The organism is Gordonia sp. UCD-TK1, assembly GCF_001691435.1.
Classification (GTDB): domain Bacteria; phylum Actinomycetota; class Actinomycetes; order Mycobacteriales; family Mycobacteriaceae; genus Gordonia; species Gordonia hongkongensis.
This window is the reverse complement of the sequence record NZ_LZMP01000011.1, coordinates 1-56757: the sequence shown is the minus strand read 5'-3', so window position 1 is coordinate 56757 and position 56757 is coordinate 1. Positions and strand designations below refer to the sequence as shown.

The window sequence follows — 56757 nt, the reverse complement described above, 5'->3', positions numbered from 1 at the left end:
GCAGGACGTCCCCGTCACCGGCGAGGTGACCGCCGGCCGGGTCGATCCGAGGGCACTGACGATCGCGCTCGACGAGATCTTGCCCGCCGACCGCGTCGTCTCCATCGACTCCGGCAACTTCATGGGTTATCCGTCGACGCATCTGTCCGTGCCAGACGAGTTCGGCTTCTGTTTCACTCAGGCCTTCCAGTCGATCGGGCTGGGCCTCGGGACGGCCATCGGCGCGGCGTTCGCGCGACCGGACAGGGTCCCGGTCCTCGGCGCCGGCGACGGCGGATTCCTCATGGCCATAGCCGAATTGGAGACCGCCGTACGTCTGGCACTGCCGCTGGTCGTGATCGTCTACAACGACTCCGCCTACGGGGCCGAGGTGCACCACTTCGGCGACGCCGACATGACGACGGTGACGTTCCCCGAGGTCGACATCGCCGCGATCGCCCGTGGACACGGCGCGACGGGCGTGACGGTCACCGGCCTCGACGACCTCGACGAGGTACGGGACTGGGTCGCCTCGCTCTCTTCACCCCAACCGTCGGGTCCTCTCGTCATCGACGCCAAGATCACCGACGACGGCGGCGCCTGGTGGCTCGCGGAGGCCTTTGCCGGGCACTGACCCCGCCGGGATCGCCTCACACTGTGGAGTTGTCAAAGGTCGTGTGGCGCCGGGGTGTCGACGCCGGAGGGTCTGGTCTGCGCGGGGCAGTTATACGAGGGCGTCGTCGAGTCGCATGGTGCGTCGGTTGTAAGCGGGTCGGGGCAGGCGTCGGGGGTCGATGTCGGCCGGTGGGATCAACCACGGATGCCGGTCCGGACCCATCACCACCTGCCAGCCGTGGTGATGGACCTGGGTATGACAGCGTTGGCAGAGTAGGCACCCGTTGTCCAGATCTGTGGGGCCACCATCGACCCAATGGACCAAGTGGTGAACTTGCGTATGCGCTGCTGGCGCGCCGCACTTCACGCAACATTGATCGCGCACGATGATCGCCTGCCGCAGATGGTGCGGGAACAGTCGTTTCGTGGTGCCCATCCGCAACGGCACCCCTTCGTTGTCAAGGACGATCTCGGCGACCCCGCCGTCACACGACAAGCGCCGTGTCGTCGATTCTGACACCGCACCCATCCACGGAAGCCGAGCCGGACCAACCCCATCGGCAGGAATGGTCACCAGCAGTTGGGTGCGTGGTGCTCCGGCGGTGGTCATCGCCGCGCCGATCGCGGCTTGATCCAACAGCAACTCCAGCGCATCGGCGCGTCGCTCGGCCGCACCTCGACGATCGGCAGCGCCGTCGGGTTCGGGACGCGGACAGGACCGTTCGTCGATCATGGACACGAACTTCTCTCCGATCACCGCGGTCACATCTCCGGCGATCGCGACCCGCCCGTCTTCGGTGATCCTGGTGTGCACGGTGTTCAGCGATGCGTCATCGGCCGCCGCCACAATGCTGGGGTCGGTGGCGGCGACCCGGATGGCAATCCCGCGGGCGTGGTCGTCGATCTGGGCGGGGGTGGCTCCGGAGAACGCCTGCGCAAGCAACTCACTCTCGTATCCGCTGCGCTCGTCGTCGGACGGCGCTGTGGCAGAACGTTTGTCGATGAGCGCTAGCCCGCGGATCACCGCGTCGACACACTCGGCAGACAGATAGCCCTCGGCAGCACAGTCGGCGACCTTCGGCACCGACTCCAGCCCGTCGGCGATCCGCACATAGCGGTGCGCGGCCGCGGGTGGCATGCCCATCTCGATCAGTGCGTTCCGTGTGGTCGACCCCGCCCGCGCTGCCGTACCCGTGGCGTCGAAAAGTGCTGTATGTACGGCGATCTGGTGATCGAGCACGTTGCTCAGCATCCGCAGCTCGTCGAGCCGCTCGTGCAGAGCACGGCCACTGCCGTCGTCGGGTGGTGACGGCAGTGAGATGAGGGTGTCGCGGAGCTCGGTGATCGAGGGCATGACACCAAGCTACTCGCAATCACGTTCGACGACGAGATTTCTCCACAGCCCTCATCGTCATCGAATCCTGTTGCACCGCAGTCGCTGCCACTCACGTCTCAGCGGTGAACGGTGGTGAACTGCGGTGAACAAAAACCCCACCAGTCACATAGGGTCAGCGTCTGCGACCCAACAACCACCGTGGTAGAGCTCAGACGAACTGCTTCAGCGAGCCGGCCCGACCTCGCACTGCATCCGGCTCCGACCGATGAACTCGAACTCGACGGATGCACTTCGATCGAAGTCCATCGGTCGAGTTGAGGTCCATCAGTCGGGGGTGCTCGGCGGACCCTGCGTGACACGCCCTCCGCAAGCTCCGGGCACTCCTCAGGGAACGGGCGTGACGCACACTCCGGGCAATCCTCAGTATCCGAGGCCTGGCGACCCGTCGTGGAGACGAAAGAACTCTGCTCCCTGAGGAGGCCGGAGCCTGCGGAGGCCGTCTCGAAGGGTCCTGGCGAGATGCGTCGCCAACCCTTCGAGGCTCGTCGCTATCGCTCCTCGCACCTCAGGGAGCAGAGGGAAGGCATCGCCTGCGCTCCTCGCACCGCAGGGAGCAGAGGGAAGGCATCGCCTGCGCTCTCGCACCTCAGGGACCAATGGTCATGTCGTTCTTTCGGATCAGGGGGCAGGGTTGACGCACCCTCCCTCAGCGCCGCCCGATGATCAGCCGTCCCAGGATCCCGACGGCGAACATCGCGACGCCCACGCCGCCGACGATCAGTGCGACCCGGGTGACGTCGTCGTAGGCGCCGTCGATGATGAGCTCGGCGACCTGGCGGCCCGAGCGCTCTGCGCCGGCCACCTCCTGCTTGGCGCGGTCGGCGAAGAACAGGCCCATGGCCCAGGTCGAGACGCCGGCTGCAAGCACGCCGAGCCCGAGCCACGCGAAGACGGTTCCGCGTCGTCGGGCGATCAGCAGCGCGAGCACGGCTGCGATCACGGCCACCGCCGCCGAGCCCCAGGCGAGCAGCGTGATCTGGCTACCCACCTCCGCGTACCGGCCCGCCTCGAGGCCCGAGGAGCCGTTGGTCAACTCGACGACCACCGGCCCCTGGATCGCGTTGCCACCGGTCAGGTTCAGGGAGCGGTTGATCATGTTCGTGATGTCGAGTTGCATCACCGAGGTGTCCGAACCGGGCGCCGGCTCCTCGAACAGGAACGCGTGCTGCTGGCCGACGACATCGGCGAAGTCCTGCTGGAACTGTTCACTCTCGGTGTAGCGGCCCGCCAGCGGCCGCACCAGGACGCCGGCGATCGGCAGGTCTGTCCGCGCGGTCGCCTGCGCGGCGATCTCATCTGCGAGGTAGTCCTTGACCTGCTGGTTCTCGGCCATCGGCGCGACCGTGGCGACGAACCCCGCCTGGTCGACGATGCGTTGATCCAGCCAGAAAGACGGTACGGCGAGAACGGTCGCCGCGATCGCGACAAGTGTCAACAGGGCACTCAGGAAGCTACGCACAGCCACGAGGCTACCGAGCCGGGGAACTACTCCCCGATCACATCCGCGGCGCGGCCGACGATCAGCGGGTCGGGTGTGCCCACGAAGGACTCGTTCTTGCCGTCGTAGTCGAAGAGACTCAGCACGTGACGCATGGCGTTGATCCGCGCCCGCTTCTTGTCGTTGGACTTCACCACGGTCCAGGGTGCGTGGTCGGTGTCGGTGGTGGCGAACATCGCCTCTTTCGCCTCGGTGTAGGCATCCCACTTGTCCAGCGACGCCAGGTCCATGGGCGACAGCTTCCACTGGCGCACCGGGTCGATCTGACGGATCGCGAACCGGGTCCGCTGCTCGAGCGGGGTGACCGAGAACCAGAACTTGACCAGGTTGATCCCGTCGTCGACGAGCATCTTCTCGAACGCCGGGACCTGGGCGACGAACTGCGTGTACTGCTGCGGACTGCAGAACCCCATGACCCGTTCGACGCCGGCGCGGTTGTACCAGGAGCGATCGAAGAACACCATCTCCCCGCCGGCGGGCAGGTGCTGCACATACCGCTGGAAGTACCACTCGGTGGCCTCGCGTTCGCTGGGCTTCTCCAGGGCGATCGTGCGTGCGCCGCGCGGGTTGAGGTGCTCGTTGAATCGTTTGATGGTGCCGCCCTTGCCCGCCGCGTCCCGGCCCTCGAAGACCAGCAGATGCCGCTGCCCGGTCTGCTTGGACCACTTCTGCAGCTTCAGCAGTTCGATCTGCAGCCGCCGCTTGGTGACCTCGTACTCGCGGCGGCTCATGCGCTCCTCGTACGGGTAGTCCTCGCGCCAGGTGTCGACGACATTCCGTTCGGGCAGGGTCAGCAGGACCGGGTCGTCGTCATCGTCGTCGTTGACCGTGAAGTGCGTGGTGTCGTGGAGGTCGACGAGTTGCTGAAGTGCTTCGCGGCCGTTGAGCACGCTGAAGTCGGGGCCGATCTGTGTCTCGGGATCGTGGAGGTCGGTCACTCCACAACGATAGGTCGAAGCGGCGAACGACGCCCGACGCTCCGGTGAACTACCGTCGCGCCGGGCGTGTTCTGTCTCTCAGGTGTCGTGAGGTGGAGCCGCTCAGTTCCGCAGGTCGATCGAACCGGCGTGCAGACATGCCTTACCGGTGCTGGTGTCGAACGCGGTCGCGAAACCGCCACTGCAGCGGGCACCTTCGGGACCGGCGTAGGCCTCGCCGCCCCAACCGCCGATCGCGACCGTCGTACCGCCGCGACGCGCCTGCGCGACGGACAGCGCGCTCGGGCCGGTCGTGACCGAATAGGCGTTGCCCCGGCTGTTGGCGCCGGCGAGCGCCGTCGAACCGGGCTGCAGGTTGTAGGCCGCGGCGTTGCCGCCGTTGTCCGAGACCGAGACCGCGGTGCCCCGACCGCTGTATTCGTCGGCACTCGCGCGACTGCCGACTCCGGCCTTGGCGCCGCAACCGCTGCGCCCCTCGACACGCTCGACCTGATGACCGTTCGACACCGAGCAACGCGTGTCCGCCGCGGCGACCCCTTCGCCCGACAATCCGGCGAAACCAACACATCCGGCGAGCCCCGCCGCCAGGACCAGGCCGCGAACGGCAAACTTCTTGCTTCTCAACTGCTTTGGCCTCCATAGCTCGGGCGCCCGGTAAGGAACGCCCTCAGCGTACAGGGGCCGGCGCCGTGGAGGAGACGATCGACTCGTCACGTCCCGGTCACGATCGTCCTCAGGCCGCCGCGCGCTTCTCCACTTCCGCGGTGAGTCCCTTGCGCGCGGTGTCCACGGCCATCTTCTGGGCGCGTTTCACGATGAGTCCGGGCAGCTTGATCTTCAGCTCGACGGCCAGGTCGAAGCGGACATGGGCACCCTTGTCGGATTCGGTGACGGTGTACTTGCCGTGCTGCTCGCTCAACTGATTCGACTCGATGAGGTGCCATTCGCACGAGTTCTCGGTCCAGTCATAGGTGCAGGTCTGCTCGTCGGAGATACCCGCGGCGGTGACGACCATCCGCACCTTCTGCGGCGTGCCGTCGTCGTAGCTGGACAGGATCTCGGCTTCCTTGTGCGGGCCCGACCAGTCCGGTAGGGACTCGATGTCCATGAGCACTTCCATCACCACCGAGACCGGGGCGGCGACGTCGAATTCGATGTTCGCTGAGACAGCCATGCGCTGAACCTACCGCGCGCCCGTTCCGCCTATGCAACGAACTGTCGAGGCTGTGTCGAGCCGCGACGGAGTCGCCCTGGATTGCCGCGACGGAGTCGCCCTGGATCGAACCGTTCAGCTCTCGCGGTCGACCAGGTTGACCGGCCACGCCTCGTCCGGGATGTCGCGCAACGAGCACGCCTGGTCGACGGCGGTGAACCAGCCGCGGAAGTGCATGATCTCGCCGATGAGGGGGTTGCGGACGGTCGCGTCGCAGCGGAATCGATCCCGTTTCTCGTCCCACCCCTCGATGTACTTCATCTGAGCGGTGAACAGCCCCTTCATCCCGACCTTGGGTCCGCGTCCGAGCCAGCGCATCGGTCCGCTCTCGAGCAACAGTTCGCCGGATCGCGTCACCGACGGCTCGATCGGATACAGGAACTCGGGGCCGTCGCCGAAGTAGTCGACCAGGCCCGTGCGCCCGGCCACCAGCAGGGAGTTCAGCTTGCGCGGGCCGGTCGTGTACTGGAAATTCCGCAGCACCGCGAGCGACTCGCGCCCCAGCTCGTCGGAGTAGCAGTAGTAACCCTGGGTGAACGGCACCATGCGACTGGTCTTCGAGGGCAGCGCATTGCGCTTGGCGTAATGCCACAGGGCGGGCGGCGGCAGCGCCGACGACACGTAGACCGACTCGTAGATACCGCTACAGACCTGCGCGACACCGGAAGTCGAGTCGATGCCGTAGCGCCATGCGACGTTGGGATGCAGACGGTCGAAGTCCGAACCCAGCGCATGCCGGAAGACCGGCGTCATGGCGCAACCTCCCCGAGCTCACCCACCGATTCGAGCCCGCCCCGACGATGAACGGATGCAGGCCAGACGCCACCACGGCGGTGACGACATGGTGAACCTACTAACGGAGCACACCTGTGTCCAACGTCTCGCCCCGGATCAGACCCGATCGACGGCCGCGTCGCAGAGGCTCGCCAGTTCGGCGATGACGCGATCGAGGGGTTCGACGCTGCGCCGCGTCTGGCACAGTCCGACCGCTCCCTCGACCGCCGCGATGATGAGGTTGGCCAGTGAGTCGGCACGGTCGCTGTCGACGCCGTCGACCACCAGCCGCGCGGTGACCAGGTCGGCCCAGCGCTGCAGGATCTCGGCGGATGCGTCCGCCACCGCGGGTTCGCTGCGGCGGGCGAGTCCGCCGGCCAGCACGGGGCAGCCGAACTGGAAGTCGGTGTTGACCAGCAGTCGCCGCCACACCCCGCCGATCTCGCGCACCGTGTCGGCCGGGGTCATCGTGGTCGGACGCCCGATGCGTTCGGCGATGAATTCACCGGCGTACCGGACGGCTTCGGTCATCAGTTGGGTCTTACCGCCCGGGAAATGGTGGTAGATCGATCCCCGTGGTGCGGAACTCGCCGAGATCACGTCGCCGATGGAGGTGGCGGCGACCCCGTCGCGGCCGATCAGATCGGCCGCGTGCACGACCATGCGTTCGCGGGGGCCGCGGTCGTCCGCGCCGGTGATCACGGACTCGGCGGGATGTGACGCCATGCAGCAAACAACTCCTATGCCGACCCTCATACAACCGATGTCGTGGCCAGCATACATAGCATCGGCCGAGGTCATCCCGTATGCGGCGCGGCCTCGCCAGTATGCAGACCTTCATAATCACGGCGGAGTATGCAACCATGCATAGTCATGACGACCACGACCGACGCACCCACCGACCCCACCGCCATGTCCGGACTCGAGCTGCTGCGAGCCTGGCAGGCGGGCGGCGCGGGCTCCGACCGTCCGAGCATCGGCCGCCTCCTGGGCATGGTGTTCAAGCAGATCGACGAGGGCGCGGTCACCTTCGCCGTGACTCCGCAGCCCGACTTCGCCAACCCTCTCGGCACCGTTCACGGCGGTATCTGCGCCACGCTGCTGGACTCGGTGATGGGGTGCGCCGTCCACACCACCCTGCCCGCCGGGGTCGGCTACACGACGCTGGAGCTGAAGGTGAACTACATCCGCTCGGTCGCCGTGGACGCCGGGGAGCTGACCGGCGTGGGTACCGTCATCCACGCCGGCCGCACCACCGCGACCGCCGAGGGCAAGGTGTTCTCCGCCGACGGCAAGCTCGTCGCCCACGGGACCACCACCTGCATCGTGTTCCGGTAGCGCGATCAGTCCGTGCGTGCCGCCGCGATGATCGCGGCGATGTCCTCGTCGCGCATCCCGAACCCGGCGAGGCGTCCGAGCGGTATAGACGCCATCATCCGTGCCATGTCGACGCCCAGGGCGTCGTCGGAGCTCGTCAGCGGGTTGTCCTCGAACCGGGACGCGAGCGCTTGCGCCGCAGCAGGATTCGCCAGGACCTCGCCGAGGGTCGAGTTCTCGTCGATCGCGAGGCGAACCTCGTCGCCCGCGATCTCGACGGTGGTGGTCAGCCGGATGTCCCGGCTCGACGCGCCGACCTCGACGCCGTACTCACCCGGTTCGACGATCCAGCGGTCGACGCGGATGTCCCAGTAGGCGAGATCGCTCCGGTCGATTGTGATCGAGATAGTCTGCGACTCACCGGGTTCGAGGTCTCGGGTGGTCGCGAAGCCCGTCAGCTCGCGCGGCGGTCGTCCGACTCGGGAGTCCGACTTCGACGTGTAGACCTGGACGATGTCACGCCCGGTCCGAGAACCGGTGTTGGTCACCGTCAATCCGACGACCACACCGGTGACGCCCGGATCATCCGATGCGACGGACAGATCCGAGTACTCGAAAGTCGTGTAGGACAATCCGTGTCCGAAAGGATAGGCGACCTCGATGTCGCGGGCGTCGTACCAGCGGTAGCCGACGAAGATGCCCTCGCCGTAGCGGATGTGCGAGTTCTCGTTCGGGAAATTCAGGTATGCCGGGGTGTCCTGCAACCTGACCGGCACGGTCTCGGTGAGCCGACCCGACGGGTTGACGACCCCGAAGAGCACGTCGGCGACGGCACCACCCCCGGCCTGGCCGAGGAGCGCGCCGTCGAGGATTGCCGGGGCCGCGGCGATCGACCCGAGGCGCAGGACGCCTCCGTGAGCGAGCACGACCACCGTTCGCGGTTGCACCGCCAGGATCGCGGTCAGCAACTCGACCTGGTCCGCCGGCAGTTCGATGTCGTCGCGGTCGAAGCCCTCCGACTCCTGCGCGGCCGCCAGTCCCAGGAACAGCACGGCGGCCTCGGCGTCCGTCGCCGCGGCGATCGCGCCCGCCGTATCCGCCCGCGAGCCGTCGGTGCTGAAACCCGGGGCGTAGGTCACCGTGCCGCCGGCTGCCCGGATCTCGTCCACCGGTACGTCGAGGCGCGTCGGGTTCACGTGCGAACTGCCGCCGCCCTGATAGCGGGGGTCGTGCGCGAACGAGCCGATGACCGCGACGGAGCGTCCGGGGCTCAACGGGAGGAGATCGCCGTCGTTCTTGAGCAGGACGATGGACCGTGATGCGGCCTCGCGCGCGAGGCGATGGTGGAGATCGAAGTCGACGACGGTCCGGTTCGTCCGGCCCGTGGCGGCCCGCTCCGCGAGTTCCCGGACCGCCCGGGCCGACCGGTCCAGCGCCGCCTCGTCGAGGGTTCCGTTCCGGACCGCGTCCACGACCTGCGCGTCGGTGCGGTCCCCCGGGCCGGGCATCTCGAGATCCAGGCCGGCGGCGACCGCCCGAACGCGGTCGGCGACCGCACCCCAGTCGGAGACCACCACGCCGTCGTAGCCCCACTCGCCCCGCAACAAGTCGGTGAGGAGCCACCGGTTCTCCGCCGCGTACGTGCCGTTGATGCGGTTGTAGGAGCACATCACGGTCCACGGGTTCGCCGTGCGGATGATACGCGCGAAGGCGCGGAGGTAGATCTCCCGCATCGGGCGCGGGTCGACGTCCGAACTCGACCGCATCCGGTCGTCCTCGGCGTTGTTCAGCGCGAAGTGTTTGAGCGACGTGCAGACCCCGATGCTCTGTACGCCGCTCACCCACGCCGCGCCGAGCCGGCCCGTGACGAACGGATCCTCGGAGAAGTACTCGAAGTTGCGGCCGCACCGGGGATCTCGCTTGATGTTCACGCCCGGGCCGAGCAGTACGTCGACGTCGAGACCGCGTGCCTCGCGGCCGAGCGCTTCGCCGACACGACGGATCAGCCCGGTGTCCCAACTCTGGCCGAGTCCGACCGCGGGCGGGAAGCAGGTGGCGGGTTCGCTGCCGGCGAGGCCGAGGTGGTCGGTGGCGCCGGTCTGTTTCCGGACCCCGTGCGGACCGTCGGTGAGTGTCAGCGCGGGAACGGAACCGACCGATTTGGTGGTCCAGAAATCGGCGCCGCTGCCCAACGCGGCCTTCTCGATCAAGCTGAATTCACTCACCCCAAGACACTACCGACGGTCGTCGGGCGATCAGCTGGCCCCGGGACAGTACACGGTGTAGTCCCACTCCGTGTTCCGGTCCGGCCCGGTCACTCGCACCACGACCGAGGTGTCGCCACCGGCCGGCACCGTGATCCGGACACTGCCGGTTCCCTGGTTGATGTCGTCTCCGACGTAACCGGTGTTGTAGATCTGCCGGCCACCGTAGAACACGCGGATCTCGTCCGGGATGTCGTAGGTGTCGTAGTTCAGCGTGAAGCTCGTCGGGCCTCGCAGGCCGAGGATGTGCCGGGTCTCGGTGACTCCGTAGCCGCCGGACTTGGTCTCGGAGTTGCACCGCTGGGTCGACGGCGGAGCCTGATTGCCCCCGAGACTCCCGAAGTAGTCGAGGCCGCCCAGACCGTATTCCTCGAGACTGCCCCCGTCGATGCTTCCGCCGTCGAGGCTCCCGGACTCGAGTGGCGCGGCATCGGCGATCGCGGCCGGGACGACCGCAGCGGTCGCCGTCGTGGCCAGGATGAGGGCAGCTCTTGCGAAAGTGGTTGTGCGCATTGAGTTCTCCGGCAGTCGAGTCGTTTTGGGGGTGGTTCCGACGCTAATGCGACCCGCCAACCACGGATATCCCCTCATCGGGTGAAAGCACGACGACCAGATGACACCCGTGTGGGTGACACCTCGCTGCCACAGCGTCTCGGGCGGCGCCCTACGTCAGATACCGGTCCCGGAGGGCCTTCTGGTCGGCGGCACCCAGACCCAGCGCCTCGCCGAAGTAACCCTCGATTCCGCCGTACCGCTTGTCCACCTCGTCGAACGCGGCGTCGAGGTAGCCGGAGTCGACGCCCAGCACGCCGACGAGGAGCTCGGGATCGCCCCCGGCGGCGGCGAACCCGTCGAAGATGGGTGTGAGCGACGGGATCAGACGTTCATTGGTGAGCAGGTAGTCGCGATAGACGTCGTCCTTCGGCACCCCGAGCAGTGTCAGCAGAGATGCTGCGGCCCAACCTGTTCGGTCCTTGCCGGTGGTGCAGTGCATGAGGGCCGGCGTCGAGCCGTCGATCAGTCCACGAAACAACTGCGTGTACGACGCCGTCGCACTGGGCAGGGTGATCATCTCGCGATAGGTCCCGCAGATCATCTCGCGCGCCTTGCCGCCGGACAGCATCTCGTCGGCCTGCGCGACGACGGCGGGGTCGGCGAGGACAGCACCGATATTGGCGGGAATCGACATCTGCGCATCGGCGAGGACATCGAGTGCGATGTTCGACGCACCGGACAGGACGGGGTCGGGAATGGCCTCGCTCTCGTGCGCCGACCTCAGGTCGTAGACGGCCTTCAGACCGAGCGACTCGAACGCGGAGACGTCGGCGGTGTCGAGCGCGGAGAAATCCGTGGACCGGTACAGGACGCCGGATCGAACCGTCTGCCCGTCCCCGGTCCGCCAGCCGCCGAGATCGCGGAGATTGGGCAGGCTGGAGATGGGGCTGGGCGCGCCGGGGGTCGCAGTCACGGTCACATCGTGACAGATTGTGCGCCGGTCAGTCGGTGAGCGCGCTTTCGAGCATCGGCCACGACTTCACGAGCTGGTCCTGCCAGTAGGGCCAGGCGTGCGTCCCCGGTGCGTAGTCGACGGTCGCGGGGATGCCGAGTTGCTTGAGTCGACGATCGAGATTGAGCGTGCACTGGTGGGTGGCGGCCTCGATGGCGCCGCCGACCGCGATCTGGTCGATGTAGATCGTGGTCTTCCCGTCGATTCCCTGGCCCTGCAACCGGTCGTGCGGTCCGGGGACCCCCGTGCCGGTGCTGATGTAGATCGCCTTGCCGCGCAGCTTGTAGGCGTTGACGACCGGGTCGTGCGCCCGCCACCCCGGGGAGCCGACCGGGCCCCAGATGTTGGCGATGTCGCCACCGCCGCGTCCTTCGACGACCGCGCGGATGGCGAGTCGGCCGAGATTCGTACTCGTCTCCGCACAACCGCTGTAGGAGGCGACCGCGCGGTAGAGCTGAGGTGCGGCTTGGGCAAGACTCAACGACGACGTTCCCGCCATGGAGATCCCCGCGATCGCATTCACGCCGGTGGTGTTCAGCTTCCGATCGATGAGCGGCGGTAATTCGCTGGTCAGAAACGTTGTCCATTTGTTTCGCCCCAGCACCGGGTCGACTTTCACCCAGTCGGTGTAATAGCTGTACGCACCGCGCATCGGCACGACGACATTCACATTCTTGTCGGCGACGAAATCAACGATGTCGGTTTGCTCGAACCAGTGTCCGGTGCCCTCGCCGCCACCCGCGCCATTCAGCAGATACAGCGTCGGTCGGGGCACCGAGCGGTCGGCGGGCACGAGAACCCGGACCGGTACGTGACGTTTCATCGACGGCGAATACACCGACAGGTCCAGGACCCGGCCATCGGCGACAGCGCGGGCCAGCGCCTTCGCCCGGGACGAGGAATCTCCCGAGTCGGCGCCGGCGAACGACGGAACAGCAAGCGCGACAACGAGTACAACGATCGAGACCGTTGTGGCGACCAGGCGTCGGCGGAACAGACCACCCACTGCGGACATCACAGTCCCTTCACATCACTACATGCTCACATCACTACCGCGCCGCCGTCTCGACAACGGAATTCACACACGCAGATATCGATCCGAATACGTTTCACCATACGCACCGGAGACGGCCCCGTCCGGATTACCACGGCCGGGGGTCATCGCTGTTCACCTTGCGATTGCGCGCACCATGGTCATTATTGGAGGCGATTTCACGATGACTAATCCCGACCGGTCGAGACGTCGTGCTCCTGAACAGCCGATCTCGTGCGAGTGCACCAGGCCGGACTCGTCTCTGCCGTCGAAAACGACCGGCCACTTCGAAAGGCGCAGGGACCGCTTTCACCGACCACCCGGTGCCAGATTCGGCCGATCGGACTACAACCGGACCGCCTCTGATCGCACCGACACCGGAAACAGCATTCGTGGATTCTGGAGCAGCGCCGGCGGGGCGACGGCCGACCGCTCGAGCGTGCCGGTCCAGCGGACCCGACGCCGATGCGGGGTGAGCACCCTGCCTCGACGGGAGAACTCGTACTCGCCGATCAACGTCCCCAGTGGCAGCACGTTCGGGTCGGTGGGGTCGACGACGGCGACCTCGTCCCCCACCCGCAGATCGGAGACGAACGACGCGAGCACGCGGAGGTCCTTGCCCGGCCGCCGCCCGGGACTTCGCTCCTTCAGCAACACGCGCAGGCCGGCCTCGGTGCCCACCGACGCGTCGGTGTCGATGCCGGATTCGTCGCCCAATCCGACGATCTGCCGCTGTCGGAACTGTGCGTACTGTTCGTCGGATCCGGCCCGGATGATCCACACGGCGCGGGTCGGTTCGTCCAGATCGTGCGCGTCGGTGGCCGGCGGCTCCGGCCAGAAGTACGGCATCTCGTCGTCGATGTCGACGTCGGCGAACACGGAGCCGTAGAAGTGCGGAGCAGCGCCGAACGGTGACTGCGATGGAGTCGGTCGTCGCCGAGCCACGCGGGCATCAGACCCTGCGCGGTCAGCTCGGCTTGGGACGCACCCACCACCTCGGGCGCGAACTCGGCGATCATCGGAGCAGTGGTGTCTGCACGACCGCCGCCGGTCCACACGTCGACGAAAGCGAGTCCGTAGGCGACCAGCGCCGGGGTGTGCCCACGCCACATCGTGACCGCGGGATGGCTGGCCCAGCCGTAATCGAAGAGTTCGAGCGCCCGCAGGATCTGCAACGTCTCCACGCGCTGCTTACCGAGGCGCGCGGGGTCCAGGACCTGGGCGGAGCGTCGGAAGTCCGGGTACGGCAGGAACGTCTGCATGGCGCCCGCTTACCCACTTCGGACGGGCGCTCACACCCGGCGGAGCTCCGCGCGGCGCCGAACTCAGAGTTGTCAGCTGCTACCGAAGATCGGCGATCCCGGCCCCGGCGTCACACCAGGACCGACTCAACCAGCGGCGGGTGCGACCTACTGCCGCGCAGCGTGGACCGAGGTCACCTCGGTGGCATCGACTCGGCTCCTCGCTTCGCTCGTCACCGGCTCAACCTGCGGTGGGTGCGATCCACTGCCGCACAACGTGGACCGAGGTCACCTCGGTGGCTTCGACTCGGCTCCTCGCTTCGCTCGTCACCGGCTCAACCAGCGGTGGGTGCGATCTACTGCCGCGCAGCGTCAGCCGAAGCCCGCGATGGCCTCGAGGAGGTGATCGACGCTCGGCCTTCGGGGCTCAGTCGGATGCGGAGTCCGACGCGTCGGTCCCGACCTCCGGCACCGCACACACGCCGTCGACGCAGACGGCCGCGTCGTCGTCGCCGATCATCTCGAAGGGCACAAGCGGGTCAGACACGATCGGACTCCTCGGCGCGGACCTTGTCGAGGGCCTGCGCGAAGGTTTCCGGCGCCTGGGCTCCGGAGATCCCGTACTTGCCGTTGATCACGAAGAAGGGAACCCCGCTGATCCCGTATGCACGGGCTTGGTCGATGTCGGCCTCGACGGCCGCGGCGTACTCGCCCGACTCGAGCGCGGCCAGCACGGCGTCGCGATCGAGACCGACATCGGCCGCCAGATCGGCGAGTTCGTCGGCGCGGCCGACGTGGCGCCCCTGCTCGAAGTACGCCTGGAACAGACGCTCGGCCAGATCCGCCTGTCGGCCATGCGCTTTCGCGAAGTGCAGGGCCTCATGCGCTTTCAGGGTCTTGGTGTGCTGCAGCCGGTCGAAGTCGTAGTCGAGACCGACCTCGGCGGCGATCCCGCGGACCTGGTCGAGCATCCCCCGGACCTGATCGGCCGGCATGCCCTTGTGCCGGACGAGGAAGTCGACCTCTGAACCGTCGAAGTCGACCGGCGTATCCGGTGCGAGCTCGAAGCTGTGGTAGGTCACTTCGACGTCGTCGCGTCCGTCGAACTCGGCGAGGCCCGCCTCGAACTTCCGTTTGCCGATGTAGCACCAGGGGCAGGCGATGTCGGACCAGATGTCGACGGTGATGGGAGCGCTCATTGCCCTCTCAACACCTCGCGGATCGAGAACGTTCCCGGGAGTGCCTCACATGCGATCAGCCGACCCGCGCGCGTCGAGCAGGTCGTCGAGATGCGTTCGCGACCAGTCGCACAGGCCGTGGACCGTCGTGACGAGGTCGCGGCCGGCGTCGGTCAGCGTGTAGTCCACCCGTGGGTTGGCGGTGCGATGGTCGTGCCGATGGATCAGGCCGTGCGTCTCGAGGTCACGCAGCGTCTGGGTGAGCACCTTGTCGCTGATCGTCCCGATCGACCGCTTCAACTCGCGAAACCGGCGGGGTCGCTGCCGGATCTCCTCGAGGACGGTCAGACCCCATTTCGTCGACACGACGCTGAACACCGACCGCGCGAGTTGTCGGGCGCGCTCTTCGGCCCCGGACGACGGCGCGGCGTCCCCGCTCACCTCGAAGTGCGTACTGCCGCTCATCCGCCTGCGCTCCTAGCGTGGGGTCGATGCGAGTGCTGAAGACCTACGCCAGGATATTCGTCGCCGACCTCGACGAGTCTCTACCGCTGTACGAGACGATCGTCGGCGCATCCGCCGATCTGCGGTTCACCTTCGAGAAGGCCGAACTCGCCGCCGTCGGGAACTTCCTCCTCATCGCGGGAGCCGACGACGACGTCGAGGCCTACCGGTCGACCGTCGGACCGGTCATCGTCGACGATCTAGACGCCTTGATCTCGCAGGTCAGTGGCGAAGCCGGGGCCGAGGTCATCGGCGAATCCGAGAGCACGACAGGACGATTCGCCTACCTTCGCCATACCGACGGTGCGGTCCTCGAGTATGTCCAGTGGTCGCGGGAAGTCGCCGAAGCCGTGCTCGGAACGCCGAAGGCCGGCCCCCCGCTCGGGTGACCGGCCTTCGGTTGGTGCTGCGTGAGTGGACGCAGGGATCTGATCAGGAGATCAGAAGCCCATCCCGCCCATCTCGTCGCCACCCGGCATGGCCGGTGCGGCGTTCTTCTCGGGCTTGTCGGCGACGACGGCCTCGGTGGTGAGGAACAGAGCCGCGATCGAGGCTGCGTTCTGCAGCGCCGAGCGGGTGACCTTCACCGGGTCGTTGATGCCGGCCTTGAGCAGGTCCTCGTACACACCGGTGGCGGCGTTGAGGCCGGTGCCGGTGGGCGAGTTGAGGACCTTGTCGGCGACGACGCCCGGCTCGAGGCCGGCGTTGATCGCGATCTGCTTGGCCGGAGCCGACAGGGCGACCTTGACGATGTTGGCGCCGGTGGCCTCGTCACCCTCGAGCGAGAGTGCGTCGATGGCCGGCTCCGACTGCAGCAGGGCCACGCCACCGCCGGCGACGATGCCCTCTTCGACGGCAGCCTTCGCGTTGCGGACGGCGTCCTCGATGCGGTGCTTGCGCTCCTTGAGCTCGACCTCGGTGGCCGCGCCCGCCTTGATGACCGCAACACCGCCGGCCAGCTTGGCCAGACGCTCCTGCAGCTTCTCACGGTCGTAGTCGGAGTCGCTGTTCTCGATCTCGCCGCGGATCTGGGCGACACGACCGGCGATGGCGTCGGGATCGCCCGAGCCCTCGACGATGGTGGTCTCGTCCTTGGTCACGACGACCTTGCGAGCGGTACCGAGCAGCTCGATGCCCGCGCCCTCGAGCGAGAGGCCGACCTCTTCGCTGATGACCTCGCCACCGGTGAGGATGGCGATGTCGGCCAGCATGGCCTTGCGGCGGTCACCGAAGCCCGGGGCCTTGACGGCGACGGACTTGAAGGTGCCCTTGAGCTTGTTGACGACAAGGGTCGAGAGAGCTTCGCCCTCGACGTCCTCGGCGATGATCAGCAGCGGCTTGCCGGCCTGGATGACCTTCTCCAGCAGCGGCAGCAGGTCCTTGATGGTCGAGACCTTGCCTGAGACCAGCAGGATGTACGGGTCGTCGAGGACGGCTTCCTGGCGGTCGGCGTCGGTGACGAAGTAACCCGAGATGTAGCCCTTGTCGAAGCGCATGCCCTCGGTGAGCTCGAGCTGCAGGCCGAAGGTGTTGGACTCCTCGACCGTGATGACGCCTTCCTTGCCGACCTTGTCCATCGCCTCGGCGATGAGCTCACCGATCGAGGCGTCGCCGGCCGAGATACCGGCGGTGGCAGCGATCTGCTCCTTGGTCTCGACCTCCTTGGCGCTCTTCAGCAGCGACTCGGTGACGGCCTCGACGGCCTTCTCGATGCCGCGCTTCAGACCCAGCGGGTTGGCGCCGGCGGCGACGTTGCGCAGACCCTCACGGACGAGAGCCTGGGCGAGAACGGTGGCGGTGGTGGTGCCGTCGCCCGCGACATCGTCGGTCTTCTTGGCGACTTCCTTGACCAGCTCGGCGCCGATCTTCTCGTACGGGTCCTCCAGCTCGATCTCCTTGGCGATGGACACACCATCGTTGGTGATCGTGGGGGCGCCCCACTTCTTCTCCAGGACGACGTTGCGACCCTTGGGTCCCAACGTCACCTTGACGGCGTCGGCAAGGCTGTTGAGGCCCCGCTCGAGGCCGCGACGGGCCTCTTCGTCGAACGCAATTTGCTTGGCCATGGGTAAGTGATCCTCCGAAGGGGGTGACACTAGGTTCGTATGGCCGGAACTCGGTGCCCGCGACGGACGACCGGTGTGTCATTCGGTACCGGCCTCACCGTCCCGACCTGGCACTCACAGCTCGCGAGTGCCAACCTCGTTTTTAGCACTCGACCAGTGCGAGTGCAAGGCTGGTTCAGGTGTCCCCGTCGGCGGCGTGGTCGGCCGCCGCGACGCTGACTACGTTGAGGACATGTCACTCGCCTCCAGGGAGTTCAGGTTCGGGGTCAACATGCTCGCGGCCGACACCGCGTCGTCGTGGCAGACGCGTGCCCGATCGGTCGAGGAACTCGGCTACGACGTCCTGCTCGTCCCCGACCACCTGGGCATCCCGAGCCCGTGGCCGGCACTGGCCGTCGCGGCCACCGCGACGCAACGCCTGCGCGTCGGCCCGTTCGTCCTCAACGCCGCGTTCACCAACCCCGCGCTGCTCGCGCGCGACGCCGCCACCGTCGACCGGTTGTCCGACGGCCGCGTGGAACTCGGACTGGGCACCGGCTACGCCCGGGAGGAGTTCGACGCAGCCGGGATCGAATTCCGGTCCGCGGGCCGGCGCGTCGATCACCTGTCGGCGACCGCCGCCCGCGTGACTGAGCTGCTCGCCGACGAGGATCATCAGCCCCGACCCGTGCAGCCGAGGATTCCGCTCCTGCTCGCCGGCAACGGCGACCGCGTGCTGACGATGGCCGCCGGACACGCCGACATCGTCGGCTTCACCGCGGCCCGAACGGGACCCGACGGCGATCTGGAACCGCTGTCCGCCGGCGATTTCGACGAACGGGTGGCCTTCGCACGCGCCGCCGCCGGGGACCGCGCCCTCGAGGTGGAGTGGAATCTCCTGCTACAGATCGTCACCGTGACCAATTATCCTACGGCGGTGGCCGACGAGCTCATCGCGAAGCACGAACTGTCGATGAGCGCTCAGGAGTTCCTGGGCCTGCCGTCGGTGCTCATCGGATCGGTCTCCGACATCGCCGCCCGACTCGTCGACCTCCGGGAGCGGACCGGGGTCAGCTATCTCACCGTGCTCGAACCCGCGCTCGAGGTGTTCGCCCCGGTGATCGCGGAGCTGCGCGCCGTCGACGCCGGAGGGCGGTGAGGCGGTCACGGTCATTCGCACCCTCGACGACCGACGTCCCGCAAGCCGCCGGTCGACTAGGGTCTGAACCGTGGAATTCCTGCTGATCATCATCGTGGCGCTGCTGGCGATCGTCGCGGTGGTCGTCATCTTCAACTTCCTGGGCAATCGGCGGGCCCGGCAGGCCGAGCAGGACGCCCTGCGTGAGCGGACCTATCGCCCCGGCGATCCCTTCTCGTCGGCCGACGACGACTCCGTCTACGGCGACCCCCGCGATCTCAAACCCGGCGACCTCGTCGAACTGCGCGGTCAGACCTACGCGGTCCGGGGCACCCTGCGCCTGACGCAGGACGGCTACACCTGGACCGAGAACTTCCTCGACACCGGTGTCGGGTCCAAGGCCTGGATCTCGGTCGAGGACGATCCCGACCTCGAGGTCGTGCTGTGGCACGAGGTACCCGGTGCCGCCGTCACCCCCGGCCCCGACACCGTGGAGCTCGAGGGGCGTCGATACCAGTCGGAGGAGGCGGGCTCGGCGCGTTTCACCTCCGCGGGGACCACCGGCGTCGCGACCTCGGGCCGGATGGCCTATCACGACTACCAGGCCGGCGACGACCGACTGTCCTTCGAGGACTACGGCAGCGGCTGGGAATGCGCCCGCGGCGAACTGTTGTCCCGCGCGGACTACCGCATCTACCCCACCAACCCGGCTCCGGAAACACCCTGACGGCGGCCCCGACGCCCGCCCATCCACACGACGCCCTGAGCACGGAGACCCCACACCGCATGACCGAGAACACCGGACACCCCGGCGACCCCGCCGCACAACTCGCGGTGGCCTACGCCGACACCAGCGCGAGCCAGCTCGGCTTCTCGCTGAGCGCACCCCTGCAGGAGCCCCTGGCACAAGAGGATCGCGAGATCGACGGCATCACGGTGTCGGTGCGGCTGCTCGGCGCGAGCCATCAGGTACTCGTCGAAGACGGGGTGCAGCGGATCTGCGAGACCGTCGCCTGCCTGCCGGAGGTGACCTCGGCACTGCCGGAGAGTTTCCAGGAGAGCGGTTACTACTTCAGTTCCCGTGTGGAACAGGTCAATCCCGACCAGCTCGCCGCCCTCGTCGAACAGCTGAGCGCCCGCGTCACCGAACAGCTGGCCACCGGACACCCGTGCGTGATGGGACGGTTCCCGGGGGAGCCGCACGCCGTCACCGCGATCGTGTCGGAGTCCACCGATGACTCCATCAGCTGGCACACCTGGCACACCTATCCCAAGGCCGCCGAGGTCGTGATCACCTCCAGCAGGATCGACCGCGGTCCGGTGGCCCGCCCATGACCGGGCAACCACCGCCCGGCGGCCCACCGGACCCACGCCGCCGTCTGAACAAGACCCGCAACATCATCATCGGCGTGATCGTCGTGCTCACCATCTTCGCGCTGATCGGTGCATGCACCGCGCGAGTTGCCCGTGGCGGCGGCATCGGCGGGTCGGCGCGCGACTACATCACGCAGAACTACGAGCGCGACACCTCCCTCGACGAGGGCGACGTCGACGCCTATGTCGCCGACGGGACACCGGAGCAGGTCGCGGCCGAGATCCGCGACGCCGAACGTCCCAGCGACCAGCGGAGCGGCGCCACCGGCACGGGCAACATCGCCGGCACGCAGTTCCTCCAATACCCCGACTACCTCGTCGGCCTGTTCCCGCTGGCGGCCGGCGCCACCCGGGTGATGCTCAGCCGGGACTACCGGTCGGGGTATCACCACTACCACCCCTACGTCGGCGCGTTCTGGGTCCCGACCCCCCGCTACGCGGGTAGCGGCAGCGGAAACCGCGGCGGCGGGAGCGGCGGTGGTGGCAAATGATCGTCGTACGCCCGGCACGTGCCACCGAATTCGTCCGACCAACCAACGGAGAAGACCATGCTCGCTGATATCGCTGAGAACGCCTACGCTGCAGGCGCTTACGCCGGTGTCGGCGTGATCCTGATGATCATCTCGTTCGGCATCCTCGACCTGCTCACGCCCGGCAAGCTCCGTTCGCAGCTGTGGACGGACCGCAACCGCAACGCCGGCATCCTGGTGGGTTCCAACATGCTCGCCGTCGCCGTGATCGTCACCGCCGCCATCGTCGCGAGCGAGGGACGACTGCTCGAGGGGCTCACCTACACCGCGGTGTACTCGGCGATCGGCCTGGTCGTGATGGCGGTGACCTTCCTCGTCATCGACCTGCTGACCCCCGGCAATCTCGGCGAGTTGCTGGTCCACCCGGAGAGCCACCCGGCGGTGTGGGTGCAGGGCGTCGCACACATCGGGGTGTCGATCATCGTGGCCGCCTCCATCCTGTGACCGGGTTCCCGCACTCCCCCGTTTGTCCGTGACCGGTCACGACTCCGCTGCCGCCGACGCCGAACCGGTGACGACCGAACCCGTTCCGGACGCGCTGGCGATGCGACCGCGATTCGCCCGCGCCGGACTGCTGGCCGTCGTCTTCGTCTGCGCCGCCTGCGGGTTGGTGTACGAGCTCGCGCTGGTCTCGCTCGGCTCGTTCCTGATCGGCAACACCGCGACGCAGGCGTCGATCGTCCTCGCGGTCATGGTCTTCGCGATGGGCATCGGGTCACTCGCCGCGAAACCGCTCCAGCCACAATCGGTCACGGCCTTCGCGGTCATCGAACTGCTGCTCGCCCTCATCGGCGGACTGTCGGTGATGGCGCTCTACGCGGCGTTCGCCTACCTGGAGTTGTACACGCCCGCCCTCGTCCTGGTGGCCTTCGTGCTCGGCATCCTGATCGGTGCCGAGATCCCGCTGCTGATGGTTCTGCTGCAACGGATTCGACGCCAGGAGGCAGGTTCGGCGGTCGCCGACATGTTCGCGGTCGACTACATCGGCGCCCTCATCGGCGGCCTGTGCTTCCCGTTCCTGTTGCTGCCGTTCTTCGGCCAGTTGCGGGGTGCTCTGGTGGTCGGGCTGGTCAACGCCGCGGCCGGCTGCTTCCTCGTCTTCGTCATCTTCCGCAAGTCGATGTCGCGCACCCAGATGGGTGTCCTCTCCGCGTCGGCCGTCGCCGTCGTCGCCGTCCTGATCGCCGGCCTGATGCTGTCCGGCCGCTTCGAGATCACCGCGCGCCAAGCGCTGTACCGCGATCGCATCGTCGCCGCCGAACGTAGTGCGTACCAGGACATCGTCATCACCGAGAACCGTTTCGGCGCAACGGCCGACACCCGCCTGTACCTGAACGGCGACCTGCAGTTCTCCTCGGTCGACGAACATCGCTACCACGAGACGCTGGTGCATCCGGCGATGTCCGGGAACCACGACTCCGTGCTGATCCTCGGCGGCGGTGACGGACTCGCGCTCCGCGAGGTGCTCACCTACCCCGACGCCCGCGACGTCACGCTCGTCGAACTCGACCCGGAAATGATCCGACTCGCCCGGACCGACGAGCGTCTCACCACGTTGAACCGGGGATCGATGACCGACCCCCGAGCCGAGGTGATCGCCGCCGACGCCTTCTCCTGGCTGCGCGGCACCGACCGCCGGTTCGACGTCATCATCGTCGACATGCCCGACCCCGACGACTCGGCCACCGCGAAGCTGTACTCCACCGAGTTCTACGCGATGGTCCGGGCGCATCTCGCCGAGGCGGGCCGCACCGTGGTCCAGGCCGGGTCCCCGTACTTCGCGCCGAAGTCGTTCTGGTGCGTGGCCTCGACCATGCGCGCGGCCGGACTGGACCCGACCCCGTACCACGTCGACGTGCCGGCCTTCGGCGACTGGGGATTCCACCTGGCCGGCGCCGAGGGCAGGGTGACCCCGACCGTGGCGGCGCCCGGACCCCTCCGGTTCCTCAGTCCCGAACAGTTGGCAGCAGCAACGGTTTTCCCACTGGATCGGCAGCGACTGGATCTGCCGCCGTCGACCCTCATGGACCCGCGGATTCTCCGGTACGCACAGGGCGAGTGGGCGACCTACTGACGTCGGCAGATCGCCGGAGGCAGGTCAGAGTGCGGCCGCGGTGTCCGGCGACAATGCGATCAACATCTTCCCGCTGGCGCTCGTGCGGTCGGCGGCGGTCGCCGTCGCCGTCGCCGGGGAGTGGGAGCAGATCACGGCACTGTGCCGGGCCACGCGCGGCCTGCGAACCGCCGACTGATCGAACCGCCCGGGAGTTGTACGCCTCCGTCCCGACCCGGGCGTCGACCGATCGCGTGGCGTTCGCGTCCACCGATGCGGGAGGATGGGCCGCGGGAGGTGCGATGTCTGCTGAGCTGGCCGTGGTGTTCGGGATACTGGTCGTCACCGTCGTCTGGGCACTCACCGTCCTGGTGCGCACCCGGCGACGAGTGGCCACCCCTGCCGAGCGGGCGGTTCATCTGGCCCTGCACACCGCGTCGCTCGCCGCCCGCTCACTGCGCACCGGACTGTCGGCGGAGTCGGCTCGCGAAGCACTGCCGCACCTGCACTCCCTGACCGGCGCCGAAGCGGTCGCACTGTACGACGGCGAACCGAGCCGCCTCGCCCACGAGCCGGACGGTGAGGCCATCTGGGACGACGAGATGCTCGGTCACGCCGACCGTGCGGCGTCGTCCGCGCTGGGTGACCTCCGACGCGTGCTGCTCACCGACCCCAGCGGCGCCGAGTCGCCCGTGCGCGCGCTGGTGGCCCAGCCGCTCCTCGCCGACGATGTCGGGGTCGGGGTCCTCGTGGTCGCCACCACGCGACGACCCGGACCCGGGATGCTCGGCGCCATCGCCGAAGTCGCGCGGTACGCGTCGAGCCAGATCGAACTCGCCGACCTCGACGCATCCCGCGCACGGCTCAACCGCGCCGAGGTCCTCGCCCTGCGCGCGCAGATCAGTCCGCACTTCATCTACAACGCGCTCAACACCATCGCCTCGTTCGTGCGGACCGACCCCGACCGGGCGCGCGATCTCGTCCTCGACTTCGCCGACTTCACCCGATACTCCTTCCGGGCCGCCGGCGAATACACCGTGCTTGCCGACGAGCTGCGGAACATCGACCGCTACCTCACCCTCGAACGAGCCCGCTTCGGCAATGCCCTGGACGTCAAACTGCATGTCGCACCGGAGGTCCTGAACGTCGTCGTGCCGTTCCTCGCCTTGCAGCCGCTCGTCGAGAACGCCGTCCGGCACGGTCTCGCGTCGAAGGGCGGCGGCACGATCACCATCGTCGCGGCCGACGAGGGCACCGACTGTGTCATCACGGTCGAGGACGACGGCGTGGGCATGGAACCGGAGCTCCTGCGCAGCGGCGCTATCGACGCCCTCGACCACAGCGAGGGTGCCCACGTGGGCCTGACCAACGTCGACCACCGGCTCCGCGCCGCGTTCGGCAACGACTACGGCCTCGTCGTCGAGACGGCGGTCGGCGCCGGCACCAAGGTGGGGATGCGTGTCCCGAAGTTCCGCGCGGGCATCCGGGCGTGAAACGCAACGCCGGAGTTCCGGCAGTGCCCGAACTCCAGGGCGGTAAACTGCGGGCTGTCGCCGAGGCGGGAGGTGTTCCATGACCGCACTGGTCGTACTCGCGGTCGACGACGAACCACCAGCTCTCGACGAGCTCGGCTACCTGTTGAACCGGCAGGACGACGTCGCCGAGGTCCGCTCCGCGTCCGACGCCACCGGCGCCCTCCGCGAACTCAACGAGCACCGCATCGACGCGATCTTCCTCGACATCAACATGCCCGGCCTGTCGGGACTCGAACTCGCCGGCGTCCTCGCGAAATACGCCTCGCCCCCGGCGATCGTGTTCGTCACGGCCCACGACGACCGGGCCGTCGACGCCTTCGAGGTCGGAGCGGTCGACTATCTGCTCAAACCCCTACGCGAACAACGTCTCACCCAGGCGGTCGACCGGGTCCGCGCGAGCCTCGACAGTCGGGAGCGTGCACCCGAGCCCGCGCAACCGACCGTTCGCCCGGAGCGTCGCGCCGCATCGGACGAGGTCATCCCGGTGGAGATGAGCGGCGTGACCTCGCTCGTCCGGCGCGATTCGATCTCCTGGGTCGAGGCCGTCGGCGACTACGCCCGACTGCACGCCGACTCGGGCGCACACCTCGTCCGCATCCCGTTGTCGACGCTCGAATCCCGCTGGCAGGAGACCGGATTCGCCCGGGTACACAGGTCCTACCTCGTCGCGCTGCCGATGGTCACCGGATTGCGGACGGTCGGCGGCGGCACGGTGGTGTGTGTCCGCGCGAACGGCGCGTCCGAGGCCGTCGAGCTGCCCGTGAGCCGCCGACAGGTCCGCGAACTCAAGGACCGCCTCATCCGGGACCCGCTGCGCCAGTACCGTTCCCCCACCGCACGGGACGATGGCTGAGCACCCGCCCCAGCGCGAACGGGTGGTGCTCGCCTCCCGCCGCGGGGCGCGAATGGTCCGTACCCGCGTCGAGGTCCAGGAACAGACCGAGGTCGGCGACGCGCTCGTCCGCGGCCTCATGCGCGCCCAACTCGGTCTCGGCCTGCGGCTCGGGGGCGCCCTGCTCGCCGTTGCTGCCGCCATACCCGTTGCCGCCTGGGCGTTTCCGGGGATCGCCGACGCCGGCGTCTTCGGGATTCGACTCATCTGGCTGATGCTGGGAGTACTCGCCTTCCCACTCCTGTATCTGACCGGACGGCTCTACGTCCACCTCGCCGAGCAGGCCGAACGCGACTTCATGGGCCTCGTGGATGACGATCTGTCCGACGCACCCGAACCGGGCCCGCCGTGACGACCGACGTCCACGCCCTCACCGCGATCGGCCTGTTCGCCGCTGCCATCGCCACGATCGCGGTCGGCGCGTGGGGCGGGCGTTTCTCACGGACCACGTCGGACTTCCTGGTGGCGTCGCGGAGCGTCGGCTCACGCTGGAACGCCGCCGCGGTCTCCGGTGAATACCTGTCGGCAGCATCGTTTCTCGGCGTAGCGGGCCTCATTGCGAAGTACGGTGCGGACGCACTCTGGTACCCCGTCGGGTTCACCGCCGGCTACCTGGGCCTGTTGCTGTTCGTCGCCGCGCCCCTGCGTCGTTCCGGGGCCTACACGGTGCCCGACTTCGCCGAGTTCCGCCTCGCCTCGCCGGCGGCACGGAAGACCGCGATGCTCGTCGTGGTCGTCGTCTGCGTGCTGTACCTCATCCCGCAGTTCCAGGGCGCGGGACTCACCCTCAACATCCTTCTCGGCGCACCGGTGTGGGCCGGCGTGGTCGGCGTCGGACTGATCGTGATCGTGAACGTGGTGGGCGGCGGCATGCGATCGATCACCTTCGTGCAGGCCTTCCAGTACTGGCTCAAGCTGACCGCGATCGCGGTTCCCGCGCTCGTCCTGATCGGCGTCTTCGCCCAAGACCCCACTCCCGTCGGCGAACCGGCGCCGCCGCGGATCACCACCGCGACGACCGTCGACGTGACCACCGACGTCTCGGTCACCGTCGCCGAGACCACCGGCGTACGGGTCACCGGGACGCTGGACGGGGTCGTCGTCGACGACGCGCCGGTGAACAGCACCGGACCCCACGTCATCTCCGCGGGCTCGACGATCTTCCTCGACGCCGGTGCGGCCACCCCGGTCGTCGCGGGCGCGCCGGCACAGAACGCGGACTGGATCGCTCCCGGTGGGGGCTTCGGCGGCAGTCACCCGCTGTACCAGGTGCTGTCGCTCATCATCGCGATGTTCCTCGGCGTCATGGGTCTGCCCCACGTGCTGGTGCGCTTCTACACCAACCCCGACGGGCGATCGGCGCGGCGAACCGCGCTGGCGGTCATCGCACTGCTCTCGTTGTTCTACCTGTTCCCCATCCTGCTGGGGGTGTTCGCACGGCTCTATGTCCCCGAACTGCTGATCACCGGCACCGCCGACGCCGCGGTCCTGTTGCTGCCGAGCGCGGCGGTCGGCGGGATCGCCGGTCAGATCCTGGCCGCGCTCGTCGCCGCCGGGGCGATCGCCGCCTTCCTCGCCACGTCGTCGGGACTGCTGGTGTCGGTCGCCGGGGCGCTCGCCACCGACCTGCTGCGCGGCCGGGTGCGCGACTTCCGGGTGGCCGCGGTCATCGGCGGACTGATCCCGATCGGCTTGTCGCTGGCCGCCGCCTCCCTGGAACTGTCCCGGACCGTCGGGTTGGTGTTCGCCGTCGCCGCGTCGACGCTGTGCCCGCTGCTGGTCCTCGGGATCTGGTGGCGCGGACTCACGGCCGTCGGCGCGATCGCCGGACTCGTCGTCGGCGGCGCGTCGTCGGGGTCGGCGACGATGCTGGCGATCGCCGGGGTCGTCGACGACGACGTGCTGGGCGGGTGGCTTGCGGTCGTGATCGGCTACCCGGCCGCTGTGACGGTCCCACTCGCGTTCGGCACGATGGTGCTGGTCAGCAAGGCAACCCGGGGACGGGTACCCGTCGACCTCGCACGGACCTTTGCCCGGATGCACGTCCCGGAACGCGTCGGGATGGGGCTCGATCGCACCCCGGGACGGGCCCCGGACGAGCGGGCGACCTGACCGTTCGGACAGGTGACCGTTCGCCGCTCGTCGGATCTCACCGACCGTCCGGCGCACGGACCGCGGGTTTCGGCGTGTGACCCAGGCCACCCGATTGTCTGTGATCTGCACCTCATTCAGGCTGACTTCCGTAGAGCCATCACACATGTGGCCACGTCACCCTGGGAGGAAACGTGTCGACCGTCGACCAACCACCACCGGCGCCACACGCGCCGACCGGCGAAGAGTTCATCGAGATGCAGGCCAGTCCGGAGTTCCAGGAGCTGCGGCGGACGCTGCGGAAGTTCGTCTTCCCGCTGACCGCGTTCTTCCTGATCTGGTACGCCCTCTACGTGCTGCTCGGCGCCTTCGCGCATGACTTCATGGCGACCCAGGTCTGGGGCAACATCAACCTCGGCCTGATCCTCGGTCTGTTGCAGTTCGTCAGCACCTTCGTCATCACCGGCATGTACGTACGCTTCGCCAATCGCAATCTCGACCCGAAGGCCGAGGCGATCCGCAACGAGATGGAAGGCGGGCCCGCACTGTGAACACCACTGCCGTACCCACCACCGACGTGACCGTCCTCGCGGCGACCGTCGGCAGCCCGGCCGCCAACATCGCCATCTTCGCCGCGTTCGTCGCGGTCACGATGTTCGTGGTCATCAAGGCCAGCAAGAACAACAACACCGCCGCCGACTTCTTCACCGGCGGTCGCGGCTTCTCCGGACCGCAGAACGGCGTCGCCATCGCCGGCGACTACCTGTCGGCGGCCAGCTTCCTCGGCATCGCGGGCGCCATCGCGGTCTACGGCTACGACGGCTTCCTCTACTCCATCGGCTTCCTCGTCGCGTGGCTGGTCGCGCTGCTGCTCGTGGCGGAATTGCTGCGCAACACCGGCAAATTCACGATGGCCGACGTCCTCAGCTTCCGTCTCAAGCAACGTCCGGTGCGTCTGGCCGCGGCGATCTCCACCCTCGCGGTGTCGCTGTTCTACCTGCTCGCCCAGATGGCCGGCGCCGGCGGCCTGGTCGCGTTGCTCCTCGACATCGAGGGGCGCCTCGGCCAGTCCATCGTCATCGCCGTCGTCGGTGCGCTGATGATCGTCTACGTGCTCATCGGCGGCATGAAGGGCACCACCTGGGTGCAGATCATCAAGGCCGTCCTGCTCATCGCGGGTGCCGGCATCATGACCGTCATCGTGCTGGCCAAGTTCGGCATGAACCTGTCGTCGATCCTCGGTGCGGCACAGGACGCGGTGACCGACTCGACCAGCGAAAAGGTCGCCGCGCGTGACGTTCTCGCTCCCGGTGCCCAGTACGGCGGGTCCCTGACGAGCCAGATCAACTTCATCTCGCTCGCCATCGCGCTCGTCCTCGGCACCGCGGGCCTCCCGCACGTGCTGATGCGGTTCTACACCGTGCCGACCGCGAAAGAGGCTCGCAAGTCGGTGGTCTGGGCCATCGCCCTCATCGGCGCCTTCTACCTGTTCACCCTGGTTCTCGGTTACGGAGCGGCCGCCCTGGTCGGACCGGACAAGATCCTCGACGCCGCCGGCGGACAGAACTCGGCCGCACCGTTGCTCGCGTTCGAACTCGGTGGCGTGGTCCTGCTGGGCATCATCTCGGCGGTCGCCTTCGCGACGATCCTCGCCGTGGTCGCCGGCCTCGCCATCACCGCGTCGGCGTCGTTCGCCCACGACATCTACGCCTCGGTGATCAAGCGCAACAAGGCAAGTGAGGACGACCAGGTCCGCGTCTCGCGATACACCGTCGTGGTCCTCGGCATCGTCAGCATCGTCCTCGGCATCCTCGCCAACGGCCAGAACATCGCCTTCCTGGTGGCGCTGGCCTTCGCGATCGCCGCGGCCGCGAACCTGCCGACGATCGTCTACTCGCTCTACTGGAAGCGGTTCAACACCCGCGGCGCCCTGTGGAGCATGTACGGCGGCCTGATCTCCACGATCGTCCTGATCGTCTTCTCCCCCGCCGTCTCCGGGTCGTCGACCGCCATGATCTCCGGCGCCGACTTCGCCTGGTTCCCGCTGGCCAACCCGGGCATCATCTCGATCCCGCTGGCCTTCGTCCTCGGCATCGTCGGCACGCTGACCAGCCCGTCGGACAACGGCACCCCGGAACGCAACGCCGAGATGGAGGTTCGCTCCCTCACCGGCATCGGCGCCGAGAAGGCCGTGCAGCACTAGGTCATTCGCAAACCCACCCCTGTTCCGTGAACCCACTGCCTTGCAAGGCGGTGGGTGTGCGGAACAGGGGTGGATTTTTGGGGGCACGCTCAGCTATCCGGGCGAAGTGCCGCCACACTCACCGGTGAGCTGAGATCACCGGGATCGCCGAAGCATGTAACCAGCACGGCTCCCGGAACGGGTACGACGCCACCCAACGTCTGCCCGCACGGCGACGGTACGGACGCGATCGAACCGTCCGGGTGGATCGTCGTCAGGTCGTACCGCCCCTGGTTCTCGAGAGGTCGCTTCAGTTGGGCCGTCACCACGGAGTCGTGCAGAAGAACCCAGCTCTGCGACTCCGGGATCGGATCGCGTGGCCAGTCGGTACCTTTCGGGATCGTGACGCGGGTCGACGAGCGAGAATCCAGATGTCCGATGACTACCGCCCCGGGCTGGTCGAAGTACATACCCCAGGACGGCTGCGCGTTCACATGGATCCCCGTCATCCGGCGCCCTCGAGCATCTGAACCCCACCACCATCTGTCCACCGGCTCGTGGCCGCCGTTCGCTATGGAGACCACCAATGCCCGGGGGACGTCATCGAGGTCCCACAGGTGAGCCACGAACTCGGAGTCGCCTGTCTCGCCGACGCTGACGTCGAACCGCTCGTCTGCCGCCGTGATTGCGATGCGATGGGTCCGATCCGCTCCGGTCAGGGCGTCGAAGACAACGACCTTCACATGACCCCTGCCAGGAGCCACATAGACCACATGATGACCGGCAGCGAAGACCGAGCGCGGATGCGGGTTCGGTTCATCACGTCCGGTCGGCGGCGACACACGTCGCTGCCATCTGACCTCTCCGCTCCGAGGTTCGAGAACTGCCATCTCGCCGTCACGGATCACAGCCACTGGCTGATCGACGCGTCCGGCGCGTGGCACGTCGGAAATCAGAATCCACGGCGAATCGTTGGTCCAGAGGACCTGTCCTGTCATCGCATCGATCCCGGTCGTGAAATACCCCACCCGCCCTGCGCGGGCGTAGTCACAACCGACCACGACCACTGAATCGGTTCCCGTTCCGGTACTGGTGACGCGATCGAACCCTCGCTCAGCGCAATTCGCCGCTCCGACGCCATCGGGAGTGAGGCTCCACCGTGGTCGGCCCGTCGTGCCGTCGTAGGCGACCAGGATGTCATCGACGACTGCGGCGAAGCCCGGGCCGGCCGGGGTGATCGACCAGGGATCGACATCATCCACTCGGTAGGCTGGTTCCCCGGTGACCGAAGGCGGCACTTCGGGAATCCGAATGGCGTCGGTCCCCGTCGCTCCACTGCGCTCGAACGGCGTGAGACCGATCGCCAGTGTCACGACGAGAGCGACAACGGCGATTGCGCCGACCTCTCTTAGAGACAATCGATCTCGTCGAAACGTCGCCGCGACCGCGGCGACGAGCAGGCACGCCCACGCCGCCAGGACCGTTCGTACCACGTCATGTCCGCCCGGGCCTCCCGTCAGCGCCGCGATGGTATCGACCGCCTCGGATCGGACCGAATAGGCGAGGCAGACCCCCGAGACCAGGGCCGACCCGATTGCCGGACCGCGACCGACGAAGCCGAGGAGTACGACACCAATCACGAGCGACAACCCGAGCGATACTCCGAGCACGAGTGTTGTTGCGGCCCATTGTGTTCCGGTCCAGAATCCATCAGACACCCGACCCGACGGAACCCGTTGAACAAACGCCAGCCCGGAGAGGACGATTCCGGCAACCGCGGAAACAGTAGTCACGTAGCCGGCGAAGCGGGATGCGGCGGACGACCTTCGATAACTTCCGCCCACCGTGACGCCGGAATGGCCGGCGCTGATCGTCTCGGACTCTTGCGCCATCCCATGACCGTTCATCCCACCCCCCGTCGACTGAACTCATTCGGTGCTGCCGGGCAGACTATCGGAGTTCGGCATCTCGGTCAGTCGCGCGTCCCCAGGCCGACCAACACTCCGGCGGCGCAGTTTCCGTCGTGCTTATCGGATCCAATAAGCGCGACGGAAACGGCACCGCGGGAACGAATTACGTATCTCAGGCGTCCTGAATCCGCGCAAACGGTCGAGCCGCCTCGAGTTCGAAGGCCAACTCGAGGAGGGTGCGTTCCTGGCCGAGGTCGGCCGCGAAGTGGATGCCCACGGGCATGCCCGACTCCGTTTGTCCGAGAGGCAGACTGATAGCCGGGGTGCCCGCGGTGTTGTTGGCCGGGGTGAAGGCGATGAACCGGGTCAGCCGGCCCATCGCCTCGTCGAAGTCGAGTGCGGGATCGAGGTACCCGATCTCCGGGGTCGCGTGGACGACGGTCGGGTTGAGGACCACGTCGAAGGTGTCATGCAGTCCGCGGATCGCCGCCGTGGACCTCCGCAGCCCGCGGACCGCCCCGGGCAGCCGGTAGAAGTGCCGGAGCGCGCTACGCGAGAGCCCACGGGTGAACGAGTCCACCTGGGAACGGTCGAAGCCCTTGTCGACCACCCGTTTTCCGAATCGGTCCAGCGCCAGGGCCAGCAGTGACCAGTAGTCGATGAAGTCCCGGACGTAGTCGCGATCGACCGGCAACGGCACCATCTCGGTGCGATGTCCGAGGGACTCGACCAGCTCGGCGGCCTCGGTGACACACCGTTGTGTGTCCCGGTCGAGCAGCGAGCCGGTCAGCGGCTCGGTGATCAGCGCGATCTTGAGCCGTTTGGTCCCCGGCCCCTCGACCAGCCCGACCGGCGGCATCCCGGGCGCGGGCCGGAAACCCTGTGTGTCGGCGAGGAATCGGGCGGTGTCGCGCACCGAACGGCTGACGATCCCGTTCGACACGAGGTCGATCGGCGCGTCCCGGGTCTCTTTCGACGCCTCGACGCGCCCGCGACTCGGCTTCAGTCCGACCAACCCACAGATGGCGGCGGGGATGCGGATCGACCCGCCACCGTCGTTGGCGTGGGCGATCGGCAGTGCACCGGCCGCTACGAGCGCCGCGGAACCACCGGACGAGCCGCCCGACGAGTAGTCGGTGTCCCACGGGTTGCGGGTCGGCTCGCGGTCGACGAACTCCGTCGTCGAGGTCAGCCCGAAGGCGGGCATCGTCGACGCGCCGACCACATTGACGCCGCTCGCGAGGAACTGATTGGTGAAGGCCTCGTTGGCCTGTGCCGGGCGCTGGGGCACCGCAGCCGAACCGTGACAGGTCGGCAGCCCCGCGAAGTCGGTGTTGTTCTTGATGATCGACGGCACCCCGATGAACGATCCCAGCGGGAAGTCGTTGTCGACCGCGCGTTTGCGCGCACGCTCGCGATCGTCGAAGGCGATGGCGTTGAGGTGCGGGTTGACGGCATCGATCCGCGCGATCGCGGCCTCGACCGCCTCTGCGGCGGAGATCTCGCCGGATGCGATGGCCTGGGCGACGCCGACCGCGTCGTGCTCGCCGAGTGCGTCGTCGGTGAACGCGTGAACGTGTTTCATTCCCGGGACCTTATCGTCTCGGCCTACCTTCTCGGCGCAGCTCCGATCATCGACAAGACGTCATCGACCAGGCCGGCGGCGTGGTCGGCGTCGAGCTCGAGTCCGAAGACCGCATGGTGATACAGCGGGGCGATCACGTGGTCGAGCACCTGTCGGACCGACGGTGTGGCCTCGCCGCGGTCCCGCGCCCGCGCGATCATCTGCTCGGCGTGCTCGCGCCGGATCTCCCAGCAGGGGCAGACCTCGACGATGTCCTCGCGCGCGGCGACCATGGCCCGGAGGTAGGCCCGGCGCTTCGGGCGTGCGATGTCGGCCGCGATGATCTGGGCCCACTCGGACAGGTCCTCGGCGAGAGTGCCGGTGTCCGGCAGGGGTTCGCCCTGCGTCAACGCCGCAACGGCGACCTCCCCGAGAAGCGCGTCGATCGTTCCCCAGCGTCGATAGATGCTGGTCGGATTCACCCCGGCGAGTTCGGCGACCTCGGGAATCGTCATCGTCTCGCGCCGACCGGCGCCGACGAGCTGACCGACTGCCGCGTAGACCGCCGATTGCACGCGCGCGCTACGACCACCTGGACGACGGGTCGGCGAGGCGGGAGCACCAGAACTCGGACTGTCGGGGGTGCGGGCCGTCGTCATGGAAGCCATTATTGCAAAGCTGATTGCTTTTGGAACGCAGTCCGGGCTAGTTTCTGAATGCAAACCTGTTTGCTTTAAGGAGACCTCGTGGCGCCACTGCACCCACATCGCGCGTTCTGGCTGATCGCGGCGACGTACATGATGGTCCTGTTCGCGTCCGCGGCACCGTCGCCGCTGTACCCCGTGTATCAGGAACTGTGGGGATTCTCCGCGCTCACACTGACGCTCGTGTTCGCGGTGTACGTGGTGACCATGCTGGTGAGCCTCCTGACGGTCGGGTCTCTGTCCGATCATGTCGGCCGGCGGCCTGTCCTCGCCGCCGCGCTCGTCCTGCTCATCGCGAGCATGGTGCTGTTCGTCGTAGCCGAGGACGTCGGCACCCTGCTCGCCGCGCGCGCCCTGCAAGGCCTGGCCACCGGCGCGGCGATGGGCACCTTGACCGCGACGACCGTCGATCTGCAGCCCTCGGCCCGTGCCGGATCGACGATCGTCGGCGCGGCCCCGGCGATCGGCCTGGCGAGCGGCGTCGCCGTGGCCGGGGTGCTCGTCGAGTACGCACCCGCACCCCGCGTCCTGATCTACGAGATCATCCTCGGCCTGTTCGCCGCACTGCTGATCGCCCTTCTCGTCGTCCCGGAGACCCGCGAGCGAATCGGCTTCGATTCTCGACGGCACCTGGCCGGCACGCTCGCGCCGCAGGTGCGCGTGCCTCGCGAGGTCCGCACGGTGTTCCTGGCGTCAGTTCCCGCGCTCGTCGCCACCTGGTCCCTCGGCGGCCTGTATCTCTCGCTCGGGTCGTCGGTGGTCTCCCGTGTGTTCGGTGTGGGCAACCACGGCGCGGCGGGCGCGATCCTGTTCGTCTTCTTCGCCTGCGCGGCCGTCACGTCCCTGTTCATCACCGATCGCTCGTCGACGATCAAGGCTGCGTACGGATTCCCCGCACTCGCCGCCGGCGTGGTGATCTCACTCACCGGGGTCCTCATCGAATCCCTGCCCTTCTACATCGTCGGTTCGATCGTGGCCGGCTCGGGCTGGGCCGCCACCTTCCTCTCCGCGATGGACAACATCACCGCCGCGACACCTCCCACGAAGCGCGGTCAGGTCTTCTCGTCGGTGTTCGTGGCGAGCTACCTCGCATTCAGCGTCCCGGCCGTGATCGCCGGGATCGTCGTCTCGCACATCGGTTTGCGCGACACCATCATCGGCTACGTCGGCTACGTTCTCGCGATGGTGATGATCGCGGCAGCATTCGCGGTGACAGTGCGCCGCCGGGCAGCATCCGCAGCCCGGAACGCAGTCGAAGTCTCTCCGTCGCAACCGGAACCGGCATGCAGGGGCTGAGTCACCCGCCGACGGGCGGTCGCCATCCCACCATCCGCGTGGCCAGCTCCGCGTAGAAGCCCCCCATCTCCTCGGGCGAGAGTGACCCCCCGTCGCGATACCAGCGCGCGACATCGATCCCCATGGACAGCATCGCGTTGGTGGTGGCGAGTGAGTCGGCGACATCGAAGTCGCCGCGTGCGATCCCGGCTTCGATGATCTCGCGCACCCGTCTGGTGATCTCGCGACGCATGGCCATCACCGTGTCCAGATGGTCGGGCGCGAGGGCGTTGAGTTCGTAGTTCACCACCCGGCCCCCCACGTGCTCGCGCGCGTGGTGCTCGGTGAAGGCGTGGAAGATCGCCCGCAGCCGGTCGCCGGGGGACGCCGACGGATCGTCGGCGTCGTCGATCGCCGCGAGGATGGCGCGATGACCGGCGTCGGAGATCTCGAACAGCAGCTCCTCCTTGGAGCGGAAGTGCACGTAGACCGCCGCCGAACTCATCTGCGCGCCGTTGGCGATGTCTCTCGTGGTCGTCCCGTTGAACCCCTTGGCGGCGAACGCCTCGACGGCGGCGCGCAGGAGCCGGGCCCGGGCGGCCACGGGCCGGACTTCGGGCGTCGGATCGGCAGACGGGCCCACGGTCACCTTCTCGGAACGGTCGGACTGGTCATCGTGACGAGCCCGTGATTGACAGCATCCGGCCCGCGCGGCATAGTGCAACCTATCACTAAGCAAGCGCTTAGTCATTCGTGGCTCGGTTGGGTTTCCCCAGCTTGGGTGCACACGGCAGAGGTCCCCAGTTCGACCACACCGCCCGGGGTACGGACACCCTCGACAGGAGTAGAGAAGAACCCATGCAGCTGAAATTCAGTCCTGAAGAAGAGGCCTTCCGCGAGGAGTTGCGCAGCATCTTCGCCAAGGTCCCCGAAGACGTCCGCAAGCGGTGCGAAGAGGGCAAGCTCCAGTACCCCGAGGACCTCGTCACCACGACGCGCATCCTCAACGAGCACGGCGTGGCCACCCCCAGCTGGCCGGTGGAGCACGGCGGCAAGGACTGGACCCCGATCCAGCACCACATCTACCGCGAGGAGATGAGCCTCGCGTTCGTCCCCGACATGCTGCCGTTCAACGTCGGCATGATCGGCCCGGTCATCGCCCAGTTCGGTTCCGACGAGATGAAGGAACGCTTCCTGGCCAAGACCGCCAACCTCGACATCTGGTGGTGCCAGGGGTTCTCCGAGCCCGAGGCCGGCTCCGACCTCGCCTCGCTGAAGACCCGCGCGGTCCGCGACGGCGACGACTACGTGATCAACGGCCAGAAGACCTGGACCACGCTCGGCCAGTTCGCCGACTGGATCTTCTGCCTCGCGCGCACCAACCCCGATGTCAAGAAGCAGGCCGGCATCAGCATGTTCCTGTTCCCGATGGACACGCCGGGCGTCGAGATCCGTCCGATCCAGCTCATCGACGGCAGCTACGAGGTCAACGAGGTCTTCTTCAACGACGTCCGCGTGCCCGCCGAGAACATGGTCGGCGAGGAGAACAGCGGCTGGACCCAGGCAAAGTTCCTGCTCGGCAACGAGCGCAACGGCATCGCCCGCGTCGGTTACACCAAGGCCAAGCTCGCCCGCGCCAAGGAGCTCGCGAAGCAGACCCGCACCGCCAAGGGCACCCTGCTCGACGATCCGCTGTTCGCCGCCCGCCTGGCCGAGGTCGAGAACGAACTGCTCGCCCTCGAGCTCACCCAGCTGCGCGTCGCCGCCTCGTCGGCCGACGGCAAGCCGAACCCGGCATCGTCGCTGCTCAAGCTGACCGGCAGCCAGCTGCAGCAGGCCGCCATGGAGCTCCTGGCCGACATCGCGGGCCCCGACTCGCTCCCGGTCGCCCAGCTCGACGCCTCGGCTCCGAACGGCAGCGCCGAGGTGAGCGCCCCCGAATGGGCCCAGCTCGCCGCCCCGACCTACCTCAACTACCGCAAGGTCACGATCTACGGCGGGTCGTCGGAGGTCCAGCGCCAGATCATCGACAAGGCCGTCCTCGGCCTCTGAGCGCCGACCCCGCACCTTTCGACCTTTCACTAAGGAACATTATGGATTTCGAGCTTTCCGAAGAGCAGGGGATGCTGCGCGACACCGTTCGCGAGGTCCTCACCAAGACCTACGACGTCGAGACGCTGCGCAAGGTCACCGACACCGATCTCGGCTGGAGCGAGAAGGTGTGGAAGTCGCTGGCCGAGATCGGCATCCTCGGCCTCACCTTCCCGGAAGACGAGGGCGGCATGGACGCCGGCCCCGTCGAATTCACCAGTGTCATGACCGAACTCGGCCGCGCACTGGCACCGGAGCCCTACCTCGACTCGGTGCTCGTCCCCGGCTCGCTCCTCGGCCTGGCCGACGACGCGACCCGCACCGAGCTGCGGACCGCACTGGCGTCGGGCGAACTGCTGATGGCCTTCGCCCACACCGAGCCGGGCGACCGCTGGCCGGAGGCGCGGGTGGAAACCACCGCGTCGGCCGACGGCGTCCTCAACGGCACCAAGAGCCTTGTCGGACACGGCGATTGCGCTGCGAAGCTGATCGTCTCGGCGCGCGACGACAACGGCGTCGGCCTCTACTTGGTCGACGCCGACGCCGACGGCATCACCCGCACCCCGTACCGGACGCACGATCGCCGCCGCGGCGCGCAGATCGAGTTCCGCGACGTCAAGGCCACCCGCCTGGGCACCGGCGACGCGTCGCAGACCATCGCCGACGCCGAGGTCGGCATCCAGACCGCACTGTGCGCCGAGGCCGTCGGCGCGATGGAGCGGAGCCTGGACCTGACCGTGGAATACCTCAAGTCGCGCAAGCAGTTCGGCGTCACGCTGTCGGCCTTCCAGGCGCTCACCCACCGTGCCGCCGACATGTACGTCCAGCTCGAACTCGCCCGCAGCCTGAGCCTCTACGCGACGTCGGCGCTGGCGGACGGGATCGCCGATCCGATCATCGCGTCGCGGGCCAAGCTGCAGATCTGCCGGTCGGCGCGCCTGATCGGTCAGGAAGCGATCCAGATGCACGGCGGCATCGGTATGACCGCCGAGTACCCGATCGCCCATTACGTGAGCCGTCTGACGGCGATCAGCCACACCCTGGGCGACGCGTCGGACCATGTGACCCGCCTGGCGGAGAACATCGACACCTACGACATGCTCAGCGTCGGCTGAGACCGGCTACTGTCCTTCAGCGAAGGTCCTGCGCGTTCTCGCGCGCAGGCCTTCGCTGACGTCGTTGTCGGGCGGCAGCCCGCTGTTGTCGATGCGAGGCGAGAGGGAACCGGATGGAACTGCTGCGGGACAACCTGGCCGCGGGGGCATCGTTCAGCCTGGTGGGGATCGCCGTGCTCGTCCTCGGCTTCGCCGCCCTCGACCTGGTGACACCGGGTCGGCTGCGGCAGCTGGTGTGGATCGAGCACAACCGCAACGCGGTGCTGCTGACCACGTCGATGGTCATCGGCCTCGCGATCGTGCTGGTCTGTTCGGTCATCGACACCGAACTCCTGGAACTGTGGCGCGCGCTGCTCTACACCGTCGCGTACACGGTCTTGGCGATCGCGGTGATGATGTGGTCGTTCGTGCTGATCGACTGGCTCACACCGGGGAAGCTCGGCACGCTGCTCTTCGACGGCGCGCCGCGCAGTGACGAGACCCCCGACGACGCCGTGACCACCGGCCGCCGGGCCGCCGACGAACACCCCGCCGGGTGGATCACCGCCGCCGTCTTCGTGACCATCGGTGCCGTCGTCGGGATCACCCTGCTGGTCTGAGTTCGGCGCGACATCGCTGGTCCAGGCGTTTTCCGGGGTTGACTCGGGCGCCCGAACATGCTTATTGACCCTCGGCCAACAAGCCCATAGGGTGAGCGACCATGACCGCAGCACTCATCGAGGAATCCATCGACATCGACGCCACGCCCGAGCAGGTGTGGTCGGTGATCTCCGATCTGAAGCGCATGGGCGAGTGGAGCCCCCAGTGCAAGAAGATGATCATCCGCGGCGGCACCGTCGGGTTGGGGACCAAGACCATCAACATCAACCGCCGGGGCCCGCTGGTGTGGCCGACCACCTCCAAGGTCGTCCGGTTCACCCCGAACCAGGAACTCGGCTTCCGCGTCGCGGAGAACCACACCATCTGGAGCTACACCATCACCCCGAAGGACGCCGGGGTCACGGTCACCGAGCGGCGCGAGGTCAACGGGTCGACCACCAAGGTGTCGTCGGTACTCGTCGACAAGCTCTTCGGCGGCGCCGAGTCGTTCGAAGAGGAGCTCAAGCTCGGGATGGCCGAGACGCTGGGCAAGATCAAGCGCGCCGCCGAGTCCAACTGATGATCAGGTTCCGCCGAGCTTGCCGATGAGCTCGGGGAGGTCGGCGACCGAGTCGATGATGTGGTCGGGGTAGGGCCCGAACTCGTCACGCTGCAGCGCATGCAGCGCCTCCTCGCGGAACTTGCCGGTGCGGACCAGCACCCCGATCAGCGCCGCCGCCTGGGCGCCGAGAACGTCGTTGTGCATGTCGTCGCCGACCATCACCACCTGGGTCGGCTCGAGACCGAGGACCTCGGTGGCCGCCCGGAAACCGACCGGCGACGGTTTGCCGATCGCCTTGATCTTTGCGCCCGAAGCCTTTTCGAGGCCCTCGAGGTAGACCCCGGTGTCGATGCTCAGGCCGTCCGCCGTCGACCAGGTCATGGACCGGTGCATCGCGATCACCGGAATCCCGTCGAGCATCATCTCCAGGACCTTGGACAGCGTGGCGTGCGTGAAGACCGAACCGGCACCGCCGAGTACCACCACCTCGGCCGACGCCGGGTCGTCGGTCAACTCCACGCCGGTCATGTCCTCGGCGATCGGGCCCTGGTTGAGCACCCACACGCGCTTGCCCGGATAGGTGGCGGCGACGTGTTCGGCGGTCAGCTTGGCGGCCGACAGGATCTCGTCCGGCTTCACCTCGAAACCGCATTCGTTGAGCGCCTCGGCGATCTCGCCACGCGAGCGGGACGTCGTGTTGGTCAAGAACATCCGCGGGATGCCCTGGTCGGCGAGATCGGCGATCGCCTCGACCGCGCCGGGCAGCGCCTGCCACGAGGTGACCATCACCCCGTCGATGTCGAACAGCAGACCCAGCGCCATGCGCACGAATGTAGTCCTCGCCCAGCGGCGTCGCAGGACGGCCCGGTCACCTGCCGGGACGGCGGCATGGTCTCCGTCGACACCTGGCATGCTGAGCGGATGCGTACCGTCGTAGAACATCAGCGCATCGTCGCGGCGTTGTTCGGCCCCGCCGAACCGTCGGAGATCGCAGTACCCGAATCGCTGGGTCTCGCCACGTTCACCGACGTCGACGCCCCGCTGTCGCTGCCCGGCTTCGACAACTCCGCGATGGACGGATTCGCGGTCCGCGCCGACGATCTCGCGGACGCGAGCACCGACGCCCCGGTCACCCTGCCGGTGGCCGCGGACATCCCCGCCGGCCGCACCGACGACCTCACTCTCGAGCCGGGCACCGCGCACCGCATCATGACCGGCGCCCCGATGCCCGCGGGCGCCGACGCGGTGGTCCCGGTCGAACTGACCGACGCCGTGGTGGGCCCGGTCGCCGCGGCGCCGACCGTCACGTTCACCGCCGCACCCGAGCGCGGCAGGCACATCCGGCGCGGCGGCTCCGACATCGAGGCCGGCACCCGGGCGCTGCCGGCCGGCACGGTGATCGGCGCACCGCAGATCGGCCTGCTCGCCGCACTGGGCCTCGCCGAGATCACCGTCGCCCGGCGGCTGCGGGTCGTCGTGCTGTCCACCGGTTCTGAACTCGTCGAACCCGGAAAACCGTTGCGCCACGGTCAGATCTATGAGTCGAACGGCGCGATGCTGACCGCCGCGGTCATCGAGGCCGGCGCGGCCGGCCGTCACCTGCACTTCGTGCCCGACAACACCGCGGACTTCGCCGCGCGGCTCGACGAGGTCGCCGACGACGCCGATCTGATCATCACCTCGGGCGGTGTCAGCGCCGGCGCCTTCGAGGTGGTGAAGGACGCACTGTCGGCGACCGGGACCGTCGAGTTCGTGAAGGTTGCGATGCAGCCGGGCATGCCCCAGGGGTGCGGCCACTTCCCCTCCTCCCGCGGCCGGCGCGTGCCGATCATCACGCTGCCGGGAAATCCCGTCAGTGCACTCGTGTCCTTCGAGGTCTTCATCCGGCCCGCGCTGCGGGCCGCGATGTCACTGCCCGCCGACCGGGAACGAATCCGAGCTCGTCTCGGTGCCGACATCCGCTCACCCCGCGGCAAACGACAGTTCCTGCGGGGCGTGCTCGACGCCGGGCCTCGCGACGGGGTGGTCGGGGTGGACCCGATCGGCCCGCCGGCGTCCCATCACCTGCGCTACCTCGCCGAGGCCGACGCGCTCATCGACGTCCCCGCCGACGTCGAGGCGGTCGAGGCGGGCACCCTGGTGGACGTGCTGGTCCTGCGCTGACGACGAGGTCTCCGGGCGCGGCGCTCTAGAGTGGACGCCGATGCACCCGGCGATGCGGTGCGCACCATTTATCCGGCCTGGACACAGGCCAGAGGAGGTTGATCGTGGCCCGACGTCCGCGTCCGGACGGCTCCGGTGACACCGGCCGTGTCGCCCATTTTCTCGATCTGGCCCGAGAGACCATCCCTCCGATCCACCCGGCGGGTGTGCCGTTCGTCGCCGCGCCCGCCGCCGTCGCGCTCCTCGGGCGTCGACACCGCTGGATCGCCCGACCGGCCGCGCTGACCGCCGGCGCGTGCGCTGCTTTCTTCCGGCATCCGAAGCGGGTCACCCCCACCGAGCCCGGTGTGGTCGTCGCCCCCGCGGACGGGACCATCGCCCTGGTCGACGAGGCCGTCCCGCCCGCCGAGTCCGGCCTGGGCACACAGCCGCTGCCCCGGGTCTCGACCTTCCTGTCGATCTTCGACGTCCACGTGCAGCGCGTGCCGATCGCGGGCACGGTGACCACCGTGACCCACACGCCCGGCGCGTTCGTCTCCGCCGACCTCCCCGAGGCCAGCCGCGACAACGAGCGCACCACGATGACCATCCGCACCACCGCCGAAGGCGGCACGCCCGGGCCCGAGCTGGCCGTCGTGCAGATCGCCGGTCTCGTCGCCCGTCGGATCGTGTGCGAGCCGTCGGTCGGGGACTCGCTGACGATCGGCGAGACCTACGGGCTTATCCGATTCGGATCGCGCGTAGACGTCTACTTCCCGGCCGGCACCCGGCCCCGCGTCTCGGTCGGCCAGCGCGCGGTCGGCGGCGAGACCCCGTTCGCGTACCTGGATCAGTGAACTCCGGCCCGGTGAACCCGACCGACATGACCTCACCCGGCACGAACCCCGGCCGGCGACGCCCCGGCTCGCGCACTGCGCGCAACCCGACCGCGCGCTCGGCCAGCCGGCACGCACAGACACATCCGGTTCCGCGGGAGCCGGAGCGCCGGCGTCTGCGGCGCCAGGCACAGGCCAGCCGCATCGTCATCCCGTCGTCGCTGACGATCCTCGCGATCTGCGCGGGCCTGACGGCCATGCGGTCGGCGATCAACGGCGACGTCGACACCGCGATGGCTCTCCTGGTCGCGGCCGCGTTCCTCGACGGCATCGACGGTCGGGTCGCACGCCTGATGGGAGCCACGAGCCGGATCGGCGCCGAGATCGACTCGCTGGCCGACGCGATCAACTTCGGTGTGGTGCCGGCGATGATCATCTACTTCTACTTCATCGACGGGCATGACCTCGGCTGGGTGCTCGCACTGATCTACTGCTGCGCCATCGTCCTGCGCCTCGCGAGGTTCAACACCCTGCTCGACGACGACGAGGCACCCGCGTACACCAAGGATTTCTTCGTCGGTGTCCCCGCGCCCGCCGCGGCGATCTGCGCGCTCCTGCCCATCGGGCTGGAGCAACAGTTCGGCGACGGGTGGTGGACGTCGCTGCCGGCCGTCGGCGGGTGGCTGATCTTCGTCGCCTTCCTGGCCGTCAGTCGCGTCCCGACGTCCTCGCTGAAGACCGCGTCGATCCCGGCCCGCGCGGTGGCCGGCCTACTGGTGCTGGTCGCCGCGGCCGCGGCGCTGCTGGTGACTTTCCCGTACGTGCTGATGATGATCGCCATCGCCGGATACGTCCTGCACATCCCGTACGCGTGGCGCGCACGTCGCTGGGTCGCCTCCCGGCCCGAGCACTGGGACGACAAACCGGCCGAACGTCGTGCCCAGCGTCGCGCCCTGCGCACGGCGTCGCCCGGGGGCCGGCGCCGGCGGCCGGTCCTCAACTCCCTCGGCCGCATGGGCCTGAACCGTCCCACCGGCCCCGGCCGGTCCGTGGTCGGCGCGCCCGGCGAGACGACCGAAAGCGAACCCGAATGAGCACACCGGCCTCCCTCACGCTGACCGCGCGGCACAATCCCTCGGCGACCGAGGCGCGGCGCGGCATCATCCGCGTGCATCCCGAGGTGTTGACGGCCCTCTCGCTGCGGGAATGGGACGCGGTGTCGATCACCGGCGCACGGGTCACCGCCGCCGTGGTGGCCGCGACCGAGGCCTCCGCGCCGACCGGCGTCGCCCTCCTCGACGAGATCGCCTTCTCCAACGCCGGCGTCCGCGAGAACTCGACGGTCGTGCTGGCGCCCGTTGAGGTGCAGGGCGCGAGCCGGGTGGTGGTGAGCGGTTCGGCGCTGGCCACCCAGTCGATCACCGAGTCGACGCTGCGCCGCGCGCTGCTGGGGAAGGTCTTGTCCGTCGGTGACGCCGTCTCGCTGCTCCCCCGCGACCTCGGCCCCGAACTCGCCGCGACCGAGGCCACGCGCGCCCTGGCCCGGTCGGTCGGGATCACCTGGACCACCGAGCTGCTGACCGTCACCGCCACCGAGCCCGGGCCACCCGCGGGCGGTCCGGCGTCGACGCCGGTGAGCGTGCAGACCAACACCGCCGTGCTGTGGTCGACGACTGCGGGCGAGGTGCCGCCCCTCGTCGACCGGACCGGTCCGGGGTCACCCCGGATCCCCGGCGCCCTCGGCATGGTGTCGGAGTCCGACTCCCGCCCGCGGCCGGCCGCCGCGCCCAGCCCGGTCCGCGAGCCCGCCCGGGAGCCCGAGATCCCGGTCCGGCCGGTGTCGGAGCTGGTCGGCGTGGACTCCCAGATCACCAAGCTCACCGAGTGGCTCACCATCACCCTCGACGAGCCGGAGGTGCTGCGCACGCTCGGTGCGACACCGCGTCTCGGCGTCCTGGTCACCGGCCCGGCCGGCGGCGGCAAGGCGACCTTCGTGCGTTCGGTGTGCGCGTCGCGCACGCTGGTGACCATCGACGGTCCGACGGTCGGCGCGACGGAGGCCAACACCCGCCTGCGGACGGTCGCCGACGCGGTGGCCCGCACCCGGGCGGCCGCCGGGGTCCTGCTGATCACCGACGTCGACGCGCTGTTACCCGCCGAACCCGAGCCCGTCGCCGCACTGATCCTCGACGAACTGCGTTCCGGCATCGCCGACGGCCGCATCGCACTCATCGCGACCACCGCCGAACCGGTACGCCTCGACGCCCGGTTGCGCGACCCGTCGCTCTGCGACCGGGAACTGGTCATCGGCCTCCCCGACGCCGCGACCCGGGCGCGGTTGCTCTCGGCGATCCTGTCGAACGTCCCGACCGACGGCGACCTCGACCTCACGTCGGTCGCCTCGCGCACCCCCGGTTTCGTCGCCGGGGATCTCGCCGCGCTGGCCCGCGAGGCCGCGCKGCGCGCCGCGACGCGCGCGAGTGCCGAGAAGTCCGCGCCGTCGCTGCGCACCGAGGATCTCGTCGGCGCCCTCGACGTCATCCGGCCGGTGTCCCGCTCGGATTCCCCCGAAGTCGCGCTTGGCTCGATCACCCTCGCCGACGTCGGCGACATGGTCGAGACGAAACAGGCTCTGACCGAAGCGGTCCTGTGGCCGCTGCAACACCCCGACACCTTCGCCCGGCTCGGCGTCGACCCGCCGCGTGGGGTGCTGCTGTTCGGCCCGCCGGGCTGCGGCAAGACCTTCGTCGTCCGCGCGCTCGCGGCGTCGGGTCAGCTGTCGGTGCACACGGTCAAGGGCGCCGAGCTGATGGACAAGTGGGTCGGGTCGTCGGAGAAGGCGGTGCGGGATCTGTTCGCCCGTGCCCGCGAGTCGGCGCCCTCGCTGATCTTCCTGGACGAGGTCGACGCGCTGGCCCCGCGCCGCGGTCAGTCCACCGACTCCGGTGTCGGCGACCGGGTGGTCGCCGCGCTGCTCACCGAACTCGACGGCGTCGAACCACTCCAGGACGTCGTGGTGCTCGGTGCGACGAACCGGCCCGACCTCATCGACCCGGCGCTTCTGCGGCCCGGGCGACTGGAACGGCTCGTCTTCGTGCCGCCGCCGGACGCCGACGCCCGCGGCGACATCCTGCGCGCCACCGGGCGCGACGTCCCGCTCGACGGAGTCGACCTCGACGAGCTGGCCGGCGACCTCGAGGGCTACTCGGCGGCCGACTGTTCGGCCCTGCTGCGCGAGGCCGCCCTGTCGGCGATGCGCCGGGACATCGACGCCGCCGCGGTCACCGTGGCCGACGTCGAGGAGGCCCGCAAGCGGGTTCGGCCGTCGCTCGATCCCGCGCAGGTCGCCGACCTCAAGGCCTACGCCGAGCGTCGGCTCGACTGAGCACCGCCGAGCCTCCCTCGGCCACCGGGTGAGTCCCGGAACACACCCGGAATAACCTCCGATAGTTGTTGGTTGCAACCATCACGACTTATGGTTGCATCAATCAACCAATCGGGTGCGCCACCGCGCGCGCCGATTCGCCGCCCGCCCGTCTCCTCGTCGCGGGCAGCTCTCTTTCTCGGAGGTTTGCCATATGAGTGCACCCGCGTCCGCGATGGCGCCGGCCGAAGACGTGCCGATGACGCATCGTCAGAAGATCGAGGCCCTCATCGGCCTCCTGCTCGGCATGTTCGTCGCGTTCCTGTCGTCGACCGTGGTGTCCAACGCCCTGCCGACGATCACCACCGACCTGCACGGCACCCAGGACCAGTACACCTGGGTCATCACCGCGACCCTGCTCGCGTCCACCGCGACCACGCCCATCTGGGGCAAGTTCGCCGACCTGGTCAGCAAGAAGCTGCTGGTCCAGGGCGCGCTGTTCCTGTTCACCCTGGGTTCGGTCCTCGCCGGGCTCTCCACCTCGGTCGACATGCTGATCGGCTTCCGCGTCATCCAGGGCCTGGGCCTCGGCGGCCTGCAGGCGCTGGTCGTGATCGTCGTCGCGACGATGTTCAGCCCGCGCGAACGCGGCCGCTACCAGGGCCCGATGGCCGCGGTGATGTCCGTCGCGACCGTCGCCGGTCCGCTCATCGGCGGCGTCATCGTCGACACCAGCTGGCTCGGCTGGCGCTGGACGTTCTACGTCTGCGTCCCGCTCGCCGTCATCGCCCTACTCGTCATCCAGCGCACGCTGAACGTCCCGGTGGTCCGCAAGAAGGTCAGCATCGACTACCTCGGCGCCGCCCTCATCGCCTCGGGCGTCAGCACCCTGCTCATCTGGGTCACCTTGGCGGGCAAGAACTTCGACTGGGCGTCGATGACCTCGTACGGACTGGTGGCACTCGGAGTCGCGCTGCTCGCCGCAGCCGTCTTCGTCGAGTCCAGGGTGTCCAGCCCGATCATCCCGCTGCACATCTTCCGCGACCGCACCACGGCCCTGGCGACTGTCGCCAGCGTCGGCGTCGGTGTCGCCCTGTTCGGCGGCGCTGTGTTCCTCGGGCAGTACTTCCAGATCGCGCGCGGCTACTCGCCGACCGCGGCGGGCCTGCTGACGCTGCCGATGGTCATCGGCTCGATGCTCTCGGCGACCGTGTCGGGCAACCTAATCACCAGGTACGGGCGGTGGAAGCGATTCCTCGTGGCCGGTGCCGCGATGATGACGATCGGCTTCGGCCTGCTCGCGACGATCGACGCCCACACCGACATGGTCGTGGTCGGTGTATTCCTCTTCGTCCTGGGCTGCGGCATGGGTATGACGATGCAGAACCTGGTCCTCGCGGTGCAGAACAACGTCAGCCCCGACAACCTCGGCGCGGCGACCTCGACGGTCACCTTCTTCCGTTCCCTCGGTGGCGCGGCGGGTGTCTCGGTGCTCGGCGCGGTTCTGTCCAACCACGTCACCGACCTCATCGCGAAGGGGCTCGGCGCACTCGGCATCGGCGCCGGCGCATCCGGTGGCGGCAGTGCCGGCCKGGCCAATCTGAACGAGCTGCCGGCTCCGATCGCGGCCATCGTCCGCGGCGCCTACGGCGACGGGACCGCCCGGGTCTTCCTCGTCGCGGCCGTCATGGCGGCGCTGAGCTTCCTCGCCATCGCGTTCATCAAGGAGGTTGCGCTGAAGACGATGAGCAGCGACGAGGAGCGCCGCGCGCAGGAGGCGGCGGTCGCCGACGTCGCCGTGCCCGCAGCTGTGGCACCGTCGACGGTCGGTCCCGTCGCGGACGACGCCATCGCCGGCGAGACGCGGACGGGCGACGCCACCCGCGCCCGATGAACACCATCGCCGTCGGGGTCGATCTGAGTCCCGAATCCGAGGCGGCCGCTCACTGGGCGGCCGCCTCGGCCCGCGACGGGGACCGCCTGCTACTGATCCACGGATTCGCGGCAGCCTTGCGCTGCAACCACTCAGCGAGTTCGAACTCGACTTCGACGTCACCGCCACGCGGCAAGCAGCTGCCGCCCACCTGACCGCGGTGGCCGGCCGTCTCGGCACCCGACATCCGGGCCTGCGCATCGAGACCGTCGTCGAACACGACTTCGCGATACCCCTGCTCACCAGGCTGTCGGGTCAGGTCGATCTGATGGTCCTCGGCCATCATCGACCCGGCCTCATCGAACGCCTCACCACCGGGAGCATCAGCTCCGCGCTCTCGGCCCGGTCGCGATGCCCGGTCGTGACGGTTCCGTACGGCAACCTCGCGACGGGCGGTCCGGTCGTCGCGGCCATCGATGCCGACGCCCCGTCCGACCTCGCGCTGTCGACCGCCTTCGAGTACGCCGATGCCACCGGCAACCCCGTGGCGATCGTGTGCGCGATCCCCGACGACGCCCCGCCCGCTCGGATCGAAGCGCTGTACGCGCGAGCCGACGCGCTGCTCGACCCCTGGCGCCGACGCTTCCCCGACCGCGACACGACGCTGCAGTTGGTGAACGGCAACCCGTCGAGGGCCGTCGGCGAGGCGGTTCCGCAGGCGTCGCTGCTCGTCGTCACCCGGCCACGCGCGGGAAGCACCTTCGCGACCTGGGCGGGGTCGGTGGCGCGCGCCGCTCAGCACCACACGCGATGCCCGATCGCGATCGTCGATCACAGTCGGTCCGGTCACCTCGACCGCGGGTCGACGAGCTAGTGGTGTGTCTCGGAAATAGGTGGCCGGTATCCGGTGGAGCGATCGTGTTCTGGCAAGGCGGAGGAGGGAGGGATAGCGGAGCTATCTCGACCGACGACAACGCAGCCAGGCGCCGATCGAGCGCCTGAGACCAGTCGCTTATTTCCGAGACACACCACTAGTGCGATGCCTACTCCACGTTGACCAGATAGAAGACCGACGACCCACCGCCCGCGGCCTGCGGGGACGCGCCGATCTGGACCCAGTAGGTCGAACCCTCCTTGGTCGCCGACAGCACGACGACCGATTGTCCACCCTCGGTCGAACGGTGCGATTCGACGTAACCGGCCTCGGTGAGCGTCTCGGTCGCGGCCTCGAGCTGATTGCCCGCGTTGGCCGGGCCCTGCACCGCGACCTCCCAACCGTCGGAGCGACTGCCGCTCGCCGAGAGCACGTGACCGTCGATGAGCGGGACCTGCGCGGCCGGGAAATCCGACGGCAACGGGACGCCGTCCGGTCCGGCCTGCTCCTCGTCCGCACAACCCACGACGAGGCCGAACACCAGCAGGACAGCGGCGATGCTGACGGCGGTACGCCGGAGCCAGTCGAACCGGAACATACGGGCAACGGTAAAGTAGCCACCGCGGGTGCTCGCCCGTGACACCCCGCCGGGAGAAAGACGGAGTGCCCTTTTGATCTCTGTATTGGCTGCGTTGGCAGTGTGCGCACTCGTCGCGCCCGCAGTCATCCATTGGATGGGTACCCGCGGTTTCTACGTTCTCGCACTGGCGCCCCTCGGCGCACTGATCTGGGTCGTGCTCAACTGGCCGCCGGCCGATGCGGCTGCCGCCCGCGTCGAGACGGTCAGCTGGGTCCCATCACTCCAGATGGACATCGCCACCCGCTTCGACACCCTGACCGCGATCCTGTCGGTGCTGATCCTCGGGGTCGGTGCGCTCGTCCTCTGCTACTGCGCCCACTACTTCGACGACGCCCGTCCCCGCGTCGCCGTGTTCGGCGGCGAGATGGTCGCGTTCGCCGCGGCCATGTTCGGCCTCGTCATCTCCGACAACATGCTGGTGCTGTATGTGTTCTGGGAGCTCACGACCGTGCTCTCGTTCATGCTGGTCGGCTTCTACGGGGTGCGCGCGACGGCTCGACGGTCCGCCACCCAGGCGCTGCTGGTCACCACGTTCGGCGGTCTGGCCATGCTCGTCGGCATCATCATGCTGGGCGAGCGGTCGGGCACCTACCTGCTGTCGGAGATCGTCTCGGCACCGCCGACCGGCGTCTACGTCGACATCGCAGTGGTCCTGCTGCTGATCGGCGCGCTCACCAAATCGGCCATCGTCCCGTTCCACTTCTGGCTGCCCGGCGCCATGGCCGCACCGACCCCGGTCAGCGCGTACCTGCACGCGGCCGCGATGGTCAAGGCCGGCATCTACCTCATCGCCCGTCTCGCCCCCGCCTTCTCGGTGACGATCAGTTGGCAGATCGCCGTGGTGGGGCTCGGCCTGGTGACGATGGTGCTCGGCGGATGGCGCTCGCTGCGCGAGCTCGACCTCAAACTCATCCTCGCGTTCGGCACGGTGTCCCAGCTCGGCTTCATGGCCGTGCTGGTCGGCATCGGCGACGCGAACGTCGCCATGGCGGGCATCGCGATGCTCGTCGCGCACGCGCTGTTCAAAGCGTCGCTGTTCATGGTCGTCGGCATCATCGACCACTCCACCGGCACCCGCGATGTCCGCAAACTCGCCCGGCTCGGCCATCGTCTCCCGGGGCTGGCGATCACCGCCGCGGTCGCCGGGGCGAGCATGGCCGGCATCCCCGTCACCCTCGGATTCGTCGGCAAGGAAACAGCTTTCGCCTCGGTGTGGGAGACCGGGGCGTTCGTCTCGTGGCAGGCCCACGCCGTCGACATCATCCTGCTCGTCGGCTCGATCATCACCTGTGCCTACACGCTCCGTTTCCTGTGGGGCGCGTTCGGCCGCAAGGTGCGCAGCACCCCGAGTCCGGCGGTCGCCAAGATGCACCCGCCGAAGTGGCCCTTCTACTTCTCGCCCGTGGCGCTCGCCGCGGCCGGTGTGGCGGCCGGTGTGTTCAGCCCGCAGCTAGGCGCTCTCTTCGAGCCGTACGCCGAGACCCTCGACGGGTACGGGCACGAACTCGAGCATCTCGCTCTGTGGCACGGGTTCGGCCTGCCCGTCGTGTTCTCGATCATCGTCATCGTCGGCGGCGCCCTGCTGTTCCTCGGTATCCGCCGGGTCCGCGACCGCGTCTTCGGCTTCCGCCCGCTGGTGAACGCCGACCGCATCTACGACGCGACGCTGCGCGGAGCCGACACCCTGTCGCTGCTGCTGACGCGCAACACCCAGCGCGGTTCGCTCCCGGTCACCCAGGGGGTCATCCTGTGCACCGCGATCCTGCTGCCGACCATCGTGCTGTTCGCCGGCGCTCGCGACCGACTGGAGATCGACTTCGACGCCAAGCCGGTCCAGCTGGTGATCGGCGGGTGCATCGTCGCCGCGTCGTTGGCCGCCGTGCTGCTGCGTAACCGCCTCGCCGCGACGCTCGTCGTCGGGATCACCGGCTACGGCTGCGCGATGCTGTTCGCGCTGTACGGCGCCCCCGACCTCGCGCTCACCCAGTTCCTCGTCGAGACGCTCACCCTGGTCATCTTCGTGCTGGTACTGCGCAAGCTGCCCGCCGAACCGGAGAAGCGGCACGCCACCGGGTTCAAGCCGCTGCGCGCCCTCATCGGACTCGCCTTCGGCGCGATGCTGGTCCTGATCGGGTTGTTCGCGGCGTCCGCCCGCTCGACCGAACCGCTGCACGTCGACCTGCCCGAGGCCGCCTACAAGTACGGCCACGGCGCCAACGCGGTCAACGTCCTGCTCGTCGACATCCGCGCCTGGGACACCCTCGGCGAGGTGTCGGTGCTCATCGCGGCCGCCACCGGCGTCGCGTCGATGGTCTTCCGCAACCGCCGCTTCGGGGCGGCGCCGCGGGTGGCCGACGCCGCCCGGCTGCAGGCCGGCGACAACGGGGACGACGACGATCACGTCCCACCGGACCGCACCACGTGGCTCCTCGGTTCCGGACTGCGCGACCCGCGCCACCGGTCGATGGTTCTCGAGGCCACGACGCGATTGCTGTTCCCGACGATGGTCGTGCTGTCGATCTACTTCTTCTACGCCGGCCACAATGCGCCGGGCGGTGGCTTCGCCGGCGGCCTGACGATGGGTCTCGCGCTCGTCCTCCGCTACCTGGCGGGCGGACGCTACGAACTCGGTGAGGCGCTGCCGATCGAGCCCGGCCGCATCCTGGGCGCCGGCCTGGCCGTCTCGGCGACCACGGCGATCGTCTCGATGTTCCTCGGCGCCCCCGCACYCTCGTCGGCKGTCTTCGAGGTCACCGTCCCGGTCCTCGGCGACATCAAGTTCGTGACCGCCCTGTTCTTCGACCTCGGCATCTACCTGATCGTTGTCGGGCTCGTCCTGGACGTGCTGCGAAGTCTCGGCGCGCGTCTCGATGTGGAGACCACGATCGCCCGCACCGCGGCGCGCATCGAGAACTCGCGTGGCGACACCGCGGCGGACGACGCCGCGAGCACCACCGGCGAGCAGGTGAGCCGATGACCACCAATCTCTCGCTGATGCTGGTCATCGGCGCGATGGCGGCGTGCGGCGTGTACCTGCTGATGGAACGCAGTCTGGTCCGGATGCTGTTCGGGCTCCTGCTCGTCGGCAATGCGCTCAACCTGATGATCATCGTCGTGTCGGGCGGCATGGGGAACCCGCCGATCATGGGCCGGTCGTCGGAGAACCGGGCGTCCGACGCCGATCCCCTCGCGCAGGGCATGGTCCTGACCGCGATCGTGATCATGATGGGCGTCGCCGCGTTCGTCCTGGCGCTGGTCTACCGGCTGTTCGTGATCAATCGGGACGACGACGACGTCGAGGACGACGAGGAGGACGTCAAGATCTTGAGCGGATCGCTGGGGACGGCACCCGACCGCGATCGCAGCGACGATCCACTGACCCTCTCCGACACCCCGACCGGCGATCACTTCGACGACAAGGGCAATCCGCTCACCGCGGAGGAGGCCGCCGCCCGGCACGCCGCGCTCTACGAGACCGACATCATGCCGACGGACTCCGACGTCGTCGACGAGATCGGCGGCGCGGAGGAGGAGCCCGACCCCGAGACCTCGGCGCAGACCGCCGCCCGCGAGGACGGGCCCGACGTGTACGGGCCGGGCGAACTCGGTCCCGACGAGGTGGGTCCCAAGTCGGCCGTCGCACCTCCCGACGGGTCCGGCGAGGACGACGCCGACCCCGACGTCATCGACCAGCGCGAGATGCCGGACCGCGACGTGGTCGGGCCGGACAAGAAGAAGCACGGCGACGAGAACGGGGGTGACCGATGACCCCGCAGGAGTCGTGGATCCCCGTCCTGATCACGCTGCCGACGCTGGTGCCGCTGGGCGCTGCCGCCGTCTCGCTGCTGCTCGGCCGCAGCCCCAAGATCCAGCGGGCGGTGTCGATCGTCGCCATCACCGTCGCGTTCGTCGCGTCGTGCCTGATGCTGTACCTGACCGACCGCCACGGGACCTTCGCGGTCGCGATCGGCGGCTGGGGAGACAAGGGCTACCCGAACGGACCGCTCGGGATCACGCTGGTCGTCGACCAGCTCGCGGCCCTGATGCTCGTCGTCTCGACGATCGTGCTGCTGTGCGTCGTCGTGTACGCGATCGGGCAGGGTATCCGTGACGGCACGGCCCAGCAGCCGACATCGATCTTCCTGCCGACCTACCTCATCCTGACCGCGGGTGTCTGCAACGCGTTCCTCGCCGGCGACCTGTTCAACCTGTACGTCTCGTTCGAAATCCTGCTGACCGCGAGCTACGTGCTGCTGACCCTCGGGGCGAGCGCCGAACGTGTCCGCGCGGGCGCGTCGTACGTGATGGTGTCGATGGTGTCGTCGCTGATCTTCCTCGCGGGCATCGCGTTCGCGTACGCGACGACCGGCACCCTCAACCTCGCCGAGATGGCCGTGCGCCTCGACGACGTCCCCGACGGGACCCGCAACGCGCTGTTCGCGGTGCTACTCGTGGCGTTCGGCATCAAGGCCGCGGTGTTCCCGCTGTCGACGTGGCTACCCGACTCCTACCCCACCGCGCCGGCACCCGTCACGGCGGTGTTCGCCGGCCTGCTCACCAAGGTCGGTGTGTACGCGATCGTGCGCGCCCACTCGCTGCTGTTCCCCGGCGGCACGATGGACGCGGTGCTGCTGGTCGCCGGCCTGTTGACGATGCTCGTGGGTATCTTCGGCGCGATCGCCCAGGCCGACATCAAGCGACTGCTGTCGTTCACCCTCGTCAGCCACATCGGCTACATGATCTTCGGCATCGCGCTGTCGTCGGACCTCGGGATGTCGGCGGCGATCTACTACGTCGCCCACCACATCCTCGTGCAGACGACGCTGTTCCTGGTCGTCGGCCTGATCGAACGTCAAGCCGGTTCGGCCTCGCTCCGCCGCCTGGGCGGGCTCATCGCCAGCCCCCTGCTGGCCGTCCTGTTCCTGGTACCCGCGCTGAATCTCGGCGGCATCCCACCGTTCTCCGGTTTCATCGGCAAGGTCGCCCTCCTCGAGGCGGGCACCCAGGACGGGTCCGTGCTGGCCTGGATCCTCGTCGCCGGGTCGGTGGTCACCAGCCTGCTCACCCTCTATGTCATGGCCCGCATCTGGACCAAGGGATTCTGGCGACCGCGCGCCGACGCCCCCGAAGGCGATCTCGCCGACAAGGGCCCGTCCGCACTGATCGACGAGAGTGCCGACGACGCCGCGTTCTCCGACCGTGAGGACGTCGGTCGGATGCCCGTGATGATGGTGCTGCCGACGATGGCGATGGTGGCCGCGGGACTCGTGCTCACCCTCTGGGCCGGGCCGATCTTCGACTTCACCGACCATGCGGCGACCGACGTCGTCGACCGCGCCGTCTACGTCGACGCCGTGCTGGGAGTGGGTGGTACCCGATGAGCGCGCAGGATCGAGCCGACGACCGCGCCCGCGGAGCATCCGCGGCGCCCAAACGGCGGCCGCCGGTCGTCTCGACCAAGGGACCGGTCCTGTCCCTGGTCATCAACGTCTGGCGCGTGTCGCTGCTGTTCGTCTTCTGGCACTTCGTCGGCGCGCTGGTGTGGTTGCGCACGCACACCCGTGTGCCCAGGTGGCTGGGCAGCGACGGCCGCGAGGTCGCGGTCCGGTTGTGGACCATCGCGTGGCTGACGTTCGTCTGGGTCCTGCTGTGGGGCACGCTGTCCTGGGCCAATGTGATCGCAGGGATCGTGCTGGCGATGCTCGTGCTGACCGTGCTGCCGTTGCCGCGGGTCCCGGTCGAGGGCCGTATCCATCCCCTGTCGGTACTGCAGCTCGTCGGCCGTCTGATCGTCGACTTCTTCGTGTCGAGTGTGCAGATCGGCTGGATGGCCATCCGTCCCGGCCGGCCACCGCTGGGCGCCGTGGTACGGGTGCGCGTCGCGATCAAGTCCGACATGGTGCTGACCCTGGCCGTCGACTACCTCAACCTGGTGCCGGGCACCATGGTCCTGGAGATCGACCATCGACGCCGGATGCTCTACGTGCACGTCTTCGACGTCCGTTCGGAGAAGAAGGTGCGGGCCTTCTACGATCAGGTCGCCTATGTCGAGCGGATGTTCATCAAGGCGTTCGAGCGGGACAGCGAATGGCATCCGAGTCCGTTCCACGGCATCGACGAGGACTTCCACCACGTCCGCACGGTGGACCGGTTGGTGGACAACGCCCGGTCGATCGACGACACCGAACCGGAACGTCGACAGGGCGAGCCCGAGCGGGAACGAGGTGACTCATGAGCTACGTCTGGACGATCGCCGCCGCCATGCTGCTCGTCGCCGCGGTGCTGACGATGATCCGCATCCTGCGCGGCCCGACCACGCTCGACCGACTCGTCGCACTCGACGTGCTCATCGCGCTGTGCATGTGCGGCCTGGGGACCTGGGCGGCGTTCAGCCGTGATTCGACGGTGGTCCCGGCGATCGTGGCCCTGGCCCTCCTCAGCTTCGTCGGGTCGGTGTCGATCGCGCGGTTCCGAGTCCGGGACGACCAGACATGATCGTCGACATCGTCAGCGCGACGCTGCTGCTCCTCGGATGCCTGATGGCGGTCACCGCCGCCATCGGCCTGGTCCGCTTCCCGGACACCCTGAGCCGGATGCACGCGGCGACCAAACCGCAGACCTTCGGCCTGCTCCTCATCCTGCTGGGTGCCGTCCTCCGGCTCGGCGACAACGTCGACAGCGGGATGCTGATTCTCGCCGGGCTCTTCGCCCTGATCACCGCGCCCGTCGTGGCGCATCGGATCGGCCGGCTCGCATACCAGGAGCAACGGGCCCGCGACGGGCTCATGGATCAGCGGGACATGGAGTCACCGGACCGGGACTGACTGCGGACCGATCGTCCGACGCCCCTCGCGCCTCACGGACCAGCGCGAGCGCGGTGTCGATGCCCCGGGCGGCTTCCCCGGGAACGACCCGCACGAGCGCGAGTGCGGCGATGACCAGGGCCGTCACGGCGTCGGCGAGGACTGCCTGTCGATCGTCATCAAGCTCGGGCGAGCTGGCCCGCACACCGGACCCCACCGCCCCCCGCAGCTCGTCGCGATAGTCGGCGATGGTCCGAGCGACGGCGGCGTCGCGGCCGATGGGGGCACCGGCGGTGTTGATGAGCAGACAGCCCTCGCACGCCGGGGAGGTGTCATCGGTCAGCGCCGATCGCAGCCCGCTCAGGTAGTTCTCGACGGCGTCAGGCGCAACGGTGCCGCCGGTCAGGGGACGCAGCCGCGGGCGGACCACCTCGTCGAGATAGCTCTGTACGGCGGCGTCGAAGAGACCCCGCTTCGATCCGAAGGCATGGTAGAGACTCGATCGCCCGATTCCGGTCGCCCGTTCCAGGTCGGGGAGCGACGCGCTCTCGTATCCCCGCTGCCAGAAGATCCCGCGGGCGGCCCGGACGACCTCGGTCGTGTCGAACTCCTGAATCCGTCCCATTCGCCGGCCGCCCACCTCTCTGTCGTCGCCCTCCGGTATTTTAGACCGATCGGAACACTATTCTCCGACGGGCCCGTCGACAACGAGGAGTACGAAATGGTCATCGCAGGTCTGGTGCTCGCCGCGATCGCGGCGCTCGTCCACGTCTTCATCTTCTATCTGGAGTCCATCGCATGGACGAGCGCGCGCGCACGCGCGACGTTCGGCACCGGAACGGTGGAACAGGCGAGCGCACAAAAGGAACTGGCGTTCAACCAGGGGTTCTACAACCTGTTCCTCGCGATCGCCGTGTTCGTCGGGATCGCCTTTGTCATCGGCGGATCCATCGCGATCGGCGCAACACTCGTCATCACCGGCACGGCCTCGATGGCGGCCGSGGCACTTGTGCTGGCGCTGTCGAGCCCCGACAAGATCGCGGCCGCCATCGAGGCCGTGCCGGTGATGACGAGTGTTGCGCCGATCGCGATGGATCCGCCGATGACAAAGGCGATCCCGACGAACAC

57 protein-coding genes and 2 pseudogenes (1 of these 59 only partly in view) are annotated in these 56757 nt (G+C 68.4%); 35 read left to right on the top strand and 24 right to left on the bottom strand.

The features are described 5' to 3' along the window. On the top strand, positions 1 to 613 hold the 3' end of the coding sequence (locus tag A9310_RS08145) for a thiamine pyrophosphate-binding protein (protein WP_065630138.1). Its footprint begins 1058 nt before the window's first position; only the last 613 of its 1671 coding nucleotides appear in the window; the start codon falls outside the window, past its left edge; its stop codon occupies positions 611 to 613. 90 nt (positions 614 to 703) lie between these two features. Here the strand turns inward: A9310_RS08145 and A9310_RS08140 are convergent, their stop codons facing one another. The 7 genes from A9310_RS08140 to A9310_RS08110 all read right to left on the bottom strand — a co-directional run bounded on the left by A9310_RS08140 (position 704) and on the right by A9310_RS08110 (position 7139). Beyond that, a complete protein-coding gene (locus tag A9310_RS08140) occupies positions 704 to 1948 on the bottom strand; it encodes an HNH endonuclease signature motif containing protein (RefSeq protein WP_065630137.1) in 1245 nt (414 codons plus the stop codon). A gap of 688 nt (positions 1949 to 2636) precedes the next feature. After that, the gene (locus A9310_RS08135) at positions 2637 to 3449 is read right to left on the bottom strand and encodes a hypothetical protein (protein WP_058251298.1); all 813 of its coding nucleotides are present in this window, start codon (positions 3447 to 3449) and stop codon (positions 2637 to 2639) included. Positions 3450 to 3475: 26 nt separating this feature from the next. After that, positions 3476 to 4426, bottom strand: a complete 951-nt coding sequence (gene ppk2, locus A9310_RS08130) for a polyphosphate kinase 2 (RefSeq protein ID WP_058251299.1) — start codon at positions 4424 to 4426, stop codon at positions 3476 to 3478. 102 nt (positions 4427 to 4528) lie between these two features. Further along, positions 4529 to 5050 carry a DUF6764 family protein gene (locus A9310_RS08125; RefSeq protein WP_065630136.1) on the bottom strand — a complete coding sequence of 174 codons (522 nt, stop codon included), beginning with the start codon at positions 5048 to 5050 and terminating at the stop codon, positions 4529 to 4531. Between the two features lie 109 nt (positions 5051 to 5159). Next, positions 5160 to 5600, bottom strand: coding sequence for an SRPBCC family protein (locus tag A9310_RS08120; RefSeq protein WP_058251301.1), 441 nt, complete (start codon positions 5598 to 5600; stop codon positions 5160 to 5162). Between the two features lie 114 nt (positions 5601 to 5714). Next, entirely contained in the window at positions 5715 to 6392 is a 678-nt protein-coding gene (locus A9310_RS08115; protein ID WP_065630135.1) for a DUF4166 domain-containing protein, read from the bottom strand. 138 nt (positions 6393 to 6530) lie between these two features. Then, positions 6531 to 7139 (bottom strand): TetR/AcrR family transcriptional regulator, encoded by a 609-nt coding sequence (locus A9310_RS08110; RefSeq protein WP_058251303.1) that lies wholly within the window; start codon positions 7137 to 7139, stop codon positions 6531 to 6533. A gap of 129 nt (positions 7140 to 7268) precedes the next feature. Here A9310_RS08110 and A9310_RS08105 point away from each other — a divergent pair, with 129 nt between their 5' ends. After that, positions 7269 to 7751, top strand: coding sequence for a PaaI family thioesterase (locus tag A9310_RS08105; RefSeq protein WP_065630134.1), 483 nt, complete (start codon positions 7269 to 7271; stop codon positions 7749 to 7751). A gap of 5 nt (positions 7752 to 7756) precedes the next feature. Here A9310_RS08105 and A9310_RS08100 read toward each other — a convergent pair whose 3' ends face one another. The 8 genes and pseudogenes from A9310_RS08100 to A9310_RS08070 form a co-directional block, all read right to left on the bottom strand. After that, positions 7757 to 9955 (bottom strand): glycoside hydrolase family 3 C-terminal domain-containing protein, encoded by a 2199-nt coding sequence (locus A9310_RS08100; RefSeq protein WP_065630133.1) that lies wholly within the window; start codon positions 9953 to 9955, stop codon positions 7757 to 7759. Between the two features lie 30 nt (positions 9956 to 9985). Continuing rightward, the gene (locus tag A9310_RS08095) at positions 9986 to 10507 is read right to left on the bottom strand and encodes a hypothetical protein (protein WP_065630132.1); all 522 of its coding nucleotides are present in this window, start codon (positions 10505 to 10507) and stop codon (positions 9986 to 9988) included. Positions 10508 to 10658: 151 nt separating this feature from the next. Further along, positions 10659 to 11462 (bottom strand): tyrosine-protein phosphatase, encoded by an 804-nt coding sequence (locus tag A9310_RS08090; RefSeq protein ID WP_065630167.1) that lies wholly within the window; start codon positions 11460 to 11462, stop codon positions 10659 to 10661. A 28-nt stretch (positions 11463 to 11490) separates the two neighbouring features. Continuing rightward, positions 11491 to 12516, bottom strand: a complete 1026-nt coding sequence (locus tag A9310_RS08085) for an alpha/beta hydrolase family protein (protein ID WP_065630131.1) — start codon at positions 12514 to 12516, stop codon at positions 11491 to 11493. Between the two features lie 363 nt (positions 12517 to 12879). Then, the gene (locus A9310_RS08080; protein ID WP_254661202.1) at positions 12880 to 13479 is read right to left on the bottom strand and encodes a hypothetical protein; all 600 of its coding nucleotides are present in this window, start codon (positions 13477 to 13479) and stop codon (positions 12880 to 12882) included. Next, positions 13479 to 13796: pseudogene (locus A9310_RS26265) on the bottom strand (MSMEG_6728 family protein); the annotation flags it as partial. The gene A9310_RS08080 and the pseudogene A9310_RS26265, both read right to left, overlap by 1 nt. 518 nt (positions 13797 to 14314) lie before the next feature. Continuing rightward, complete coding sequence (locus A9310_RS08075; protein ID WP_065630130.1) at positions 14315 to 14974, bottom strand: DsbA family protein; 660 nt, start codon at positions 14972 to 14974, stop codon at positions 14315 to 14317. 45 nt (positions 14975 to 15019) lie between these two features. Beyond that, complete coding sequence (locus tag A9310_RS08070) at positions 15020 to 15418, bottom strand: helix-turn-helix domain-containing protein (RefSeq protein WP_083207299.1); 399 nt, start codon at positions 15416 to 15418, stop codon at positions 15020 to 15022. A 26-nt stretch (positions 15419 to 15444) separates the two neighbouring features. Between A9310_RS08070 and A9310_RS08065 the strand changes: the two genes are divergently transcribed. After that, complete coding sequence (locus A9310_RS08065) at positions 15445 to 15846, top strand: VOC family protein (RefSeq protein ID WP_065630129.1); 402 nt, start codon at positions 15445 to 15447, stop codon at positions 15844 to 15846. Positions 15847 to 15897: 51 nt separating this feature from the next. Here the strand turns inward: A9310_RS08065 and groL are convergent, their stop codons facing one another. Continuing rightward, the gene (groL, locus tag A9310_RS08060) at positions 15898 to 17523 is read right to left on the bottom strand and encodes a chaperonin GroEL (RefSeq protein WP_065630128.1); all 1626 of its coding nucleotides are present in this window, start codon (positions 17521 to 17523) and stop codon (positions 15898 to 15900) included. A 232-nt stretch (positions 17524 to 17755) separates the two neighbouring features. Between groL and A9310_RS08055 the strand changes: the two genes are divergently transcribed. The 13 genes from A9310_RS08055 to A9310_RS08000 all read left to right on the top strand — a co-directional run bounded on the left by A9310_RS08055 (position 17756) and on the right by A9310_RS08000 (position 29318). Then, positions 17756 to 18661, top strand: a complete 906-nt coding sequence (locus A9310_RS08055; RefSeq protein WP_065630165.1) for a TIGR03621 family F420-dependent LLM class oxidoreductase — start codon at positions 17756 to 17758, stop codon at positions 18659 to 18661. A 70-nt stretch (positions 18662 to 18731) separates the two neighbouring features. After that, positions 18732 to 19367 (top strand): DUF4178 domain-containing protein, encoded by a 636-nt coding sequence (locus A9310_RS08050; protein WP_065630127.1) that lies wholly within the window; start codon positions 18732 to 18734, stop codon positions 19365 to 19367. Positions 19368 to 19426: 59 nt separating this feature from the next. After that, positions 19427 to 19975, top strand: coding sequence for a DUF2617 family protein (locus tag A9310_RS08045; protein ID WP_065630126.1), 549 nt, complete (start codon positions 19427 to 19429; stop codon positions 19973 to 19975). Next, positions 19972 to 20505, top strand: coding sequence for a DUF4247 domain-containing protein (locus tag A9310_RS08040; RefSeq protein ID WP_065630125.1), 534 nt, complete (start codon positions 19972 to 19974; stop codon positions 20503 to 20505). Before A9310_RS08045 ends, A9310_RS08040 begins: the two co-directional genes overlap by 4 nt. Positions 20506 to 20562: 57 nt before the next feature. Next, positions 20563 to 20988 (top strand): DUF350 domain-containing protein, encoded by a 426-nt coding sequence (locus A9310_RS08035; protein WP_058251322.1) that lies wholly within the window; start codon positions 20563 to 20565, stop codon positions 20986 to 20988. 100 nt (positions 20989 to 21088) lie between these two features. Continuing rightward, positions 21089 to 22618 (top strand): polyamine aminopropyltransferase, encoded by a 1530-nt coding sequence (locus A9310_RS08030; protein WP_065630164.1) that lies wholly within the window; start codon positions 21089 to 21091, stop codon positions 22616 to 22618. Between the two features lie 40 nt (positions 22619 to 22658). Further along, complete coding sequence (locus A9310_RS25840) at positions 22659 to 22796, top strand: hypothetical protein (protein ID WP_165630638.1); 138 nt, start codon at positions 22659 to 22661, stop codon at positions 22794 to 22796. 103 nt (positions 22797 to 22899) lie between these two features. Next, the gene (locus A9310_RS08025; RefSeq protein WP_065630163.1) at positions 22900 to 24090 is read left to right on the top strand and encodes a sensor histidine kinase; all 1191 of its coding nucleotides are present in this window, start codon (positions 22900 to 22902) and stop codon (positions 24088 to 24090) included. Between the two features lie 79 nt (positions 24091 to 24169). Further along, positions 24170 to 24985 (top strand): LytTR family DNA-binding domain-containing protein, encoded by an 816-nt coding sequence (locus A9310_RS08020; protein ID WP_065630124.1) that lies wholly within the window; start codon positions 24170 to 24172, stop codon positions 24983 to 24985. Further along, positions 24978 to 25376: a hypothetical protein gene (locus tag A9310_RS08015; protein WP_065630123.1), complete on the top strand. Its 399-nt coding sequence runs from the start codon at positions 24978 to 24980 to the stop codon at positions 25374 to 25376. The genes A9310_RS08020 and A9310_RS08015 overlap by 8 nt, the downstream gene beginning before the upstream one ends. Next, entirely contained in the window at positions 25373 to 27136 is a 1764-nt protein-coding gene (locus tag A9310_RS08010; protein ID WP_065630122.1) for a cation acetate symporter, read from the top strand. Before A9310_RS08015 ends, A9310_RS08010 begins: the two co-directional genes overlap by 4 nt. A gap of 173 nt (positions 27137 to 27309) precedes the next feature. Continuing rightward, complete coding sequence (locus tag A9310_RS08005; RefSeq protein WP_058251329.1) at positions 27310 to 27666, top strand: DUF485 domain-containing protein; 357 nt, start codon at positions 27310 to 27312, stop codon at positions 27664 to 27666. A gap of 26 nt (positions 27667 to 27692) precedes the next feature. Then, a complete protein-coding gene (locus A9310_RS08000; protein WP_065630162.1) occupies positions 27693 to 29318 on the top strand; it encodes a cation acetate symporter in 1626 nt (541 codons plus the stop codon). A gap of 89 nt (positions 29319 to 29407) precedes the next feature. On the opposite strand, the gene A9310_RS26260 is transcribed toward A9310_RS08000, so the two are convergent. The 4 genes and pseudogenes from A9310_RS26260 to A9310_RS07985 form a co-directional block, all read right to left on the bottom strand. After that, a complete protein-coding gene (locus A9310_RS26260) occupies positions 29408 to 29806 on the bottom strand; it encodes a hypothetical protein (RefSeq protein WP_254661201.1) in 399 nt (132 codons plus the stop codon). A gap of 243 nt (positions 29807 to 30049) precedes the next feature. Beyond that, positions 30050 to 31189, bottom strand: a pseudogene (locus tag A9310_RS26565) (PQQ-binding-like beta-propeller repeat protein); the annotation flags it as partial. 190 nt (positions 31190 to 31379) lie between these two features. Then, complete coding sequence (locus A9310_RS07990) at positions 31380 to 32792, bottom strand: amidase (RefSeq protein WP_065630120.1); 1413 nt, start codon at positions 32790 to 32792, stop codon at positions 31380 to 31382. Positions 32793 to 32815: 23 nt separating this feature from the next. Further along, on the bottom strand, positions 32816 to 33430 hold the full coding sequence (locus A9310_RS07985) for a TetR/AcrR family transcriptional regulator (RefSeq protein ID WP_083207296.1): 615 nt from the start codon (positions 33428 to 33430) through the stop codon (positions 32816 to 32818). An 87-nt stretch (positions 33431 to 33517) separates the two neighbouring features. Here A9310_RS07985 and A9310_RS07980 point away from each other — a divergent pair, with 87 nt between their 5' ends. Continuing rightward, the gene (locus tag A9310_RS07980; protein ID WP_065630118.1) at positions 33518 to 34771 is read left to right on the top strand and encodes an MFS transporter; all 1254 of its coding nucleotides are present in this window, start codon (positions 33518 to 33520) and stop codon (positions 34769 to 34771) included. 1 nt (position 34772) lies between these two features. On the opposite strand, the gene A9310_RS07975 is transcribed toward A9310_RS07980, so the two are convergent. Beyond that, on the bottom strand, positions 34773 to 35399 hold the full coding sequence (locus A9310_RS07975) for a TetR/AcrR family transcriptional regulator (RefSeq protein WP_065630117.1): 627 nt from the start codon (positions 35397 to 35399) through the stop codon (positions 34773 to 34775). 209 nt (positions 35400 to 35608) lie between these two features. Between A9310_RS07975 and A9310_RS07970 the strand changes: the two genes are divergently transcribed. The 4 genes from A9310_RS07970 to A9310_RS07955 all read left to right on the top strand — a co-directional run bounded on the left by A9310_RS07970 (position 35609) and on the right by A9310_RS07955 (position 39115). Then, complete coding sequence (locus A9310_RS07970; protein WP_058251335.1) at positions 35609 to 36802, top strand: acyl-CoA dehydrogenase family protein; 1194 nt, start codon at positions 35609 to 35611, stop codon at positions 36800 to 36802. Between the two features lie 41 nt (positions 36803 to 36843). Then, complete coding sequence (locus tag A9310_RS07965; protein WP_065630116.1) at positions 36844 to 37956, top strand: acyl-CoA dehydrogenase family protein; 1113 nt, start codon at positions 36844 to 36846, stop codon at positions 37954 to 37956. 113 nt (positions 37957 to 38069) lie between these two features. Then, positions 38070 to 38555: a DUF350 domain-containing protein gene (locus A9310_RS07960; RefSeq protein ID WP_065630115.1), complete on the top strand. Its 486-nt coding sequence runs from the start codon at positions 38070 to 38072 to the stop codon at positions 38553 to 38555. A gap of 101 nt (positions 38556 to 38656) precedes the next feature. Next, positions 38657 to 39115: an SRPBCC family protein gene (locus A9310_RS07955; RefSeq protein ID WP_058251338.1), complete on the top strand. Its 459-nt coding sequence runs from the start codon at positions 38657 to 38659 to the stop codon at positions 39113 to 39115. 3 nt (positions 39116 to 39118) lie between these two features. On the opposite strand, the gene A9310_RS07950 is transcribed toward A9310_RS07955, so the two are convergent. Then, positions 39119 to 39919, bottom strand: a complete 801-nt coding sequence (locus tag A9310_RS07950) for an HAD-IIA family hydrolase (protein WP_065630114.1) — start codon at positions 39917 to 39919, stop codon at positions 39119 to 39121. A gap of 99 nt (positions 39920 to 40018) precedes the next feature. Between A9310_RS07950 and glp the strand changes: the two genes are divergently transcribed. The 7 genes from glp (at position 40019) to A9310_RS07920 (ending at position 48186) form a co-directional block, all read left to right on the top strand. After that, entirely contained in the window at positions 40019 to 41260 is a 1242-nt protein-coding gene (glp, locus tag A9310_RS07945; RefSeq protein ID WP_065630113.1) for a gephyrin-like molybdotransferase Glp, read from the top strand. Between the two features lie 104 nt (positions 41261 to 41364). Beyond that, complete coding sequence (locus A9310_RS07940; RefSeq protein WP_065630112.1) at positions 41365 to 42096, top strand: phosphatidylserine decarboxylase; 732 nt, start codon at positions 41365 to 41367, stop codon at positions 42094 to 42096. A gap of 26 nt (positions 42097 to 42122) precedes the next feature. Beyond that, positions 42123 to 43169, top strand: a complete 1047-nt coding sequence (locus A9310_RS07935) for a phosphatidylcholine/phosphatidylserine synthase (RefSeq protein WP_238995008.1) — start codon at positions 42123 to 42125, stop codon at positions 43167 to 43169. Continuing rightward, entirely contained in the window at positions 43166 to 45460 is a 2295-nt protein-coding gene (locus tag A9310_RS07930) for an AAA family ATPase (protein ID WP_065630110.1), read from the top strand. Before A9310_RS07935 ends, A9310_RS07930 begins: the two co-directional genes overlap by 4 nt. A gap of 193 nt (positions 45461 to 45653) precedes the next feature. Next, positions 45654 to 47333, top strand: a complete 1680-nt coding sequence (locus A9310_RS07925; protein ID WP_065630109.1) for an MDR family MFS transporter — start codon at positions 45654 to 45656, stop codon at positions 47331 to 47333. Continuing rightward, on the top strand, positions 47330 to 47527 hold the full coding sequence (locus A9310_RS26250) for a universal stress protein (RefSeq protein ID WP_254661199.1): 198 nt from the start codon (positions 47330 to 47332) through the stop codon (positions 47525 to 47527). Before A9310_RS07925 ends, A9310_RS26250 begins: the two co-directional genes overlap by 4 nt. Positions 47528 to 47532: 5 nt before the next feature. Beyond that, positions 47533 to 48186: a universal stress protein gene (locus A9310_RS07920; RefSeq protein ID WP_254661198.1), complete on the top strand. Its 654-nt coding sequence runs from the start codon at positions 47533 to 47535 to the stop codon at positions 48184 to 48186. Between the two features lie 169 nt (positions 48187 to 48355). Here the strand turns inward: A9310_RS07920 and A9310_RS07915 are convergent, their stop codons facing one another. Further along, positions 48356 to 48784, bottom strand: a complete 429-nt coding sequence (locus A9310_RS07915; RefSeq protein ID WP_058251345.1) for a hypothetical protein — start codon at positions 48782 to 48784, stop codon at positions 48356 to 48358. A 73-nt stretch (positions 48785 to 48857) separates the two neighbouring features. On the opposite strand from A9310_RS07915, the gene A9310_RS07910 reads away from it, so the two are divergent. The 6 genes from A9310_RS07910 to mnhG are packed head-to-tail and all read left to right on the top strand — an operon-like array spanning position 48858 to position 55650. Continuing rightward, a complete protein-coding gene (locus A9310_RS07910) occupies positions 48858 to 51803 on the top strand; it encodes a Na+/H+ antiporter subunit A (RefSeq protein ID WP_065630108.1) in 2946 nt (981 codons plus the stop codon). Continuing rightward, positions 51800 to 52594: a Na(+)/H(+) antiporter subunit C gene (locus A9310_RS07905; RefSeq protein ID WP_065630107.1), complete on the top strand. Its 795-nt coding sequence runs from the start codon at positions 51800 to 51802 to the stop codon at positions 52592 to 52594. The genes A9310_RS07910 and A9310_RS07905 overlap by 4 nt, the downstream gene beginning before the upstream one ends. Beyond that, a complete protein-coding gene (locus A9310_RS07900) occupies positions 52591 to 54207 on the top strand; it encodes a Na+/H+ antiporter subunit D (protein ID WP_058251348.1) in 1617 nt (538 codons plus the stop codon). Before A9310_RS07905 ends, A9310_RS07900 begins: the two co-directional genes overlap by 4 nt. Next, on the top strand, positions 54204 to 55061 hold the full coding sequence (locus tag A9310_RS07895) for a Na+/H+ antiporter subunit E (RefSeq protein ID WP_065630106.1): 858 nt from the start codon (positions 54204 to 54206) through the stop codon (positions 55059 to 55061). The genes A9310_RS07900 and A9310_RS07895 overlap by 4 nt, the downstream gene beginning before the upstream one ends. Then, positions 55058 to 55321 (top strand): monovalent cation/H+ antiporter complex subunit F, encoded by a 264-nt coding sequence (locus tag A9310_RS07890; protein WP_058251350.1) that lies wholly within the window; start codon positions 55058 to 55060, stop codon positions 55319 to 55321. Before A9310_RS07895 ends, A9310_RS07890 begins: the two co-directional genes overlap by 4 nt. Beyond that, positions 55318 to 55650 carry a monovalent cation/H(+) antiporter subunit G gene (gene mnhG / locus A9310_RS07885; RefSeq protein ID WP_065630105.1) on the top strand — a complete coding sequence of 111 codons (333 nt, stop codon included), beginning with the start codon at positions 55318 to 55320 and terminating at the stop codon, positions 55648 to 55650. The genes A9310_RS07890 and mnhG overlap by 4 nt, the downstream gene beginning before the upstream one ends. Here the strand turns inward: mnhG and A9310_RS07880 are convergent. Then, a complete protein-coding gene (locus tag A9310_RS07880; protein WP_065630104.1) occupies positions 55610 to 56254 on the bottom strand; it encodes a TetR/AcrR family transcriptional regulator in 645 nt (214 codons plus the stop codon). The two genes, mnhG and A9310_RS07880, sit on opposite strands and share 41 nt — an antisense overlap. 96 nt (positions 56255 to 56350) lie before the next feature. Between A9310_RS07880 and A9310_RS07875 the strand changes: the two genes are divergently transcribed. After that, a partial coding sequence (locus tag A9310_RS07875; protein WP_065630103.1) for a DUF1304 domain-containing protein occupies positions 56351 to 56757 on the top strand: 407 nt, incomplete at its 3' end.

Excerpts from the sequence above, each read along its gene's own strand:
- A9310_RS08140 (WP_065630137.1), bottom strand. The coding sequence starts at position 1,948 with ATGCCCTCGATCACCGAGCTCCGCGACACCCTCATCTCACTGCCGTCA.
- A9310_RS08120 (WP_058251301.1), bottom strand. The coding sequence starts at position 5,600 with ATGGCTGTCTCAGCGAACATCGAATTCGACGTCGCCGCCCCGGTCTCG.
- A9310_RS08115 (WP_065630135.1), bottom strand. The coding sequence starts at position 6,392 with ATGACGCCGGTCTTCCGGCATGCGCTGGGTTCGGACTTCGACCGTCTG.
- A9310_RS08110 (WP_058251303.1), bottom strand. The coding sequence starts at position 7,139 with ATGGCGTCACATCCCGCCGAGTCCGTGATCACCGGCGCGGACGACCGC.
- A9310_RS08105 (WP_065630134.1), top strand. The coding sequence starts at position 7,269 with ATGCAACCATGCATAGTCATGACGACCACGACCGACGCACCCACCGAC.
- A9310_RS08095 (WP_065630132.1), bottom strand. The coding sequence starts at position 10,507 with ATGCGCACAACCACTTTCGCAAGAGCTGCCCTCATCCTGGCCACGACG.
- A9310_RS08085 (WP_065630131.1), bottom strand. The coding sequence starts at position 12,516 with ATGTCCGCAGTGGGTGGTCTGTTCCGCCGACGCCTGGTCGCCACAACG.
- A9310_RS08075 (WP_065630130.1), bottom strand. The coding sequence starts at position 14,974 with ATGAGCGCTCCCATCACCGTCGACATCTGGTCCGACATCGCCTGCCCC.
- A9310_RS08070 (WP_083207299.1), bottom strand. The coding sequence starts at position 15,418 with ATGAGCGGCAGTACGCACTTCGAGGTGAGCGGGGACGCCGCGCCGTCG.
- A9310_RS08065 (WP_065630129.1), top strand. The coding sequence starts at position 15,445 with ATGCGAGTGCTGAAGACCTACGCCAGGATATTCGTCGCCGACCTCGAC.
- groL (WP_065630128.1), bottom strand. The coding sequence starts at position 17,523 with ATGGCCAAGCAAATTGCGTTCGACGAAGAGGCCCGTCGCGGCCTCGAG.
- A9310_RS08055 (WP_065630165.1), top strand. The coding sequence starts at position 17,756 with ATGTCACTCGCCTCCAGGGAGTTCAGGTTCGGGGTCAACATGCTCGCG.
- A9310_RS08045 (WP_065630126.1), top strand. The coding sequence starts at position 19,427 with ATGACCGAGAACACCGGACACCCCGGCGACCCCGCCGCACAACTCGCG.
- A9310_RS08040 (WP_065630125.1), top strand. The coding sequence starts at position 19,972 with ATGACCGGGCAACCACCGCCCGGCGGCCCACCGGACCCACGCCGCCGT.
- A9310_RS08035 (WP_058251322.1), top strand. The coding sequence starts at position 20,563 with ATGCTCGCTGATATCGCTGAGAACGCCTACGCTGCAGGCGCTTACGCC.
- A9310_RS08030 (WP_065630164.1), top strand. The coding sequence starts at position 21,089 with ATGCGACCGCGATTCGCCCGCGCCGGACTGCTGGCCGTCGTCTTCGTC.
- A9310_RS08025 (WP_065630163.1), top strand. The coding sequence starts at position 22,900 with ATGTCTGCTGAGCTGGCCGTGGTGTTCGGGATACTGGTCGTCACCGTC.
- A9310_RS08020 (WP_065630124.1), top strand. The coding sequence starts at position 24,170 with ATGACCGCACTGGTCGTACTCGCGGTCGACGACGAACCACCAGCTCTC.
- A9310_RS08015 (WP_065630123.1), top strand. The coding sequence starts at position 24,978 with ATGGCTGAGCACCCGCCCCAGCGCGAACGGGTGGTGCTCGCCTCCCGC.
- A9310_RS26260 (WP_254661201.1), bottom strand. The coding sequence starts at position 29,806 with ATGACGGGGATCCATGTGAACGCGCAGCCGTCCTGGGGTATGTACTTC.
- A9310_RS07990 (WP_065630120.1), bottom strand. The coding sequence starts at position 32,792 with ATGAAACACGTTCACGCGTTCACCGACGACGCACTCGGCGAGCACGAC.
- A9310_RS07985 (WP_083207296.1), bottom strand. The coding sequence starts at position 33,430 with ATGACGACGGCCCGCACCCCCGACAGTCCGAGTTCTGGTGCTCCCGCC.
- A9310_RS07970 (WP_058251335.1), top strand. The coding sequence starts at position 35,609 with ATGCAGCTGAAATTCAGTCCTGAAGAAGAGGCCTTCCGCGAGGAGTTG.
- A9310_RS07965 (WP_065630116.1), top strand. The coding sequence starts at position 36,844 with ATGGATTTCGAGCTTTCCGAAGAGCAGGGGATGCTGCGCGACACCGTT.
- A9310_RS07960 (WP_065630115.1), top strand. The coding sequence starts at position 38,070 with ATGGAACTGCTGCGGGACAACCTGGCCGCGGGGGCATCGTTCAGCCTG.
- A9310_RS07955 (WP_058251338.1), top strand. The coding sequence starts at position 38,657 with ATGACCGCAGCACTCATCGAGGAATCCATCGACATCGACGCCACGCCC.
- A9310_RS07950 (WP_065630114.1), bottom strand. The coding sequence starts at position 39,919 with ATGGCGCTGGGTCTGCTGTTCGACATCGACGGGGTGATGGTCACCTCG.
- glp (WP_065630113.1), top strand. The coding sequence starts at position 40,019 with ATGCGTACCGTCGTAGAACATCAGCGCATCGTCGCGGCGTTGTTCGGC.
- A9310_RS07935 (WP_238995008.1), top strand. The coding sequence starts at position 42,123 with ATGACCTCACCCGGCACGAACCCCGGCCGGCGACGCCCCGGCTCGCGC.
- A9310_RS26250 (WP_254661199.1), top strand. The coding sequence starts at position 47,330 with ATGAACACCATCGCCGTCGGGGTCGATCTGAGTCCCGAATCCGAGGCG.
- A9310_RS07915 (WP_058251345.1), bottom strand. The coding sequence starts at position 48,784 with ATGTTCCGGTTCGACTGGCTCCGGCGTACCGCCGTCAGCATCGCCGCT.
- A9310_RS07905 (WP_065630107.1), top strand. The coding sequence starts at position 51,800 with ATGACCACCAATCTCTCGCTGATGCTGGTCATCGGCGCGATGGCGGCG.
- A9310_RS07900 (WP_058251348.1), top strand. The coding sequence starts at position 52,591 with ATGACCCCGCAGGAGTCGTGGATCCCCGTCCTGATCACGCTGCCGACG.
- A9310_RS07895 (WP_065630106.1), top strand. The coding sequence starts at position 54,204 with ATGAGCGCGCAGGATCGAGCCGACGACCGCGCCCGCGGAGCATCCGCG.
- A9310_RS07890 (WP_058251350.1), top strand. The coding sequence starts at position 55,058 with ATGAGCTACGTCTGGACGATCGCCGCCGCCATGCTGCTCGTCGCCGCG.
- mnhG (WP_065630105.1), top strand. The coding sequence starts at position 55,318 with ATGATCGTCGACATCGTCAGCGCGACGCTGCTGCTCCTCGGATGCCTG.
- A9310_RS07880 (WP_065630104.1), bottom strand. The coding sequence starts at position 56,254 with ATGGGACGGATTCAGGAGTTCGACACGACCGAGGTCGTCCGGGCCGCC.